Source organism: Pseudodesulfovibrio karagichevae (assembly GCF_041414475.1).
Lineage (GTDB): Bacteria > Desulfobacterota > Desulfovibrionia > Desulfovibrionales > Desulfovibrionaceae > Pseudodesulfovibrio > Pseudodesulfovibrio karagichevae.
The window spans coordinates 1-56,386 of record NZ_JBGLYH010000007.1; the positions used below are offsets into that span (position 1 = coordinate 1).

55 protein-coding genes are annotated in these 56,386 nt (G+C 62.7%); 21 read left to right on the plus strand and 34 right to left on the minus strand.

All coding sequences use genetic code 11. The annotated features are described in order from the left end of the window. Positions 1–459 precede the first annotated feature (459 nt). Together AB6M95_RS04070 and AB6M95_RS04075 are read right to left on the minus strand one after the other, a co-directional pair. A complete protein-coding gene (locus tag AB6M95_RS04070; protein WP_371385457.1) occupies positions 460–2,034 on the minus strand; it encodes a sodium/solute symporter in 1,575 nt (524 codons plus the stop codon). A gap of 2 nt (positions 2,035–2,036) precedes the next feature. Continuing rightward, positions 2,037–2,339 (minus strand): DUF485 domain-containing protein, encoded by a 303-nt coding sequence (locus AB6M95_RS04075; protein ID WP_371385458.1) that lies wholly within the window; start codon positions 2,337–2,339, stop codon positions 2,037–2,039. Between the two features lie 218 nt (positions 2,340–2,557). Here AB6M95_RS04075 and AB6M95_RS04080 point away from each other — a divergent pair, with 218 nt between their 5' ends. The 5 genes from AB6M95_RS04080 to AB6M95_RS04100 all read left to right on the plus strand — a co-directional run bounded on the left by AB6M95_RS04080 (position 2,558) and on the right by AB6M95_RS04100 (position 6,796). Then, entirely contained in the window at positions 2,558–3,592 is a 1,035-nt protein-coding gene (locus AB6M95_RS04080) for a putative nucleotidyltransferase substrate binding domain-containing protein (protein ID WP_371385459.1), read from the plus strand. A 79-nt stretch (positions 3,593–3,671) separates the two neighbouring features. Next, positions 3,672–5,222, plus strand: coding sequence for a glycosyltransferase family 9 protein (locus tag AB6M95_RS04085; protein WP_371385460.1), 1,551 nt, complete (start codon positions 3,672–3,674; stop codon positions 5,220–5,222). A 78-nt stretch (positions 5,223–5,300) separates the two neighbouring features. Then, positions 5,301–5,903 carry a DUF8043 domain-containing protein gene (locus tag AB6M95_RS04090; RefSeq protein WP_371385461.1) on the plus strand — a complete coding sequence of 201 codons (603 nt, stop codon included), beginning with the start codon at positions 5,301–5,303 and terminating at the stop codon, positions 5,901–5,903. 2 nt (positions 5,904–5,905) lie between these two features. Next, entirely contained in the window at positions 5,906–6,262 is a 357-nt protein-coding gene (locus AB6M95_RS04095; protein WP_371385462.1) for a hypothetical protein, read from the plus strand. 408 nt (positions 6,263–6,670) lie between these two features. Continuing rightward, a complete protein-coding gene (locus AB6M95_RS04100; RefSeq protein ID WP_371385463.1) occupies positions 6,671–6,796 on the plus strand; it encodes a hypothetical protein in 126 nt (41 codons plus the stop codon). Positions 6,797–6,810: 14 nt separating this feature from the next. On the opposite strand, the gene AB6M95_RS04105 is transcribed toward AB6M95_RS04100, so the two are convergent. Then, complete coding sequence (locus AB6M95_RS04105; protein ID WP_371385464.1) at positions 6,811–7,740, minus strand: hypothetical protein; 930 nt, start codon at positions 7,738–7,740, stop codon at positions 6,811–6,813. A gap of 12 nt (positions 7,741–7,752) precedes the next feature. Further along, complete coding sequence (mltC, locus tag AB6M95_RS04110) at positions 7,753–8,910, minus strand: membrane-bound lytic murein transglycosylase MltC (RefSeq protein WP_371385465.1); 1,158 nt, start codon at positions 8,908–8,910, stop codon at positions 7,753–7,755. 120 nt (positions 8,911–9,030) lie between these two features. Here mltC and AB6M95_RS04115 point away from each other — a divergent pair, with 120 nt between their 5' ends. Continuing rightward, a complete protein-coding gene (locus AB6M95_RS04115) occupies positions 9,031–9,339 on the plus strand; it encodes an Hpt domain-containing protein (RefSeq protein WP_371385466.1) in 309 nt (102 codons plus the stop codon). A 267-nt stretch (positions 9,340–9,606) separates the two neighbouring features. Here the strand turns inward: AB6M95_RS04115 and AB6M95_RS04120 are convergent, their stop codons facing one another. From AB6M95_RS04120 to AB6M95_RS04150, 7 genes are all read right to left on the minus strand, one after another. Then, positions 9,607–10,398, minus strand: a complete 792-nt coding sequence (locus AB6M95_RS04120) for a 2-amino-3,7-dideoxy-D-threo-hept-6-ulosonate synthase (protein ID WP_371385467.1) — start codon at positions 10,396–10,398, stop codon at positions 9,607–9,609. 239 nt (positions 10,399–10,637) lie between these two features. Then, positions 10,638–11,021 carry a RidA family protein gene (locus AB6M95_RS04125; RefSeq protein ID WP_371385468.1) on the minus strand — a complete coding sequence of 128 codons (384 nt, stop codon included), beginning with the start codon at positions 11,019–11,021 and terminating at the stop codon, positions 10,638–10,640. A 20-nt stretch (positions 11,022–11,041) separates the two neighbouring features. Beyond that, positions 11,042–12,007 (minus strand): nucleoside recognition domain-containing protein, encoded by a 966-nt coding sequence (locus AB6M95_RS04130; RefSeq protein WP_371385469.1) that lies wholly within the window; start codon positions 12,005–12,007, stop codon positions 11,042–11,044. Positions 12,008–12,026: 19 nt separating this feature from the next. Continuing rightward, complete coding sequence (locus AB6M95_RS04135) at positions 12,027–13,085, minus strand: glycosyltransferase (RefSeq protein ID WP_371385470.1); 1,059 nt, start codon at positions 13,083–13,085, stop codon at positions 12,027–12,029. A 141-nt stretch (positions 13,086–13,226) separates the two neighbouring features. Further along, positions 13,227–15,362 carry a ferrous iron transport protein B gene (gene feoB / locus AB6M95_RS04140; RefSeq protein ID WP_371385471.1) on the minus strand — a complete coding sequence of 712 codons (2,136 nt, stop codon included), beginning with the start codon at positions 15,360–15,362 and terminating at the stop codon, positions 13,227–13,229. 4 nt (positions 15,363–15,366) lie between these two features. Continuing rightward, positions 15,367–15,609: a FeoA family protein gene (locus AB6M95_RS04145; RefSeq protein ID WP_371385472.1), complete on the minus strand. Its 243-nt coding sequence runs from the start codon at positions 15,607–15,609 to the stop codon at positions 15,367–15,369. A gap of 59 nt (positions 15,610–15,668) precedes the next feature. Next, complete coding sequence (locus AB6M95_RS04150; RefSeq protein ID WP_371385473.1) at positions 15,669–15,851, minus strand: FeoB-associated Cys-rich membrane protein; 183 nt, start codon at positions 15,849–15,851, stop codon at positions 15,669–15,671. A 264-nt stretch (positions 15,852–16,115) separates the two neighbouring features. Between AB6M95_RS04150 and AB6M95_RS04155 the strand changes: the two genes are divergently transcribed. Then, positions 16,116–16,289 (plus strand): hypothetical protein, encoded by a 174-nt coding sequence (locus AB6M95_RS04155; RefSeq protein WP_371385474.1) that lies wholly within the window; start codon positions 16,116–16,118, stop codon positions 16,287–16,289. A 10-nt stretch (positions 16,290–16,299) separates the two neighbouring features. Here the strand turns inward: AB6M95_RS04155 and AB6M95_RS04160 are convergent, their stop codons facing one another. The 20 genes from AB6M95_RS04160 to AB6M95_RS04255 all read right to left on the minus strand — a co-directional run bounded on the left by AB6M95_RS04160 (position 16,300) and on the right by AB6M95_RS04255 (position 37,720). Then, entirely contained in the window at positions 16,300–17,643 is a 1,344-nt protein-coding gene (locus AB6M95_RS04160; RefSeq protein ID WP_371385475.1) for a surface carbohydrate biosynthesis protein, read from the minus strand. A gap of 18 nt (positions 17,644–17,661) precedes the next feature. Further along, positions 17,662–18,876 (minus strand): N-acetyl sugar amidotransferase, encoded by a 1,215-nt coding sequence (locus AB6M95_RS04165; RefSeq protein WP_371385476.1) that lies wholly within the window; start codon positions 18,874–18,876, stop codon positions 17,662–17,664. Positions 18,877–18,880: 4 nt separating this feature from the next. Continuing rightward, complete coding sequence (gene hisH, locus AB6M95_RS04170; protein ID WP_371385477.1) at positions 18,881–20,422, minus strand: imidazole glycerol phosphate synthase subunit HisH; 1,542 nt, start codon at positions 20,420–20,422, stop codon at positions 18,881–18,883. A gap of 70 nt (positions 20,423–20,492) precedes the next feature. Beyond that, complete coding sequence (locus tag AB6M95_RS04175) at positions 20,493–21,296, minus strand: SDR family oxidoreductase (RefSeq protein ID WP_371385478.1); 804 nt, start codon at positions 21,294–21,296, stop codon at positions 20,493–20,495. Then, positions 21,293–21,982, minus strand: coding sequence for an acylneuraminate cytidylyltransferase family protein (locus AB6M95_RS04180; RefSeq protein ID WP_371385479.1), 690 nt, complete (start codon positions 21,980–21,982; stop codon positions 21,293–21,295). The genes AB6M95_RS04175 and AB6M95_RS04180 overlap by 4 nt, the downstream gene beginning before the upstream one ends. Then, a complete protein-coding gene (locus tag AB6M95_RS04185; protein WP_371385480.1) occupies positions 21,979–22,890 on the minus strand; it encodes a Gfo/Idh/MocA family protein in 912 nt (303 codons plus the stop codon). The genes AB6M95_RS04180 and AB6M95_RS04185 overlap by 4 nt, the downstream gene beginning before the upstream one ends. A gap of 4 nt (positions 22,891–22,894) precedes the next feature. Beyond that, positions 22,895–23,962, minus strand: a complete 1,068-nt coding sequence (locus AB6M95_RS04190; RefSeq protein WP_371385481.1) for a nucleotidyltransferase family protein — start codon at positions 23,960–23,962, stop codon at positions 22,895–22,897. An 8-nt stretch (positions 23,963–23,970) separates the two neighbouring features. Beyond that, positions 23,971–25,146: a UDP-N-acetylglucosamine 2-epimerase gene (neuC, locus tag AB6M95_RS04195; RefSeq protein WP_371385482.1), complete on the minus strand. Its 1,176-nt coding sequence runs from the start codon at positions 25,144–25,146 to the stop codon at positions 23,971–23,973. Next, entirely contained in the window at positions 25,143–26,159 is a 1,017-nt protein-coding gene (neuB, locus tag AB6M95_RS04200; RefSeq protein ID WP_371385483.1) for an N-acetylneuraminate synthase, read from the minus strand. The genes neuC and neuB overlap by 4 nt, the downstream gene beginning before the upstream one ends. Before the next feature lie 2 nt (positions 26,160–26,161). Next, the gene (locus AB6M95_RS04205; RefSeq protein WP_371385484.1) at positions 26,162–27,280 is read right to left on the minus strand and encodes a LegC family aminotransferase; all 1,119 of its coding nucleotides are present in this window, start codon (positions 27,278–27,280) and stop codon (positions 26,162–26,164) included. An 8-nt stretch (positions 27,281–27,288) separates the two neighbouring features. Then, positions 27,289–28,299: an NAD-dependent 4,6-dehydratase LegB gene (locus AB6M95_RS04210; RefSeq protein ID WP_371385485.1), complete on the minus strand. Its 1,011-nt coding sequence runs from the start codon at positions 28,297–28,299 to the stop codon at positions 27,289–27,291. A gap of 115 nt (positions 28,300–28,414) precedes the next feature. Continuing rightward, on the minus strand, positions 28,415–29,446 hold the full coding sequence (locus tag AB6M95_RS04215) for a glycosyltransferase family 9 protein (RefSeq protein ID WP_371385486.1): 1,032 nt from the start codon (positions 29,444–29,446) through the stop codon (positions 28,415–28,417). A 141-nt stretch (positions 29,447–29,587) separates the two neighbouring features. Beyond that, entirely contained in the window at positions 29,588–30,814 is a 1,227-nt protein-coding gene (locus tag AB6M95_RS04220) for a methyltransferase domain-containing protein (protein WP_371385487.1), read from the minus strand. 18 nt (positions 30,815–30,832) lie between these two features. Further along, the gene (rfbC, locus tag AB6M95_RS04225) at positions 30,833–31,357 is read right to left on the minus strand and encodes a dTDP-4-dehydrorhamnose 3,5-epimerase (protein ID WP_371385488.1); all 525 of its coding nucleotides are present in this window, start codon (positions 31,355–31,357) and stop codon (positions 30,833–30,835) included. After that, positions 31,354–32,409: a CDP-glucose 4,6-dehydratase gene (rfbG, locus tag AB6M95_RS04230; RefSeq protein ID WP_371385489.1), complete on the minus strand. Its 1,056-nt coding sequence runs from the start codon at positions 32,407–32,409 to the stop codon at positions 31,354–31,356. Before rfbG ends, rfbC begins: the two co-directional genes overlap by 4 nt. Before the next feature lie 4 nt (positions 32,410–32,413). Further along, positions 32,414–33,193, minus strand: coding sequence for a glucose-1-phosphate cytidylyltransferase (gene rfbF, locus AB6M95_RS04235; protein WP_371385490.1), 780 nt, complete (start codon positions 33,191–33,193; stop codon positions 32,414–32,416). Positions 33,194–33,207: 14 nt separating this feature from the next. After that, positions 33,208–33,945 (minus strand): cephalosporin hydroxylase family protein, encoded by a 738-nt coding sequence (locus tag AB6M95_RS04240; protein WP_371385491.1) that lies wholly within the window; start codon positions 33,943–33,945, stop codon positions 33,208–33,210. Between the two features lie 51 nt (positions 33,946–33,996). Next, positions 33,997–34,842: an NAD-dependent epimerase/dehydratase family protein gene (locus AB6M95_RS04245; protein WP_371385492.1), complete on the minus strand. Its 846-nt coding sequence runs from the start codon at positions 34,840–34,842 to the stop codon at positions 33,997–33,999. A gap of 11 nt (positions 34,843–34,853) precedes the next feature. Beyond that, positions 34,854–35,888, minus strand: coding sequence for a TIGR00180 family glycosyltransferase (locus AB6M95_RS04250; protein WP_371385493.1), 1,035 nt, complete (start codon positions 35,886–35,888; stop codon positions 34,854–34,856). Between the two features lie 137 nt (positions 35,889–36,025). Further along, positions 36,026–37,720, minus strand: coding sequence for an ABC transporter ATP-binding protein (locus tag AB6M95_RS04255; RefSeq protein ID WP_442604680.1), 1,695 nt, complete (start codon positions 37,718–37,720; stop codon positions 36,026–36,028). Between the two features lie 461 nt (positions 37,721–38,181). Here AB6M95_RS04255 and AB6M95_RS04260 point away from each other — a divergent pair, with 461 nt between their 5' ends. The 14 genes from AB6M95_RS04260 to AB6M95_RS04325 all read left to right on the plus strand — a co-directional run bounded on the left by AB6M95_RS04260 (position 38,182) and on the right by AB6M95_RS04325 (position 53,469). Next, a complete protein-coding gene (locus AB6M95_RS04260; RefSeq protein WP_371385495.1) occupies positions 38,182–39,279 on the plus strand; it encodes a TIGR04372 family glycosyltransferase in 1,098 nt (365 codons plus the stop codon). A 149-nt stretch (positions 39,280–39,428) separates the two neighbouring features. Beyond that, positions 39,429–40,955: a PfkB family carbohydrate kinase gene (locus AB6M95_RS04265; RefSeq protein ID WP_371385496.1), complete on the plus strand. Its 1,527-nt coding sequence runs from the start codon at positions 39,429–39,431 to the stop codon at positions 40,953–40,955. A 4-nt stretch (positions 40,956–40,959) separates the two neighbouring features. After that, entirely contained in the window at positions 40,960–42,027 is a 1,068-nt protein-coding gene (locus AB6M95_RS04270) for a nucleotidyltransferase family protein (protein WP_371385497.1), read from the plus strand. A 20-nt stretch (positions 42,028–42,047) separates the two neighbouring features. After that, positions 42,048–42,635: an SIS domain-containing protein gene (locus AB6M95_RS04275; RefSeq protein WP_371385498.1), complete on the plus strand. Its 588-nt coding sequence runs from the start codon at positions 42,048–42,050 to the stop codon at positions 42,633–42,635. A gap of 15 nt (positions 42,636–42,650) precedes the next feature. Then, positions 42,651–43,640, plus strand: a complete 990-nt coding sequence (locus AB6M95_RS04280) for an NAD-dependent epimerase/dehydratase family protein (protein WP_371385499.1) — start codon at positions 42,651–42,653, stop codon at positions 43,638–43,640. Between the two features lie 23 nt (positions 43,641–43,663). Continuing rightward, entirely contained in the window at positions 43,664–44,611 is a 948-nt protein-coding gene (locus AB6M95_RS04285; RefSeq protein WP_371385500.1) for an NAD-dependent epimerase/dehydratase family protein, read from the plus strand. A 78-nt stretch (positions 44,612–44,689) separates the two neighbouring features. Beyond that, the gene (locus AB6M95_RS04290) at positions 44,690–45,619 is read left to right on the plus strand and encodes a thiamine pyrophosphate-dependent dehydrogenase E1 component subunit alpha (RefSeq protein ID WP_371385501.1); all 930 of its coding nucleotides are present in this window, start codon (positions 44,690–44,692) and stop codon (positions 45,617–45,619) included. A 12-nt stretch (positions 45,620–45,631) separates the two neighbouring features. Next, positions 45,632–46,696 carry an alpha-ketoacid dehydrogenase subunit beta gene (locus AB6M95_RS04295; protein WP_371385502.1) on the plus strand — a complete coding sequence of 355 codons (1,065 nt, stop codon included), beginning with the start codon at positions 45,632–45,634 and terminating at the stop codon, positions 46,694–46,696. A 9-nt stretch (positions 46,697–46,705) separates the two neighbouring features. After that, entirely contained in the window at positions 46,706–47,530 is an 825-nt protein-coding gene (locus AB6M95_RS04300; protein WP_371385503.1) for an SDR family NAD(P)-dependent oxidoreductase, read from the plus strand. An 86-nt stretch (positions 47,531–47,616) separates the two neighbouring features. Continuing rightward, positions 47,617–48,396: an FkbM family methyltransferase gene (locus AB6M95_RS04305; RefSeq protein WP_371385504.1), complete on the plus strand. Its 780-nt coding sequence runs from the start codon at positions 47,617–47,619 to the stop codon at positions 48,394–48,396. Between the two features lie 26 nt (positions 48,397–48,422). Further along, the gene (locus AB6M95_RS04310) at positions 48,423–50,237 is read left to right on the plus strand and encodes a thiamine pyrophosphate-binding protein (RefSeq protein ID WP_371385505.1); all 1,815 of its coding nucleotides are present in this window, start codon (positions 48,423–48,425) and stop codon (positions 50,235–50,237) included. A 16-nt stretch (positions 50,238–50,253) separates the two neighbouring features. After that, complete coding sequence (locus AB6M95_RS04315; RefSeq protein WP_371385506.1) at positions 50,254–50,919, plus strand: class I SAM-dependent methyltransferase; 666 nt, start codon at positions 50,254–50,256, stop codon at positions 50,917–50,919. Between the two features lie 33 nt (positions 50,920–50,952). Then, positions 50,953–52,395, plus strand: a complete 1,443-nt coding sequence (locus AB6M95_RS04320; RefSeq protein WP_371385552.1) for a B12-binding domain-containing radical SAM protein — start codon at positions 50,953–50,955, stop codon at positions 52,393–52,395. An 18-nt stretch (positions 52,396–52,413) separates the two neighbouring features. Then, on the plus strand, positions 52,414–53,469 hold the full coding sequence (locus tag AB6M95_RS04325) for a zinc-binding dehydrogenase (protein WP_371385507.1): 1,056 nt from the start codon (positions 52,414–52,416) through the stop codon (positions 53,467–53,469). A gap of 84 nt (positions 53,470–53,553) precedes the next feature. Here AB6M95_RS04325 and AB6M95_RS04330 read toward each other — a convergent pair whose 3' ends face one another. From AB6M95_RS04330 to AB6M95_RS04340, 3 genes are all read right to left on the minus strand, one after another. Beyond that, positions 53,554–54,285, minus strand: coding sequence for an amino acid ABC transporter ATP-binding protein (locus AB6M95_RS04330; protein WP_371385508.1), 732 nt, complete (start codon positions 54,283–54,285; stop codon positions 53,554–53,556). Positions 54,286–54,287: 2 nt separating this feature from the next. Further along, positions 54,288–55,298: an amino acid ABC transporter permease gene (locus AB6M95_RS04335; RefSeq protein WP_371385509.1), complete on the minus strand. Its 1,011-nt coding sequence runs from the start codon at positions 55,296–55,298 to the stop codon at positions 54,288–54,290. A gap of 73 nt (positions 55,299–55,371) precedes the next feature. Continuing rightward, complete coding sequence (locus AB6M95_RS04340) at positions 55,372–56,196, minus strand: transporter substrate-binding domain-containing protein (RefSeq protein WP_371385510.1); 825 nt, start codon at positions 56,194–56,196, stop codon at positions 55,372–55,374. Positions 56,197–56,386: the final 190 nt, after the last annotated feature.

A 56,386-nucleotide genomic window follows, 5' to 3' on the forward strand; every position in this document is an offset into this window, starting at 1 on the left:
CGAACAACCATCGCTGATCCATAGGTTTGACCTCATTCCAGGGCATGGGCACCTCCAGGCTCTCATGCCCAAAGTGTTACCCATGTTCCCGGGCTAATGTGTTACCTATGTACCCGGGCTGTACCCCCTTCTCCCCTTCCCCCGGACCCCCATCCCCTTTTCCTTCCTAAACTTTTTGTATGCGCGTTCGCGCGTGCGGCGGGTAGAGAGAAAGAGTGCTCCTTCTTCTCGAAATGAGCGGGGTAGCAAGGCGACGGGAAGAGAGGCAGGGCGGTTGTGTCCGCACGGCCCCCCGCGAAGCGGCGACAAAAAGTTTTGGAGAGTCCAGAGAACCTTTTTCAAAAGGTTCTCTGGCGGGGTCCGGGGCAGCGCCCCGGCCGCCGGAGGCATCCCAAACGACGCAGGGCGGCGCCGAGATGACTCGGCGCCGCCCTTTATGGGGAGAGGGGTGTGTGGGGGTTACGCTTGTTCGGGGCCGTGGAGCAGGGCCATGACCTCCATGGTGTCGGGCGGCAGGGCGTCTTCGCCCTTGGCGGCGTATTCCATCTTGGACACTGTGTAAATAGCGATGAAGGACAGGATCATCACGAACCCGCCGGGGTTGTTGTACTGCAGGAAGTGCGGCAGCATGGATTTGCCGAGGATCATGAAGAACGAGCCAACGATGCCGACGACCAGCCCGGCGCAGGCCCCGCCCTTGGTCATCTTCGGCCACCACACGCCCATGACCAGGACCGGGAAGAAGGTGGACGCGGCGATGGCGAAGGCCAGTCCCACGAGGATGGCGATTTGCATGGATTCGGCCCAGAAGCCCAGGGGGATGCCGAGCAGTCCCACGGCGATGGAGGCCACGCGGGCGACCTTGACGCGGGAGCGTTCGGGCATGTCCGGGTTGAAGACGTTGACCACCAGGTCGTGGCCGATGGCTCCGGCCGAGGCGATGATCAGCCCGGCCACGGTGGACAGGATGGCGGCGAAGGCCCCGGCCACCACGATGCCGAGCAGGACCTGACCGCCGAAGTAGGAGCCCGCCACGGGCACGGCCAGGTTCTTGCCGTTGTCGGCCAGCCACTGCATCAGGTGCGGGGAGACGCCCATGGATTCGCCCTGCAGGAAGACGTAGCGGATGACGTGGCCCACGTAGGGGCTCAGGATGTAGAACATGCCGATGAGGAAGAGCACGTAGATGACGGTCCTGCGCGCGGCCTTGCCGTCCGGGGCGGTGTAGAAGCGCACCAGGATGTGCGGCAGTCCGGCGGTGCCGAACATGAGCGCGAGCAGCAGGGACAGGGTGTCCTTGAGGCTGGTCAGCCAGTAGGCCGGGCTGGTGTAGGCGGCCCCGTCGAACTCCTTGCCGGTGATGGGCGTGCTGCCCTTGAACTCGGACAGGAACTTGACCACGTCGGTGTAGGTCAGACCCTTGATCATGAAGGGAATGAAGGCCAGCAGGAACATGGCCCCGAACAGGATCCAGAACTGGACCAGCTGGTTGACGGTGGTGGCCTTCATGCCGCCCACGGTGACGTAGAAGGTGATGATGCAGGCGATGATGATGATGGACGTGGAGTAGTCCAGGTTGAGCAGCAGGCCCATGACCTTGCCCGCGCCGAGCATCTGCGGGGCCATGTAGAAGAGCGAGATGAAGAGCACGCCGATCACGCCGAGAATGCGCGCCGTCTTGGAGTGGAAGCGTTCCGAGACGAAGTCGGGCACGGTGTAGCGCCCGAACTTGCGCAGGGGGCTGGCCAGGAAAAGCAGCAGGGCGATGTAGCCCACGAAGAAGCCCAGGGCGTAGATGATCCCGTCGAAGCCGAACAGGAAGGCCACGCCGGCCACGCCCAGGAACGAGGCGGCGGACAGGTAGTCCGAGGAAATGGCCGAGGCGTTGATGAAAGAGTTGACCTTGCGTCCCGCCAGGTAATAGTCGGCCGAGGTTTTCTGGCTACGGAACATGAAGGTGGTGACCACGGTGAAGGCCAGCATGGCCCCGATGAGCAGCAGGGCCGTGACCGGTATCTGATATCCGAGTTCCATGACTACGCTCCTTCCCGGGCTTCCATGGCGTCCATGGTTTCCGGAGTTGCGACGGTTTCGGCGATTTCATCCTCTATCTCGTTGGCCTTGCCCACGTACCAGATGAACAGCGCCCAGGTGATCGGGTAGATGGCCACGGCCACCAGCCAGTAGTGCAGGGGGAATCCCAGGATGCTCGTCCCGGTTACCCATGCCCCTCCCAGGTAGACGAGCAGGAAGACGCCGATGACGAAGGCGAAATAGGGAATGCCCACGCCGAGCGCGATGCTGAGCTGCCGTTTGCGAATCCTTTCGATTTGGTCCATTTTTTTACCCCCAATACGGTTGAAAGTTTGCCGTTGAAGCCCTTTTACAGTAGGGAAAACAAAGGGAGCATCCGTTTTCAGGTAAGCGGTAGAAGCCGGGCGGTCGCGGGTTGGGCCCCTGACGCCCCGGCGGCGAACGGGCGGTTTTTCCCGGTCAACGGTTGGACTTTTTGCCATGGAGCGTGGGCTTGGACAGGAATTTGAACGGTGAGCGGCCCGTGAACGGTCTGAGAGACGTCCCGGACGGCCTTTTGGGGGAATTGCGCGTCATGGCCCGCGAGGGCAAGCTGGCGGGTATCCGCCGCATCCGGCTTGATCTGGTCCAGGAGTGGCTGGACCGGGGGGCGACCGCCGAGCGGGCGTGCAAGCGGCTGACCCGGTTCAACCGCGACGTGGTCACCGCCGTGCTCGAGGCCCATGCCGTGGAGTACCTGTGGCTTTCGCGGTGCACCTTCATGGAGTTCGGCTCGGGCGGCCGCGAGGAGATGGTCCCGGGCTCGGACCAGGACAACGGCCTGCTCATCCCGATTGAGGTGGATGAGGCCGAAGTGGATGACTGCACCCAGTCCATCGTCGTCGCCCTGGACGGCGCGGGGCTCTCCCTGTGCGACGGCGGGGTCATGGTCAGCAATGCCGAATGGCGGGGGGATTTCGACACCTGGCTGGACCGGTTGACCGGCTGGCTGTCCAACCCGGCGGAAAAGGGGCCGTGGCAGTCCGGGCTGATCCTCGACTTCCAGGCCGTGTTCGGGGCCGAGGAGGAGGTCCGGCGCATGCGCGAACGGTTGTGGGACTACGTGCGCACCAAGCCCATCGCCCTGTCCCTGCTGGTCCGCGAGCTGACCGACTACCGGCTGCCCCTGACCTTGTTCGGGGCGTTCATCACCGAGCGCGAAGGCCCATGGCACGGGTTCCTGAATATCAAGTCGTCGGTCCTGGCCCACCTGACCAACAGCGCGCGCATCCTGGCGCTCAAGCACGGCGTGCACCCGCACAACACCTGCGACCGCATCCGCGCCCTGGGCGGGGCCGGACACATCTCCGAGCACCACTCCCGGTCCCTGCTCGACGCCTGGGAATACCTGCAGCGCAAGCGGCTCGAGATCGGCCTGGAGTGCGACCGCACCGGACTGCCGCCGCACAACTACATCAACCCGGCGGCCCTGGACCGGGGAGAGCGGATTCGCCTCAAGGCAGCCATCCACGCGGTGGAAAAGCTCGTCCGGCTGGTCCAGGCCGGTTCCGGCCTCTGATTCGGCTCCTTTTTTGCAATGATCCCGCGTGCTGGCGGTTTTCCGACGGCGCGTTCGTCTATATATAAGGATTTGGCTCGTGAACGTCCTAATCATCAACCTGACCCGTTTTGGGGACCTCATCCAGACCCAGCCCGTGATCGCCGGTTTCAAGAGCCGGGGGCACCGGGTGGGGCTGGTCTGCCTGTCCAACTTCGCTTCGGCGGCCAGCCTGCTCGACGGCGTGGATCGGGTCTTCGCCTTTCCCGGCGCGGGGTTGCTCTCCGGCCTGGACAGGGACTGGCGGCTGGCCGTGCGCGACCTGAGCGGTTTCCGGCAGTCCGTGTTCGACAACTTTCCGCCCGACGAGACCGTGAACCTGACGCCGTCGATCTCCTCCCGGCTTCTGGCCTACGGGCTGACCCCGGCGTCCGGCAAGGCCACGGGCTTCACCGTGGACGAACTCGGCTTCAACGCGGACACCTCCACCTGGGCCGCGTTCCTGCAATTGGCCGGGGCCAACCGGGGGGCCAGCCCGTTCAACATCTGCGATCTTTTCCGCCGGGCCGCCGGGCTGGACCGCGAGGGCAATGCCCTGGTCCTGGCCGCTCCCGGCGAGGCGGCTCTGGCCCGAGCGGACGAACTGCTGTCCGTGCCGGGCGTGACGGGTGCGGGATTTGCCGCCCTGCAACCGGGAGCCAGCGAGGAGCGCCGCCGCTGGCCCGTGGACTATTTTCTCCGGACCGCCCGCATGCTCCACGAGCGGGACGGCCTGGTGCCGGTCCTGCTCGGGACCGGGGGCGAAGCCGGGCTGGGCGCGCGTTTTGCCGAGGGCGCGGATTTTCCGTTCATCGACTGCATGGGCAAGACCTCCCTGACCGAACTGGCCGCCGTCTTGAGCCGCTGCCGGGTCCTGCTGACCAACGACACCGGGACCATGCACCTGGCCGCGGGCCTGAACGTGCCGCTGTGCGCGGTCTTCCTGGCCACGGCCCAGCCCTGGGACACGGGGCCGTACCGGGCGGGCGACATCTGCCTGGAGCCGGACATGGACTGTCACCCGTGCTCCTTCGGCAAAACCTGCCCCCACGACGAGGCCTGCCGCCGGGCCGTGACCCCGGAGGCCATGTACGCCTGCGCCCGCGCCCTGGTGAGGGGGGGCGATCCCGAGCCCGTGCCCGGCGCGCGCATCTGGCGGACGAGGACCGGTGCGGACGGGTTCATGGAGCTTCAATCCCTGTCCGGGCACGACGGGGCGGACCGGACCCTGTGGATCGGCCTGCAGCGGGCGCACTTCCGCGCCTTCCTGGACGGCGAGGCGGCCCCGGTGCGTGCCGGCCTGGGTGCGCGGCTCGGCCCGGCCATGCGGCGGGAGCTGTCCAAAACTTTGACGAGTGCGCGGGACATGCTCTTCCTGCTCTCGCAGCAGGGCGTGCTCCTGCGCGTGAACCCCAGGCCCCAGGCCAAGACCAAGTTTCTGGCTTCCTGGCAGCGCGTGCAGAATATCTTGTCATCCAACAATTACTTGAATATATTGGCCTTGTTGTGGATGTTCGAAAGCCAGCGCCAGGGAGACGACCTCGCCTCCCTTCTGTCTGTGGCCGAGCGCCATCTGGGGCTCCTGACCGCGCTGCTCGACGACTTGGCCTGATCGGCATGAATCTTGAATTGTACGGATTGCACCGGAACAATCGGCAAATTTTATCTACTCACGGAGGAGAAGGTCAGCATGATCATCATCGATGGAAAGCAATATGATATTGGCGCACAGAATTTCGAGAACCTCGAACAGGTCTTCACCAAAGTGGTCGAGGACGGCCATCTGGAGGACCGCATCGTGACGGACGTCATGGTCAACCAGGAGCCGTTCACCGAGATTTACCCCCACCAGGCCGAGGACATCGACATGTCCGAGGTCGAGTCCGTGGAGATCGTGACCATGGCCACCGAGGACATGGCCGTGGAGATCACCCTGGAGCTCTACAAGGTCGTCAACCTCATGAGCGAGGGCGGCAAGCGCGTGGCGGCCCTGTTCCGCCAGGCCGACGACGCCGAGGCCCTGGAGACCTACCAGGATCTCATCGACGTCATCCGCAACTTCCTGAACATGATCGGCATCCTGCGCGACGAATATTCCCTCAAGGATCATCCGACTTATCTGGAGAGCGCCGAGGAGCTCAACGCCATGTTCACCGAGATGAGCGCCGTGCTCGAGAACGAGGACTGGATTCTTTTGGCCGATCTGCTTGAATATGAATTCCTGCCGGCGGTGGAGAAATGGAAAAAGGTCATCAAATCCCTGCGGGACGACATCCGCAAGGTGAAGAAATAGACATGGCCCGGCGTATCCGCATGCTCGACGAGGCCATCTCCATCGGTCTCCGGGAGCTCGAATTCCTGGTGGCGGGGGACGTGTACGCGGCCGAACGGTTGGCTCATTCCCGCGAACAGCTCCTCGACGAGGCCATGCTCGGCCTGTCCGGGGACAATCTCAAGCTGCTGGCCGACAAGCTCGTCGAAATGAAGTCTCTGCACGACGAGATCACCGGCGAGGCCCGAAAACTCAGGCAGTCGCTGAAGCAGGACCTGACCAGCATGAAGCGCCAGAACAAGCGCATCGCCGGCTACAGCTACGGGGCGGGAAACTTGCCCCGGCTGGCCAAGGAACGGTTCATCAACAAGAAGGGCTGATCTTCTCCGAAAAGACTACGGGAAAGCCCCGGCCGTCGGCCGGGGCTTTTTTGCGCCGCCGGGCCGCTTTCGGACGAACCATTTGACTCCGCAGTGGATTTGGGCGATGGCACTGTTGGTCTTTTCAAGGGCCGCCGGGGTTTTTCGGCCCCGTGAAACCGAATGGACAACGGACAACCGCATGCACATCGCCTTCGTCAATTCCACCCGCAAATGGGGCGGGGTCAAGACCTGGACCCTGGGTTACGCCGTGGAACTCATGGCTCAAGGTTTTGGGGTAGCGCCCATGGCCGATAGGTTCATCCCGGTGGCCCGCGATATCGGCGGCGTGCACAAGTATGGCCTGACCTCCTGCCCACCCAGAGTGCCGCCGAGGCCATCCGGGACATCCTGGGCTAGCTGCTGGGCATGAACCGGGCGCGGCTGGACGAGGTCAAGGAGGCGAGCCTGGCGGCCTGCCGGGCCACCTTCAACCTGCCGAAAAAAGTCGATGAATTCGAGCGCTGGGTGCGCGACGAGGTCGTCGGCGGCTGATCCGCCTTTCCCTTTTACAGATTGATCCAGTGAAGACGGCCGGAATTCCGGTCCGCCCTGGCCGTTGCCGTGAACTCGATGCCCATGCGGGTGAAGCCGGGGCGGCCCTCTTCAAGCGTGCGCACTTCGCCCGCGTACCAGTATGGCTTGAAGGTCTTTTCCCGGAAATTGAACATGAACAGGTTGATGACCACCGGCGTGGACACGGTGCAGGTCTCGGGCACGAGCCGGTTGAGCACGGACAGGCCGAGTCCGCCGCCGGAGATGTTGATGACCGCGTTGGCGCTCTGGTCCGGCCCGTCCGAGGCGAACGAATTGACCCCGATCTGCGGGGCCGCGTCCTCGAAGGCCAGCTCCGACGTTCCGGGCGAGGCGGTCCACAGCTTGACCCGGATGAACTGCTGGTCGGCCACGCGCTTGCGCTGGTGCTTGCGGCGGGGGATGAGCGCGTAGTCGTTGGGCCCGGCCAGGACCAGCCGGTCGGCCCTGCGCCCGTCGCGGTCCGACTCCACCAGGGTGGCGGTGAAGGAGTTGATCCGGCCGTCTCGCGTCTTCATGGGCGCGAACACGCAGACCAGTTCGTTGCCGGGCCTGGTCCGGATGACATCCAGCCGTTCGATGATCTCGCACTGTATCTTGTTGGATTTCGCGGCGGTGATCACGCAGCGCACGGCCACGGACTCGTCGTCCGGCCCGGCCAGCACGTCCACCACCACGCCCTTCTGCTGCAGGGTGCGCGGAATGCCCGTGCGCGTGGAATGGGAATTGTGATGTCCGGGGCGTCTCAGCAGCCTGAGCCCGATGAGGAGCAGGACCAGGGCCGCCAGCCCGAGCAATACGGCCCCGGCCAGGCGGAGGTACTCCGGCGATACGCCGGGGAAGAGTAGGGCAATGAGCCGGTCGAATTGGGCTTCGGCGGAAGAGATCAGTTCCTGCAGGTTCATGGCTCGCGGTGACTAGAAGTTGACGAACTGCTTCTTGGCTTCAAGAACCTTGCCAAGATAGCGCCGGGTCTCGTCGAAGGGAAGCTCCTTGCGCAGCGTTTCATACACCCCGGCCGGCTGCATGGCGTTGATCTTTTCGGCCGCGCGGTCCCTGTCCTTGTCAAAGGTCTTGAGCACGCCGCCCGCGCCCCCGTTGTAGCCGGCGATGACGCAGTACTCCCTGGACACCGGGTTCCTGATCGCGCCCAGGAATTTCGAGTCGAGCAGGTGCAGGTAGGCCGTGCCGTAGGCGATGTTGGTCGGCGGCTCGAACAGGTCCTTGCGCGAGGGCTGCCCGGACTTGCCGTGCAGTAAGCGGTACACGTCGCTGCCCGCCGTGGACGGGACCACCTGCATCAGCCCCACGGCCGAGGCGGCGCTGACCGCGAACGGGTTGAAGTCGGACTCCACCCTCATGATGGCGTAGACCAGGTTCCGGCTGATCTCGAACCGCTTGGCGGTCGTTCGCACCAGTTCGCGGTATTTGGCCGCGCGCACGTTGAGGTGGTCCTTGACCATGTCGAAGGTCACGTACCGGGCGGTCTTGCCCCGGACCGGGCGGGTCTTGAGATCGTTGGCGATGAGATGGTCGGCGAATTGCCCGGCACGCCATTCCCAGCGGATGTCCCGGCCGTCCGCGTCCTTGACCTCGCCCAGCAGGAACGGGGTGTCCCCGAGCTTGACGGTCTTGGCCGAATAGAGGTCCACGGCGCGCGGGTCGCCGGGGGTGAGCAGGGTGGTCACGATGGCGTTGCGCAGGCTCTTGAGGGGCTCTTTCTCGGCCACGGTCTCGACCGTGATCACTCCGGTGTCGAAGTCCACGCTGGCCCGCGAGAGGTAGTTGTCCGTGTATTTGACGTACTGCTTGGGCGCGGGCATGCGCGCGTCGTCCTTGCCCCACACCCCGGTCACTGCCTTGGTAAAGGCCTCCAGGAGTTTCTGGAAATTTTTCAGGTCGTTGCCGATGGCCGCCGGATTGGTGGCGTAGCCGATGGCCTTGTCCCGGGCCAGGGCCTCGGCCGCTGCCGCCGGGTTGCCCGTGGCTGCGGCTCGGGCGATGCGCACGGCGTCGTACCGGGAGCAGGAGGCCATCAGGCAGGTCAGCATCAGCAAAAGGATTGTTCGTGTCATATCGTGGTAATGAGATTTTTGTTTGACAGCAGATTGTCTATCCTTAATGTCCGCCTGAATCATACGTTCGAATTTTCACATATTCAACCAAGTGCACTGGCCTGCACCAAGGATATACCCATGTGCGAGTACCCGGAGGTCGAGCGGATCCCGTCCGATCTGGAAAAATTGCTGGATCGGTTTTTCGACGTCTCCCGCCAGGACCTCGAACAGATGCGCAACGCCCTGCACGTTCGGGATTTCGAAACCCTGGTCCGCCTGGGACACACGGCTCGCGGCACCGGCAGCGGCTACGGGTTCAAGGGCATGGGCATGATCGGCCACGAGATCGAACAGGCCGCCCTGAAACGCGATCCCGACGCCCTGGAACAGCACGTGGACACCCTGGCCCGCTACCTCGACACCGTCCGGGTCGAATTCGACGGCTAGAGGAATACAAGCCTCCTCGCCGGAGCAACTCCCGATGACAAATACCCGCCGCAGGGCCGTGCGTTCGCGCCCGGCCCTGTTTCTTTCAGGTCATCATTCCACTTGGGCACCGCAAGGTAAAGGGGCAAGACTCTTTTGTACGCCCACACTCGCGAAGCGCAAAAAAAGGTTAGGAAAGGGCTGGGGATGGGGGCCGGGGAAAGAGGAGAGTTCCAACCCTTTCCAAAGGGCTTCCCTCTTCTCTTCCCCCGGCCGCCGGAGGCCTTCTTAAAGCAGCTCCATGGCGGCGTCGACGGTCCAGTCTTCGTGGACGACCTTGTTCAGGGCGGCCACGATCTTGGCCGGGTTGGCGTGCTGGAAGATGTTCCGGCCCACGGACAGGCCGCTGCCGCCCGCCTGGATGGAGTCGTGGACCATCTGGACGAGGTCGCGGTCGGAGTCGAGCTTGGGTCCGCCCGCGATGACCACGGGCACGCAGCAGCCGTCGACTACGCGCGCGAAGGTTTCGGGGTCGCCGGTGTAGTTGACCTTGACGATGTCCGCGCCGAGCTCCACGCCCACCCGGGCGCAGTGGGCCACGATCTGCGGGTCGTATTCGTTTTTGATCTTGGGGCCGCGCGCGTACATCATGGCCAGCACGGGCATGCCCCATTCGCCTGCTTCGAAGCAGAGCCTGCCGAGGTCGGCGAGCATCTGCGGCTCGGTCTCGTCGCCGAGGTTGACGTGGATGGACACGGCGTCCGCGCCGAGCTTGAGGGCGTCGGTCACGGTGCCGACCATGGCCTTGGCGTTGGGGAAGGGGGACAGGGAGGTGGAGGCGGACAGGTGGATGATCAGGCCGATGTCCTTGCCGCCCGCGCGGTGGGAGCAGCGGGGGATGCCCTTGTGCATGAGCACGGCGTTGGCCCCGCCCTCGGCCACCTGGTTGACGGTCTCGCGCAGGTCCACGATGCCGTAGATGGGGCCCACGGTCACGCCGTGGTCCAGGGGGACCACGATGGTCCGGCCGTTGTTGCGGTTCATGATGCGTTCCATCCGAATGGCTTTTCCGAGATGCATGACGGTGCTCCTTGTGTCTGGCGGCTGCGGCGCGGCCCAAAAAGAAAGAGGCCGCGGACTATGCCCGCGGCCTCTTGGTTGGTTCTTCTTTGTTTAAAGACTAGCGCACACCAAGACCGCAGGCGTTCCTGATAAAGCTAAAAAAGAAAAAGAAACGGGCGGTGTTGCTATGCATGAAATGGAAGTACTTGTTTTGCGTTGAAACTGTCAAGTAGAGTTTTGTTACGCGTTTTCGACGATTAATCGATGACGGCCACGCACTTGAACTCGACCAGTCCGCCGAGCGGCAGGCCGGCCACCTGTACTGCGGCCCGCGCGGGTTTGTGGCTGGAGAAGTATTCGGCGTAGATGCCGTTCAGGTCGGCGAACCGGCCCATGTCCATGATGAACACATCCACGGCCATGACCTTGTCCAGGGAGGACCCGGCCTCTTCGAGGATGGCCTTGAGGTTTTTCAGGGCCTGGCGGGTCTGGGCCTTGAAGCCTTCGGCCAGCTTGCCTTCGGACGGGATGATGCCGAGCTGTCCGGAGACGTACAGGGTGCCGTTCACGGCGGTTGCCTGGGAGTAGGGGCCCACGGCGGCCGGGGCTTTATCGGTATGGATGAGCTGGATATCGGACATGGTGTTCTCCTTGTCAGAGGTTATTTGTCGGCCCAGAGATAGGCAGCGCGGGCCCGTTCGGGCACGCGTCGGACGATCTGGACGATGGCGGCCATGGCCAGCACGGCGAAGATGAGGCGTCCCCAGAGCACGCCGCTCAGGTGCCCGCCGATGAGTATGATCAGCAACGTATCCTCGATGAGCGAGTGGCACAAGCCCATGAAGGTCAGGGAGTAGAAGACGTCTTCCTTGCTCAGGCTTCCGTTGCGGGCCTCGCTGATGATCAGCCCGCCGCCGTAGGACAGCCCCATGGTCAGGCCGATGACGGTGATGGCCGAGGCCTTGGGCCCGATGCCGATGAGGTCGAGCACGGGCCGCAGGATGCGGTTCATGAGGTCAATGACGCCGATGGCCTGGAGCACGCGCATGACGGTGATCAGGGAGAAGATGATGCAGAAGATGGACGCCAGGTTTCGGACCTGGCCCAGCGCCCAGGCAGCGATGGAGCCGGTCCCGGCGGATGGGTCGGTCTGGAAGAGCATGGGCGCGGGGCCGCTCAGGGTGCCGGTGGCCGAGTAGACCATGTGGAGCAGCCAGGCCAGGACAAAGGCCCCGAGCATGCGCACGCAGCACTGGAAGAGGAACCGGGCTCCGGAGCGGTCGGCGATGGCGGTCTCGATGGGCAGGCCGTGGGCCACGAGCATGAGCACGCCGAGCACCGTGGCCTGGGCCGCGGTCAGGGGCGCGTCCCCGGCAAAGGAGGCCAGGACGATCATGCCGGTGTAGATGTTGTTGATCAGGGTGGTGGCCCAGACGAGCCCCATCTCGGCGGGCAGGCCGAGCACGTTCATGATCGGCTCCAGCGGCCAGGCCAGGTACTTGATCAGGTCGAGCTCCTGGAGGATTTTGACCAGGATGAGCACCGGAATCATGATCTTGAACAACTCGTAGGAAGACGAAAAGGCATTTTGCAGGATTTCCCGCAGAATTCTCAAAACGGTTTTCATGAAGTGGGATCGTGGCTGATCAGGCGATTGTGTGTAACCAGGCGAGCAATTCCCTGGCCTGTTTGTCGATGGAAAACGTTTTTTCGGCGTGTTCCCTGAAGGCCCGTTTCAAGGAGAGCAATTGCTCTTCCGGCATGTCCAGCAGCTTGGCCAGGGTCGCGCGAAATTCCTTGCCTTCACCGGCCGGCTCGACCAGAAGGTTGGTCCATTCGGGAGGCCAGATTTCCGGAGGGCCGCCGATGTTCCGGGCCACTGAAACCAGACCATTGGCCATGGCCTCCTCAAGGGCGATGCCAAGGGGTTCGCATCCTGTGGGTAGAACGAATATGTCGGCTCTTCGGAGCTCTTCCTGCACGTTCTTGACGAACCCGGTCCATTCGACCTGCTTGTCCAGTCCGAGCATACGGCATTGTTGCTTGAGTCGCTCTTCATCCTTGCCCGTACCCACGATAATGCAACGGAAATCATATCCGTCTTTTTTCAGCAGCGAGAGCCCCTCGATCAGGTGGCCGTGCTGTTTGTCCGGATTGAGTTGGCTGGTGGCGATGATCACCCGTGGGGCGTTGACGGATGCGGGCGGCGCGGGGCTTATCTCCGTGCCCGGATAAATGAATCCAAAAGGGTAGTCCCGATAGATGGGTACGGAGCGAAGCAGCGCCTGTCTGACGAAATCGCTGCAGGTGACCAGGGCCGGCTTGAGCAGCCGTTGGGTCAATCTCGTTTTGAAGCGATTTTGCACGTCGCCGGGCGCCCCAAGATGCTGGACCATGGGGATGCCCGCCAGCCGGGCGGCCACGCCTGCCGTGCGTAGATCCTTGGAGATGTTCAGAATCAACATCTCGGTTCTGTGGATTCTGAATAATCGCAGGAAAAAAAGAATTGAAGAAGGATTGAAATCAAAGCCGAATGCATGCTCCGTGGCCGGGATGCCGAGAGCTCGGGCCTTGTCTATGAATGGGCCTGGCCTGCCCACGATGGCTGCGTCATGCCCCAGTTTGCGCATGGCAAGGGCATTGTCCAGGGACCATGTCTTGACCCCGCCCCATTTGCGTGTGGAGTTGACGAAAAGGATATTCATGCTTTCTAGCCGAGTAGTCCTCATGTGCGACCCAAGAACGAACCGCGTGAGTGTGTTTCTGGGGCGCACCATAGGGGATATCAGATCAAAAGAAAAGGGAGTCCCGAAGGACTCCCCTTTCCTGATTTGGAGGTGGTAACGTTAGAGGAATGCTTTCGATATGTTGAATGCCAGCACTGCCATGACGAAGGCCAGGCCGGTGGACCCGACCACGCTGAAGGCGGCCCAGCGCCAGCTCGATTCCCGGGCCATGGTCACCACGGTGACGAAGCAGGGGGCGTAGAGCATGGTGAAGATGATCAGGGCGATGGCCGTGGCTGCGGAGAAGTCCGGGTCGGCCACCAGGCGGTCGGACAGGGGCTGCGCCTCTTCGGTGTCCACTTCACCAAGGGAGTAGGCCGTGCCCAGGGTGGAGACGATGACCTCCTTGGCCGCGAAGCCGCCGGTCAGGGCGATATTCACCCGCCAGTTGAAGCCGGCCAGTTTGGTCACGGGTTCCAGCGCGGTGCCGATGCGGCCCGCGTAGGTGTGGCGGACGGCCTCTTCGGCCTCGGCGTTGTCGATGGTCGTGACCTGCTCCTCGCTTTGGGCCGCCGCGCGCTGCGCCTCGTAGTGGGCCACGCGGTCGGCGGGCAGTTCGGGGAAGGTCATCATGGCCCAGAGAAGGATGGAGATACCCAGGATGACGGTTCCGGCCTTCTTGGCGTATTCCCAGGTGCGCTCCCAGGTGTGGATGAGCACGCCCTGGAGGGTGGGCATGCGGTAGGGAGGCAGCTCCATGACGAATGGGGTGGACGCGCCCTTGATGACCGTGGAGCGGAGCACCCGCGCCACGAGCAGGGCCATGGCCCAGGCGGACAGGGTGATGACCAGCATGACCGTGGCCGAGTCCTCGGGGAAGAAGGCGGCGGCGAGCATGAGGAAGACGGGCACCTTGGCGCCGCAGGTCATGTACGGGGCCACGAACAGGGTGGCCAGCTTCTCCTTGGGCGAGCGCAGGGTGCGGGTGGCCATGACGCCGGGCACGGCGCAGCCGCCCGCGATGCCGCCGGACACGATGAACGGCAGCACCGAGGTGCCGTGCAGGCCGAATATCTTGAAGATGCGGTCGAGCATGTAGGCCATGCGGGCGATGTAGCCGGAGTCCTCCAGGGCCGAGATCATCAGGAACATGAACATGATCAGCGGCACGAAGCCGAGCACGCCGCCCACGCCGTCGATGATGCCGGAGACGATCAGCGACTGCAGGTGTCCGGGAGGCAGGAGGTTGGTGGCCGTGTCGCCGAGCAGTCCGAAGAGCGACTCCAGCCAGCCCATGGGGATCTCGCCTACGGCGAAGGTGATTTCATAGATGAGATAGACGATGCCGAGCATGATCAGCGGGCCGAGGACCTTGTGGGTCAGAACCTTGTCCATCTTGTCGGAGCGGCTGATGCGGTCTTCGCTGGAGGCGGGGTAGGTGACCACGTCCTTGATCATGGAGGCGATGAACCCGTAGCGGTAGTCGGCGATGAGCGCGTCGGGCCGCATGTTCAGGGTCTTCTGGGTGTGCTCGGCCACCTCGCGGGCCATGGCTTCGAGCTTATCCGAGAGCATGGTGTTGGCCATACGCCCCTTGACGATGACGTCCTCGTCCCGTTCCAGGTATTTGATGCCGGTCCAGCGGGCGGGCACCCTGTCGGTCAGGAACTCGGCCTCGGCAATCAGCTTCTCCATCTCGCACAGGACCGGGTCCAGGTCCGGGCCGTAGGAGATGTTCAGGGCCTTCCATTCACCGGTCTGGCTCTTGGCCACATCCAGGGTGGAGCGCAGCAGTTCCTGAGCCCCCTGGCCGGAGCGGGCCACGGTCTCGATCACGGCGCAGCCGGACAGCTCCTCCAGCCGCGCGCTGTCGATCCGTTTGCCGGACTTGCGCACCTCGTCCATCATGTTCAGGCCGAGGATGAGCGGTACGCCCAGTTCCATGATCTGCACGGCCAGGTAGAGGTTTCGTTCCAGGGCATCGGCGTTCATGATGTCGATGACCGCCTGGGGCCGGTCGTCCACCAGGAAGTTCCGGGCGACCAGTTCCTCCTGGGTGTAGGCGGTCAGGGAATAGGTTCCGGGCAGGTCTACAAGCTCCACGGAATCGGAACCGGCGTGGATGTGGCCGATTTTTTTCTCGACGGTCACGCCGGGCCAGTTGGCCACATGCTGACGAGCCCCGGTCAGGGCGTTGAACATGGTGGTCTTGCCGCAGTTCGGGTTGCCTGCGATGCCGATGGTGTATGTACCCATGCGTCTAGTCCTCCAGGGGGGTGACGGTGATGTGGTCGGCCTCGCTGTTGCGCAAGGTCAGCGTGAAGTCGCGGAGCCGGAGGGCCACGGGATCGCGCAGGGGCGCCTTGCCGATGACCGTGACCTCGGTGCCGGGGATGAGTCCCATGTCGCGGATGCGGCGGCCGAGCTCGCCGTCCGCGCTGACCGTCCTGATTTTGAGTTTCTGGTTGACCCTGGCTTTGCGTAAACACATGTCTTGTGCCATTGCGATGATCCTCGAAGAGCGTTTGTTGAGAATTGTTCTCAACGTTTGTTCAAAAAAAATTACCTTGAGCCGCAGCAGTCGTGCTTGCCGGGGCTGTCCTTGATGCCGGAGCATGAACCGGACTGCCCACAGCCGCCACATCCGCAGCCGGGCTGCTTGGCGGTGAAGGAGCGCAGGATCCTGCGGCCCACGAAAAAGGCCGCTATGGCGACGATGGCCACGACAATGATCGTATCGAGCATATGATTTCCCCCAAAGTTTCTTCCGGCAGCGTTGCCGGACATTCACTTGATAGTGATGTTGAGAATCAGTGTCAAGTGAAAAACCATAAAAAAACGCGGGGCGGGACGAGTGGGTGATGGCCCCCGTATTCCTTGTCCTTCGCCGTGTTTTGTGGTCATATGCCAGCGTTTGCGCGCGGATGATAATGGTATTGGCCGCGCACGGCAACCGCTAACAACAGACCTGTCACGGAGAGCCTTATGGATGATGACGGAAGGGATTTCATGCAATGGATCGATGTCCTGGCCAAGGGCATTATCGCAGGCTGCGCCATCGGCTATCTCTTCAGCTTCACGGGCATGATGTCCCCGGGCAAGGCCGTGGCCCTGGGCGGCCTGGCCGGCTGCCTCGCGTCCATCACCTTCAAGAACCGGCAGGACGACAAGAAAGACAAGTAGCGGTCGGCCGTCAGTCGCGCGGCGTGATCAGGAAGGTGTTCAGGCACAGCTGCTTCACCGCCACCTCCGGCAGGCCTGGCTCGCAGCGGCGGAGCCTTTCTAGTAGTCGGCTGATCTCTTCCAAGGAAATTCTCGGAAATTTGTTCAGGGCGTAGCGAACCTTACGCCCGTTCTTGCCGGGTTGGCGCGCGCGGAGGAGCTTGCTCACGTACTTGCGCCAGCATTTGGCGCTTTCCCATGCCCCCAGGGGGGCGGGAAGCCATGTCTCGCGGTCCTTGCCGTATTCGGCGGCCAGTCCGGCAATGGTTTGGGCCGCGCTGTCGACGCTGTTGGCGAGGTACGGGGCGAGGATCTCCAGCTGGGCTTGGCGCGTCTCTTCAGGCATGGAGCCCGAACGGATGACGTCGGCCACTTCATCCGGATTCGTGGTCTTCACTCCCAGCGAGGGCATGATCGGGGCCATGGCTCGCTTGTTGTAGTGGGGCCGGTACTGGATGACCGGACAGCCCATGAGCAGGGCCTCCATGCCTGTCGTGCAGTCATGGTGGATGACGAACCCGGCCGAGGCGATCCATTCCCGGGCCGTTCCTTTCTTTTCCACGAAAACATTTTTCAGCCCGGCGAGCCTGTCGGAGTAGAAGGAAGCGTCTTCGCCGGGGTGCGGGCGGATGATGACGTGCCGTTCCGGGAAGAAGCCCGAGAGCTTGGCGGCCAGATCGACCACGGCGTCCAGCATCAGCTTCTGGTGGTCGTGGATGCCCTGCTGGATGGCCAGGTACTCGGGGTCGGCGTAGATCTTCCACTCATCCATCCTGGACAGCATCTTCATGTACCGCTCGAAGCCCATGATGTTGTTGGCATAGGCGAAGCTGGTATTGATGAGCACGTAGTCTCGGCCATGTTCTTCAATGATGGCTGGGTTTTCATGCAGGGGCTTGAACCTCGGCTGGATGAGGTCGAAGGGCGGGTAGCCCGTGGCCCGGATGCGGTCATGGACCTCTTCCGGGAATACGGACCTGAGGTCCCGGACCTGGCGTTCCCCCCAGGTGCAGATGAGGGAGACGCAGTGGGCGATGCGCGTGAAGTTGTCCAGGGTCTGCTGCTCCTGGGCGACGTGCATGCCCTCGGGATTGACGTTGAAGACGACGCCGCCGTCCCGGAGAATGGTTTCGTTGATCCCGACGGACTGGTCGCTGTCGAAGTAGAGCACCGGCTTGCCGCAGCCCACCACGTACTCGTTGACCATGCGTTCGCCGATGAGCGTGGGCATGCCCTTGGCCGCCAGATGCAGGGACTGGTAGAGCATGCCGTTCAGTTCCCTGACGGCTATTTCAAGCGGAATGGCGCAGAGCATGGTTCAGGCGTTCCCGGGCTAGAGATCCTCGACCAGGTATTTCAGCTTCCAGTCGGTGCCGGTCTTCTCCCACAGGTGGGGCGTGCGGAAATGGTCCGCAATCTGCCAGAAGTGGGCCACATCCATGTCGAGGTAGTCCATGAATTCCGTGAAGTACTTCTGCGGGAACTCCCCGTCGTAGCGGTGCACCAGGGCGACGGCTTCCTCGCGGGTGATGTGCTTGCTGCGCACCTCCATGGATGCGTCGCGGGTCGTGCGGCCCATGCCGAACTTGAGGTAGCCGAACCAGAAATGGAACCCGTCGGTCTTGTCGTCGAGGCTGGCGTACTTGGTGTACGTTCCCTCGCTGCGTTCCGGGTTGGTTTCGAAACCGGAATGCTCCACCGCGCAGTAGTAGTTCTCCTGGGGAATCCACTTCTTGTAGTAGGAGAACCAGTGCATTTCCAGGCCGAGCTTCTCGACGGTTTCGGGCGGCGGGGCCTTGTAGATGTCGAGCGAGCGGGGGAGCAGTTCGCCCTGCTCGAACACGCCGCATTCCTTGCCGATCTGGGCAAGCTCGTCCACGCCGTTGCCGCGGAAGTAGAGGTCTTTCCAGTCGCGGATGTCCTCGCAGGCCTTGTCCAGGGCGTGGAGGCTGCCGCCGTACTCCAGCTCGCCGTTCTCCCCGTAGAAGACCAGCGGGATGTTGAAGCGGTGGGCGATCTGCATGGCGAAGGCCTTCTGTCCCCAGGCAAAGGGGTCCCAGGCGTCGCCGTTGCATTCCAGGGCGGTGCGCGACAGCTTCCGGTGGATGATGCCGTCGGGCATGCAGAAGATGTTGTCGTAGCCGGAGTGCACGAACTGTTCGTAATTCCGGCGGCCGATGTCCGTGTACATGAACGGCGTCCAGGTGACGGTCAACGGGTGCATGTCATACTGGTGCTTGAGCATGTAGGCCACGTAGGCCGAATCCTTGCCGCCGCTGGAGGGGACGATGCAGTCGTAGCTGCCGTCCTTGGAGCGGTGCCTGTTCAGCAGTTCGACCAGTTCCTTTTCGCGTTCGTCCCAGTTGAGCGTCTCCTTGATCTCCGCATAGCGGCAGGCGGAACAGATGCCTTCCTCGTCGAAGGTGATGCGGGGGCGCTGGTTGGACGTCACGCAGCGTTTGCAGAATTTGACCTCACGCGGGAGGTTGGGGAGCTGATTGTCCGCAATGGGAAACCCGGACGGCTGTTTCTTGAAAAGTGGTTTCATCTTCTTACTTCTCTTTTTCTATGAATGCCTTGAGGATGGACAGTCCATCCGGGCCGCTGAGTTCGGGATGGAACTGGCAACCGCAGATGTTGCCCCTTCTTACGGCCGACACGAAGCGCGCGGGGCCGTAGTTCGTGACGCTCAGCACGTGGGCTTCGTCATCGGGCCTGGCTACGTACGTATGGACGAAATAGGCCGAGGCTCCCTCGGAAATATCCTTGAATTCGGTCCCGGTCCAATCCCGGCCGTCGGATTCGAGGCCGGCCCATCCGATATGGGGGACAGGGACTTCCCCGTTCGGTTCGCCGTCGAACATGTGCTCCACGGAACCGGGAATCAGGCCCAGGCCTTCATGTTCGCCGAATTCACGGCTTTTGGAAAGCAGAAGTTGCATGCCCAGACAGATGCCCAGGGTGGGACGGTTCTCCCTGCCCCGTCGCTGCAGCACCTCCACCAGTCCCCGCTCGCGCAGGTTGCGCATGCCGTCGCCGAAGGCGCCCACGCCGGGCAGGATGACCTTGTCCGCCTTGTCGATGGCGTCCCTGTCGTCGGTGACCAGCGGCTCCACGCCGGTCAGGCAGCGGATGGCGCGGCTGAGGTTGAACAGGTTGCCGATGCCGTAGTCCACCACCACGACCTTCTGCGGGGCCGTCGTGTTGCAGCGCAGGGCTTCCGTGGGCCGGTCCATCCGGCAGCGGCAGCCCGAAGCGACCAGGGCGTCCTTGGCGTCTGAGACCGAATGGCAGGTGATCTTGCCTTCCAGGTAGGCGATGGTCCTGGTCCGGGACTGTTCGATGAAGGAGGTGTTGCCCTCGCTGGCGAACCGGCCCGTGTCCTTGAGCTCTTCCAGGCGGTTGTAGTGGAACATGGAGGCCGCGCTGATCGCGCCGGTGCCGATGGCCTTGGCCCCGGCGACAAGGTGGTCCAGGTTCCCGGCCCCGCCCGAGGCGATGACCGGGATGTTGACCGCCGCGCTGACCATCTCAAGCAGTTCGAGATCGTAGCCCTGTCCGGTCCCTTCGTTGTCCTCGCTGGTCAGCAGGATTTCTCCGGCCCCACGGTCCACGGCTTCCCTGACCCATTCCACGACCTCGCGGCCGGAGTTCTCCCGTGCGTTGGTATGGAGGCATGTGTAGGTTCCGTCCGGCAGCCTCTTGGCTTCGATGGAGAGCACGATGCACTGGGAACCGAAGGTTTTGGCCCCCTCGGTGATCAGTTCGGGCTTTTCGAAGAGGGCGGTGTTGATGGCCACCTTGTCCGCTCCAGCCCGCAGCAGTTCGCGGATGTCGTCCACACTGCGGATGCCGCCCCCCACCGTCAGGGGGATGAAGATGTTGCTGGCCGTTCTGCTGACGATCTCCCGGAGGTTGCTCCGGCCGTAAAGCGAAGCGACCAGGTCCATGTAGATGAGCTCGTCGGCCCCGTTCATGTAATATTTGTGCGCGAAGTCCTCGGGTTTGCCGAGGACGCGCAGCCCTTCCAGGTGGACGCCTTTGACCAGGTTCGGGCCTTTGATGTCCAGCCTCGGGATAACGCGTATGTTCATGGGAGTAGGTAACTACCAAGCCGCTTTACGCCCGTCAACTGAAGGGCATTTCGGCTTTTAGTTTAAAAGGTTACCAGGCGGTCCAGCCGCCGTCGACCATCAGGTTCTGGCCGGTGACGTAGGCGGACAGGTCGCTGGCGAGGAAGAGCAGGGCGCCCTTCATGTCCTCTTCGGTGGCCATGCGTCCCATGGGGGTCCTGGCCTCGTAGCGTTCGACGAACTTCGGGTCCTGGCCGCGCGCCACGCCGCCGGGGCAGATGGAGTTGACCCGCACCTCCGGGGCCAGCACCGTGGACAGCCAGCGGGTCAGCTGGATCAGGCCGCCCTTGGAGGCCCCGTAGGCCGCCGGGTTGCCCATCTTGGTGTCGTCGTACAGGGACATGTCCGGGCCGACCACGCCGTAGGTGGAGCCGATATTGACGATGCTCCCGCGTCCGGACCGACGAAGCAGCGGGGTGGCCGCCTTAATCAGGGCGAACGGCGCGGTCAGGTTGGTCTCAAGCGCCGCGCGCCAGGTCTCCACCGACTGCTCCTCGAAGGGAACCACCCAGCCGGTCAGCTTGGAGGTGCCCACAAAGGCGGCGCAGTTGACCAGGATGTCCAGGGAGCCGAGCGCTTCGGCCACCTTGCCGGGGGCCGCGACCACGGCCTTCTCGTCGGCCAGGTCCAGGGGCAGCCCCATGGTCTTGACCGACCATTGCCCGGCCAGCCTGGCGGAGGTCTCCGCCACGCGGCCCGCGTCCATGTCCAGGACGGCGACGTTCGCCCCGGCCTCGGCCAGGGCGTCGCAAAAGGCCTGCCCGATGTGCCCGGCCCCGCCCGTGACCAGGGCGGTCCGGCCGGTCAGGTCCATCAGTTCCTTAATGCTCTTCATTGGTTCCGCTCCATCAGGAATTGCGCAAAGGCGAAATCCTGTTCGGTGTCGATGTCCAGGGCGCGTTCGGGCGGGATGACGACCGCCTTGACCCTTCCCTGGAACACCCCTTCGTGTCGTTTGATGAAATTCGGCGTGGTCACGTAGCAGACCGTGGTCAGGTCGAAGATAGGCGGGGCGTCCTGGCGGCGGGTGATGCGCTCGCCGGGCGGCATGGCGATGGCCGCGTACCCGTCGTCGCCCATGGTGACCATGTTGAAGGAGGGATGGCGCTCGGCGGGCCGGGCCGTGACCACCATGTCGCAGCCGCCTTTCTCGAACAGCTCGATGCAGTCGCGTACGTCCCGGGCGCTGCGCAGGGGCGCGGTGCACGGCAGGGAGACGAACAGGTCGAAGCCGCCTTCCGCCTCCATCATATCCACCGCGTGCCGCCAGGCCAGCCATTCGGGCGAGTCGTCGCGGGCCAGTTCGGCCGGGCGCAGGAACGGGACCTCGGCCCCGTACTCCTCGGCCACGGCCGCGATCTTGGGATCGTCCGTGGACACGATGATCCGGTCGAGCAGGCCGCAGTCCCGGCCCGCGCGGATGGCGTGGGCAATGAGCGGCACCCCGTTCAGGGGGCGGATGTTCTTGCCGGGCACGCCCTTGGAGCCGCCCCGGGCGAAAATGAATCCGTAACGCTTCATGACGCGGATACCCATACCTGTTGTTCGGCGCACTGTTCCAGGGTCTCGATCAGCTCGACCAGGGCCAGCCCCTGCGCGTAGGAGCACGGCGTGGGGTCGCCCACGGCCATGGCCTCCAACTCGCGGCGGTAGGTGACGTCCCGGTCCAAGGGAAATTCCTCCATTGTGCCGTTCACGGTCAGCATGCCCGCCATGAAGTCGGCCCGCAGGGTCATGTCCGCGCAGGTGATGTCGAAGCCGCGATGGGTGGACCGGCTGAGATAGTCCATGTGCACGCCGACCATGGGGCAATGCGCCGTCTCCATGAGCACGGCGAACTGGTCGTCGGAGTCGATTTTGAGGTCGCTGTAGCGGCCGCCCATGGCCGTGGCCCGCTTCCAGCCGCCCAGAAGGAACAGGGCCAGGTCCAGCTCGTGGGACAGGTCGCGCAGCACGCCCCCGCCACGTGCCCGGCTGGCCGAGTAGCTCTTGGTGTAGTCCTGGCCGGGCCGCCAGTCGGGCAGGTACTGGCCCACGGCGAACCGGGCGTTCAGGACCTTGCGCCCGGCGAGCAGCTCGCGGGTGCGGGTGACCATGGGGTGGAAACGCAGGTTGTAGGCCACGAACACGTTGTCGCCGGGGGCGGGGTCGATCTCGCGGACCCGCTCGAAGAGCGGTTTCTCCACCAGGATGCGGCCCGTGAACCCGGCCTTGAGCAGCGCCTTGAGCCCCGCCGCGTGCTCCACCGTGGCCGTGCAGACCACGGCCAGCCAGGGGGCCGTTTCCTCAAGTGCCGCTTGAATGTTCGGGTAGGCCGGGAACGGGCATTCCCGGTTGCGGGTGACGCAGGCGACCTCGTGGCCCATGGACTTGAGCAGGCGCGCGTGGCGCGCACCGATGGAGCCGTAGCCGATGATCAGGGCGTGCATGGTCTTAACAGCCCTCTTCGCGCATACGGAAATGCATGTCGTAGTCGCAGTTGGCCTGGTCGAAGTCCTGTTTGCGGCCGATGTCCATCCAGTACTCGTGGATGGGGAAGGCCGCCGTGGTCTCGCCCCGGTCCATGAGCTTGCCGAACAGAGTGGGCATGTCCAGGTACTCGTTCTGCGGGATGGCCGCGGCCACGTCCGGTTCGAGCACGTAGATGCCCGCGTTGACGAAGAATTTGTGGGTCGGCTTTTCTTCCAGCTTGGTGATGCGGTGGTCCTTCACCTTGACCACGCCGTAGGGCACTTGGATGTCGAAGCGGCGTACGGCCATGGTCGCCTTGGCCCCCTGCTCGCGGTGGAAGGCGAGCATGCCGGGGAAGTCCACCTTGGTCAGCAGGTCGCCGTTCATGACGAAGACGGGCGCGTCCGGCTTCTCGGGGATGAGGCCCACGGCCCCTGCCGTTCCGAGCTGTTTGTCCTCGCGCAGGTAGCGGATCTGCACCCCGTGCTTCGAACCGTCGCCGAAGTATTCCTCGACCATGTCCGCGCGGTAATTGACCGAGATGTAGAACTTGTTGAAGCCGTACTCCGCGAACTGGTCCAGGATGGTCTTGAGCAGGGGTTTGTTGCCCACGTTCAACAGCGGCTTGGGGCAGTCCTCGGTCAGGGGCCGCAGCCGCTGGCCCAGGCCGCCCGCCATGAGCACCACCCAGTTGTCGCGCCGCGCCGGGGTGATGACGTCGAGCAGGGTGCGCAGCCCGGCCACCCGGCCGTCCTCGTCCAGGAGCGGCACCTGGCGGATCTCCCGTTCGCGCATGGTCGCCAGCAGAGAGGTCTGGTCCTCGTCCGGCCGCGCCGAGAAGAAGCCGGTCTCCATGATCTCGGCGGCGGGGGACTCCAGCGTCTTGCCGGCCAGCAGGCCGCGCCGGATGTCGCCGTCGGTGATGACCCCCTTGAGCCTGCCGTCCGCCTCGGTCAGCAGGACGATCTGCAGGTTGATGCGGTTCAGGGTCTCTGCCGCGTCCCGGATGGTGGCCGTGAGCGGGATGACGGCGTCTTTCCATGTATTCATAGGTACCTCTAGTCCTTGGACAGGCGGTAGTCGATGTCGAAGAAGGGCTTGGCCCCGTGGGGCGCGCCCTGTTTCAGGATGTCCAGCATGCGCTGGCTGGTGCCGTATTTTTCATACGGGTTCCGGGCCTGCTTGGCAATGTTCGCCCCCTCGGGCGACAGGGCGCGGCGCAGTGCATGAGCCACGGCGTCGGCGTCGGGCGCGCAGTCGAAAACCGATGCCGCGCGCTCGCGTCCCTTTTGCCGGTCGCCGACGTTGACCGTGGGCACCTTGAAGCTTGGGGCCTCCAGGATGCCCGACGAGGAGTTGCCGACAACGGCTGCGCACAGGCTCATGGCCGAAAGATAGCGGACCAGCCCCAGGGACGGGCTGACCAGGGTGCGCCCTGGAAATTTGTTGTGCAGCCGGGCGGCGCGGGCGTCCACCTGGGAGCCGCCGGGGTCGGCGTTGGCCCCGGTGACGATCGCCTTCAGGGATTCGTCTTCGGTCAGCACGGTTTCGAGCCCGGCGAAGAATCCCTCGGTCTCGGCGGCGCCGTCCTCGGCCAGGGTGACCGGGTGATAGGTCACCAGTAGAAATTTGTCGCCCAGGGAAAAGCCGAGGTCCGCCTCCAGCGCCTTCCGGTCCATGAGGGGGACGGTCGTGACGTTCTCCACGCCGAGCGCGCCCACGTTGAAGACCGTGTCCGGCGACTCGCCCAGCTGGATGACCCGCCTGCGGTAGGGCTCGCAGGAGGTGAAGTGGAGCCGGGAGAGCTTGGTGATGGCGTGGCGGAACTGTTCGTCCACGGCCCCCTCGGTGGTCTCGCCGCCGTGGATGTGGGCCACGGGCACGCCGATGAGGTTCGCGGCCGTGGCGCAGGCCAGGCACTCCCAGCGGTCGCCCAGGAGCACCAGCATGTCCGGCGCGAGCACGTCCAGGGCGCGGGCGCAGCCGGACACCGCCTCGCCCATGGCCAGGGCCACGCCCAGGCGGGAGTCGTCGTCGAGCGGCAGCGGGACCTCGGCCCCGATGGCGAAGCCGTCGGCCCGGATGGCGTCCACGGTGTGGCCGTGGCGCTCGGACAGATGGGTGCCTGAAACGAGCAGGGTCAGTTCCACGTCCGGGTCCGCCTCGAGCCGCTTCAGGAGCGGGGTAAGCAGGCCGTATTCGGCGCGGGTGCCGGTGAAGACGCAGATTCTCACAGCTCGATGCCCTCGCCGGGTTGGAAATCTCGTTTCGCGGGCAGCCCCATGACCTCGTCCCAGCGCATGGGCGAGACGCCGCCGCAGCCGGTTCTACGGGCGGCCACGTTGGCCTCGGAAAACGTCTCGCCCGCCTTGATGGGCGCGGCCGCCACCAGGAACCGCCGGGCGATGTCGATGTTGGCGCGCTCGGAGGGGCTGGGCTGCTTCACGCCGTCGCCCAGGGCCAGCTCCACCTCGCGCACGGAACGGACCATGTCGGTCAGCTCGCTCGGGTCCATGGAGGCCGCGTGGTCCGGGCCGGGCAGGGTCTTGTCCAGGGTGAAATGTTTTTCGATGACCGTCGCGCCCATGGCCGCCGCGGCCACGGCGCAAGTGATGCCCGGCGTGTGGTCCGAGTAGCCCACGCGGCACTCGGGGAAGGTCTCGGCCAGGGTGGCCATGGCCCGCAGGTTGGCGTCGGCCATGGGGGTCGGGTACTGCGTGTTGCAGTGGAGCACGGTGATCCGCGCCGTCGGGGTGCCCGCCCGGGTCAGGACGGTTACGGCGTCGCGCACCTCGTCCAGGGTGGCCATGCCCGTGGACAGGATGACCGGCAGCCCCTTGGCCCCCACCCTGCGCAGGTACGGCAGGTTGGTGATCTCGCCGGACGGGACCTTGATCACCGGCACGCCCATGTCGATGAGCATGTCCAGGCTTTGCGCGTCGAAGGGGGTGGACAGGAAGGCGATGCAGCGCGCCCGGCAGTGGTCCATGAGCAGGGTGTGGGCGTTCACGTCCAGTTCGAGCTTCTTGAGCATCTCGAACTGGGATTCTCCGGCCCCGGACACGGCCTTCTGGTAGTCTGCCTTTTGCGCGGAGCCGGTGACGATCTCCTCGGCCCGGAAGGTCTGGAACTTGACGGCGTCGGCCCCGGCCTCGGCGGCCCGGTCGATGAGCTGCCTCGCCAGCGCCATGTCGCCGTTGTGGTTCACGCCCGCCTCGGCGATGATGAAGATCGGTTCACGCTGCATGGTTACGCCTTGAGCCTCGGCCCGCTGGGCAGGTTCACGGCCCGCTCGGCCAGATCGCGGGCGTTTTTCAGGCCGTCGTTCTCGTGGTCCCTGTACATGGGCAGGTCGGCCATGAGCGCCCACAGGGGCCGGGTCATGACGCCCGCGTCGTTGGACCGGGCCAGGAATTCGTCGCGCCGCTCGCGGTCCTTGAAGAGCACGGTGTTCAGCCAGTAGTTGGACAGGCAGCCTTTCGGGGCGTCCACATAGTCGACGCCGTCCACGCCCGCGAAAAAGTCGCGATAGGCGGCGGCCACGGCCCGCTTGTCGGCCAGGATCTCGTCGAGCTTCTCCATCTGCGCGCAGCCCAGCGCCGCGTTGATGTTGGGCATGCGGTAGTTCCAGGCCACGGCGTCGTGGCGGAACTCCCAGCGGTGCGGGATCTTGGCCGTGGCGGTCATGTGCTTGACGTGCCCGCCCAGCTCCTCGTCGCCCGCCAGGATCACGCCCCCGCCGCCGGTGGTGATGGTCTTGTTGCCGTTGTAGCTGAGCACGCCGAACTTGCCGAAGGTGCCCAGGTGTTGCCCGTCCAGGAAGGAACCCAGCCCCTCGGCCGCGTCCTCCACCACGGGGATACCGCGCTCCGCGCAGATGGCGCAGATTTCGCGGATGCGGCAGGCGTGGCCCAGGATGTGGACCGGTACGCACGCCTTGATCTGCGGAATATCTCCGGGATGGGCGTCCAGCCAGGTCGCAAGTGCCGTGGGGCTCATGCCCAGAGTGTCGGGGTCGGAGTCGATGAAAACGGGGATCGCGCCGGTGTTCGAGATGGCGTTGGCCGTGGCCACGAAGGTCAGCCCCTGGGTCAGAACCAGGTCGCCGTGGCCCACGCCGGCCAGTTCGAGCGCTGCGGTCAGGCCGCAGGTGCCGTTGACCACGGCCACGGCCCGTTTCGCGCCGGTGAAGTCGCGGGTCATCTCCTCGAACCGGGTCACGTATTCGCCCACGCTGGACACGAAGGTGGTGTCGATGCAGTGGGCCAGGTATTCCTTTTCCCGCCCGGTGAAGACCGGGGCGTGCAGGGGAATGAAGGCTTCCGGCTCGCCGTAGAGCTGCCGTATGAATTGGATGATGGCGTCCACGATAGGTCCTAGATGTTGTAGATGTCGGATTTGTAGCGCCGCAGGTTGTCCGGGGCCGCGAACCACTCGGCGGTCAGCTTGAGGCCCCGCTTGAAGCCGTCGAGCCCGCCGAATTCCGGTTCCCAGCCGCACAGCCGCTTGGCTTTCTCGTTGCCCGCGAACAGCCGCTCCACCTCGCTCTTGGCCGGGCGGATGCGCTCCTGCTCGCAGACGATCTCGATGTCCGCGCCCATGACCTCGGCGATGGCCTTGGCCGTGTCGCCGATGGACACCTCGAACCCGCTGCCCACGTTGACCACCTCGCCCACGCAGGCGTCGGACGCGGCCACGGCCTCGAAACCGCGCACCGTGTCGGACACGAAGTTGAAGTCGCGGGTGGGCGTCAGGGCCCCGAGCTTGATCCGCTCGGCCCCGTTTTCGATCTGGGTGATGACCGTGGGGATGACCGCGCGGGCGGACTGCCGGGGGCCGTAGGTGTTGAACGGCCGGATGATGGACACCGGGGTCTCGAAGGCGTTGTAGAAGCTCATGGCGATTTGGTCCGCCCCGATCTTGGTCGCCGAGTAGGGCGACTGGCCCTGGAGCGGGTGGTCCTCGGTGATGGGCACGAACCGCGCCGTGCCGTAGACCTCGCTGGTGGAGGTGACCACGCACCGCTCCACGCCGAGGTCGCGGGCCGCCTGGACGACGTTCAGGGTGCCCTTGACGTTGGTGTCCACGTAGGTGTCCGGGGAGTGGTAGGAGTAGGGGATGGCGATGAGCGCGGCCAGGTGCAGGACCACGTCGCACCCCTTCATGGCCTCGCGCACCCCGTTGGGGTCGCGGATGTCGCCCGCGAAGATCTCCAGGGAGTCCCGGATCTCCTTGGGCGACTCGTCGAGCCAGCCCCAGGAGTTGAAGGAGTTGTACAGGACAAAGGCGCGGACCGAATACCCCTGCCGGACCAGGTGTTCCACCAGGTGGGAGCCGATGAATCCGTCCGACCCGGTGACCAGTATTTTCTTGTTATCGAGATGCATGGTGCTCCAACGGCGTTGGCCGTGAAAATGGCGAATGATGATGCTCCACTGTATATATCCTGTCCCTGCCTATGGCAAGGCGGGGCGGGGCGGGAGGGGCCCGGACGGCGCGGCCCTACTTCAGCTTGAAGGCGAGCAGGCGCAGGGCCTCGTCCAGGCACTCCTCGGGGTGGAAGGTCTCCAGGCATTCCAGGGTCTCGCAGGAGTTCCTGTTGCAGGAGCGGCAGGGCAGCCCCTTGTCCACGCTGGAATGGCGTTCGGACACGGGGCACCAACCGAATCCTGTGGCCCCGTGAATGGCCAGGGACGGGGTGTCCACGGCCACGGCGAAGTGCCGGGGGGCCGAGCAGTTGCCCACGTGCAGGGCGGCCTTTTCCTGGATCGCGGCCATCTCGCGCAGGGTCAGCATGTGCTCGGAGATGACCACGCCCTCGCCCGCCAGTTCGGCCACCTTGCGGGCCACCTCGATCTCGCCGGGGCCGTAGAGAAGGAAGAACTTGAGCTCGGGATGCCGCTCGCGCAGGAGCCTGATCAGTCCGGCGAAGTGGCGCTCGGGCCATTTGCGGGTGATCCGCCGGTGGGACGGGTCGATGGTCACGAAGCGGTTTTCCTCCATGCCCTCGGCCCGGATGAATTCGTCGGCCCAGGCCCGTTCCTCGTCGGTCAGGTAGATCTTGGGCAGCTGGCCGTCCCAGTCGATGCCCAGCGGGCGCAGTATGGACGCCTTGAGCATGGCTGCGTAGCCGTAGATCACGTCGCTGAAATGGGTGTAGAAGAACCGGTTGTACCAGGCCGTGTGCTGGGTCAGCTTGACCGGTGCGTCCGAGAACATGATCACGTACCGGCAGCGGGGCAGCCGCTGGAAGTCCACGATCAGGTCATAGCCGCTGCGCCCCACCTTGCGGTACCAGAGCAGGGCCAGGAAGGGGTTCTTGAGCGCCTTCTTGTCGATGGCCCAGACGTGGGACAGGTGGGGATTGTTCTCCACCACGGGAAGGCACTTCCTTTCGGTCAGCAGATCTATCTCCGCGTCCGGAAAGCGTTCCTTCAGCAGTTGTATGGACGGCGTGGCCAGGAGCACGTCGCCGATCTGCCGGAGTTGGCAGACCAGTATTTTCTTTGGATGCAGATTGGAAATATCGTTCATTGCGGTCAAATCGGTTCTGGAAAGGCGGTAAACCTTCCGTGATCGGTTCGCTGGAGGTATGCACCCATTTTTCGCGGGGCACAAGCCCGCAGTCCGGGTGGCGGTGTGCCCAGGGGCGGTCGGGCAGGGGCGGTTCCGGGGCTAAAGGACCGTCAGCCGGGGGATGGCCGTGACGAAACGGCCGTTCCAGTCCGAGACGTAGGCGTGCTCCTGCATGATTTCCGTCCGGATGTTCCACGGGAGGATGAGGATGTAGTCGGGTCGCCTTTCCCGCAGGGCCTTGGGGTGCAGCACGGGGATGTGGCTTCCGGGCAGGAACAGGCCCTGCTTGTGCGGGGAGGCGTCGACGCAGAAGGATATCAGGTCGTTCTTGATGCCGCAGTAATTGAGCATGGTGTTGCCCTTGGCCGCGGCTCCGTAGGCGGCCACCTGTTTTCCGTCCCGCTTCTGCCGGATGAGGAATTCGAGCAAGTCGGCCTTGACGGCGTCGGCCTTGGCCTGGAACCCGGCGTAGTGGGCGATCGTCTTCATGCCCTTTTCCTCTTCCGTCCGCAGCAGGGCGGGGACGGAGGGCAGGACGGGACGGCCGGTCTCGTCGGCGTGGCGGGCGAATATCCTCAGCGAGCCGCCGTGCGTGGGCAGTTCTTCGACGTCGAAGATGGTCAGCCCGTTCTCCCGGAAGATCCTGTCCACCGAGGTCAGGGAGAGGTAGGAAAAGTGTTCGTGGTAGATGGTGTCGAACTGGTTCTGGTCCATCAGCCGCATGAGGTGGGGGAACTCCATGGTCACGGTCCCGCCTTTTTTCAGCGCGATCCCCAGTCCCTGGACGAAGTCGTTGATGTCCGGGACGTGGGCGAGCACGTTGTTGCCCAGCAGGAGGTCGGGCTGGTTCCCCTCGGCCACAATCCTGCGGGCCAGATCGGTCCCGAAGAACTCGCGCCGGGTGGGGACGCCGATCTTTTCGGCGGCGTCGGCCGTCCCGCCGGTGGGCTCGATGCCCAGGCAGGGGATGCCCTTCTTCACGAACCACTGGAGAAGGTAGCCGTCGTTGGAGGCGATCTCCATGACCATGGAGTCGCCGTCCAGGTTGAAGCGCGCCTCGGCCATGTCCACGTAGCGCCTGGCGTGCTCGACCCAGGAACTGGAAAAGGAGGAGAAGTAGACGTAGTCGTCCGAGAAGATCTCTTGGGAATTCTTGTATTCGTCCACCTGCACGAGGAAGCACTCGGGGCAGACGTAGAGCTTGAGCGGGAAATAGGTCTCCGGATCGTCCAGTTGCGATTGCTTCAGGAAGGAGTTGGACGGCGGCTGGTTCACCAGGTCGATGAACACGTCCTTGAGCGGTGTCTTGCAGTGGCGGCAGTGCATGGCTGATATCTTGTCCGGTTAGAGCAATGGATGGTTTTTGTCTCGTGCCGAGAGGTCGCATACGGGCAGCGGCCACTTGATGCCGAGGGCCGGGTCATCGTGGCGGACCCCGCCTTCACAGTCGGGCGTATAGAAGTCGGTGTGGAAATAGAGCAGCTCGGTGTCGGGCTCCAGGGTTTGGAATCCGTGGGCGAATCCCTCGGGGATCAGCAGGGCGCGGTTGTTCTCGCCCGTTAAAATTTCCCCATGCCAGCGGAGATAGGTCGGCGAGTCCTCGCGCAGGTCCACGGCCACGTCGAAGCACGCGCCTCTGAGGCAGCGGACGATCTTGACCTCGGCGTGCGGCTGGCGCTGGAAGTGCATTCCCCTGACCGCCCCCTTGGCCCTGGTCAGCGAATGGTTGATCTGCGCGATGGGCTTTTCCAGGCCTATTTCGGCGAGCTCGCGGGCGCAGAACAGCCTGGCGAACTGTCCGCGATGGTCCTTGAAGGGCTCCGTCTCGAGAAGGTACAGCCCGTTGAGTTCCAGCGGCGTCGTTTTCAAATCATTTCCTCGAAGGCGTCGATCTGGGCGAGGGTCAGCTCGGCGCAGTCCCGCCCCTGAGCCCAACCCTTGTACCAGGAGCAGGTCCAGTCCAGGGCCTGCTCGAAACCGGTCCTGGGACGCCAGCCGAGGCGCAGGGAGGCCTTGGAGCAGTCCAGCTTGAGGAGGGTCGCCTCGTGCGGATGGTTCCCTTCGTCCAGCTCGTAGCGGGCTCCGTCGCCCCATTTCTCGCTGAATTTCGTGACCACTTCGCCCACGGTGCGGGTGGATTCGTCGGCCGGGCCGAAGTTCCAGCCGCCCTCGAAGGCGTGGCCGTTCTCCACCAGCTCCCTGGCGAGCATGAGGTAGCCGTGCAGCGGCTCCAGCACGTGCTGCCAGGGCCGGGTGGCGCGGAGGGAGCGGATCTTGACCACGTCGTTGCTCGAAAAGGCGCGGACCATGTCCGGGATGAGCCGGTCCCTGGCGAAGTCCCCTCCGCCGATGACGTTGCCGGCCCGGACCGAGGCGACGGCTGTCCGGCCGCTGCCGAAAAAGCTCTTGATGTAGGAGGCGGCTACCAGCTCCGCGCATCCCTTGCTGGCGGAATAGGGGTCGTGCCCGCCCATGGGGTCGTTCTCGCGGTAGCCCCAGATCCATTCCCGGTTGTCGTAGCACTTGTCGCTGGTCACGTTGATCACGGCCCGGACGCACCCGGCGTTGCGCACGGCGTCCAGCACGTTGGCAGTGCCCATGATGTTGGTCTCGAAGGTCGTGAGCGGGTCTTCGTACGAAGGCCGGACCAGGGACTGCGCGGCCATGTGGACGACGATGTCCGGCCGGAAGTCGCGCATGGCTTCCGCCAGGGGGGCGGGCTGGCGGATGTCGCCGCCCAGGCGTCGGACCCTGGACGCCACGTCGGCCAATTCGTGCAGGGACGGCGTCGTGTGCGGCGCCAGCGAGTAGGTGCCCACCTCGGCGCCCATGCGCGTCAGCCACAGGGAGAGCCAGGCCCCCTTGAAGCCGGTGTCGCCCGTCAGGAAGACGCGTTTGCCCTGGTAGAATTCACGCAGCATGGCTTTACCAGACCTTCCACTCGGCCTTGTCCTGATCCCAGAGCTTGTTCAGGTGCTCCGTGTCACGGAGGGTGTCCATGCAGGCCCAGAAGCCTTCGTGGCGGTAGACCATCAACTCCCCTTTGGCGGCCAGATCCTCCAGCGGCCCGTATTCAAGGTCGCAGTCCTCGTCCGGGGTCAGGTAGTCGAAGATCTTCCGGTCGAACACGAAGTAGCCGCCGTTGATCAGCTCGCAGGTGGTGTGCACGGGCTTTTCCTGGAAGGCCAGGACACGGTCCCCGTCGGTCTTGAGCTCGCCGAAGCGCTGGGCCGGGTTGACGCCGGACACGGTGACGATCTTGCCGTGGGAATGGTGGAAGTCGAGAAGGGCGGGGATGTCGATGTTGGCCACGCCGTCGCCGTAGGTCAGCATGAAGGTGTCGCCCTTGACGTACTTTTCCATCTTCTTGATGCGACCGCCCTTGAGGGTGTGCTGGCCGGTGTTCGACATGGTGATGCGCCAGTCGGTCTCCTCATGGCAGCCGTGCATGCAGACGTTGGACCGGTTGCCCAGTTCGAGGGTGATGTCGTTGTTCATCCACTCGTAGTTGACAAAGTAGTCCCGGATCATTTCGCCCTTGTAGCCGAGGGGGAGCAGGAAGTCCGTATGGCCGTAGTGGGCGTAGGTCTTCATGATGTGCCACAGGATCGGCCTGGTGCCGATGTTCACCATCGGCTTGGGACGGAATTCGGTTTCTTCCCTCAGCCTGGTCCCGAGCCCTCCGCAAAGTATGATGACTTCCATGGAATATCCTTTGGTTAATCCCTGACGCACCTGAGGTAGCCGCCGGGCGCCATGCTGATCAGCAGTTTTTCGTCGATGGACTTGACGATTTCGAACCGGCCGTTTTCGGCCAGGAAGGCGTCGACCGCGGTCTTGGGATTGTTGCCCACGGACCAGGGGCGGTTTTCATTGAGGTCGTCGGGGGCGAACTCGACGCTGGTGTCGAAGACCACGAGATAGCTGTCCTTGGTCACGAAGGGGGCGTACAGGCGCAGCTCTTCGAGCACATGGTCGTGCGTGTGGTTCGAGTCGAGGGTGACCAGTATCCGCTTCTTGCCCTTGGCGTGTTTGACGACCTCGGCCACGATGCCCTGGTCGATGGACGAGCCCTGGATCATCTCGATGCGCTTGAACATCTTGTGGGCCTCGATCTCGGCGCGGTTGTGGGCCCGGATGTCGATGTCCACGCCGAGCACGTACGCGTCGCCGCCGATCAGCTCCAGCAGGGAGGCGTAGTATATAAGGGAGCCGCCGTGGGCGATGCCGGTTTCGATGATCAGGTCCGGCTGCACTTCCCAGATCAGCTCCTGCATGGCCACCATGTCCTGCGGGTACTGAATGATGGGCCTGCCCATCCAGGAGAAATTGTAGGAGTACTGGCTGCGCATGGACTGCGCGGTGAAGTCCAGGGCGGTTTCCCTGATGCGGACGTTCTCGCCCTGGGTTCTGATCCTGTCTTCCCGTTCCTTTATGAAAGCCTTGATGGGGTCCATGTCTTGTTCCTGATGAGTTTGCGCGAACTGGCCGTGAAAACCATATGCTGTTTAATTGCCGTATACCCGCTCAAGTTTACTGGTGCTTCCCCAAAACTTGAACGGTTCGTAATCCGGATAGGGATAGTAGCCGAGATTGAGGTCTATGGTTGCGTTTTGTTTACGTATATATTCTTCGACAAGTTCCTGCACCGTCAGGCTCCTGCCGCTGCAGACATTGATTATGCCGGTCACTTCGGTCTGCAACGCGATGGAGGCCAGGGCGTCGGCCAGCTTTTCGACGGGCAGATAGTCCCGGACCTGGTGGCCGCCTGACATGTTGAATGTTTTTTCCCCGTTGTCAATCGCCGTCTGGAGTTGGGCGAACAGCGAGTTCGGATTTTGCCCCTTGCCGTAGGTGTAAAAAAGCCTGGCCCATTGGAACACGGTCCCGTGTCCGGCCGCCGCGTCCCGCAACCGTTGCTGGAGCCGCAGCTTGGCCTGGCCGTAGACCGTATTCGGGTCGGCCTGCATGGTTTCCGACAACTCGCCTTCCTGCAAACCGTATTCGAAGCAGGTGCCGGTCGCCAGCAGGTGCTTCAGCCCGCCTTCCATCAGCCGGGTCAGAAAAAAGGTGTCGGCGGGCAGGTTTTTGTCAAGATGGAAGGAGTCCTTGTAGTTGGGCAGGCCGTGCCAGGCAAGGTGGATCATGCGGTCGGGCGCCCCCAGGGCCTCGAAGGGCGAGTCCGGCGGGGAGAAGATGTCGAGCTCCCGCCAGGTGACGGCGGACGCCCAGGGCCGGTCCAGGGCGGCGTCCCTGTTCCTGTAGGTCGCGATCACCTCCGCGCCTCTTGCCAGGAGAATGGGGATGAGGTGATTGCCGATGAATCCGGTGGCGCCCGTCACGAGTATGCGCACGAGTCCGTCCCCTAGGAGTCCTGTACCCGTTTCATGAGCTGTTCGTATTCCCGGCGGCCTTCCTCGCCGATGATCTCGAAACTCTCTTTCGTGTCTTTCGCCTGCTGTTCGAGGGCGGCGGCACGTTTTTCAGCCTTCAGCCGTTTGTACTTCTTCTTGAAGAACGTCTTGCTGAGAAAGGTCTTCCACTCGTTTTTGATGCGGTCCCCGGGGCTCTTGACGGGCTTGTCCTGCAGCCAATAGAGGGCCAGGGCCCCGTCCACGTAGAGGCGCGCGCGGGCCTCGGAAATGCCGGATTTTTCCTGCAGGTACGCGAGGGCCGCCCGTTTGACCGCGGTCACCTCGCCGGCGTAGCGGGCTTCGGTGGCCAGCTTGAAGGGGCTGCAATGGTACCGCGGGTCCGTGTCGTTGATGGACGGCCCGGCCTCGGTGGCGGAGTACATGATCGGCAGCTTGGCCCGCTTGCCGTGGATCAGGGCCATCATGACGATGTACGTTTCCATCAGGTAGTAGTTGACGATTTCCCGGGGCATCCTGCGCAGGGTGTTCTGCCAGCAATCGGTCCGGGAGACCGCGTAGAAGATCGTGTCGAATTTGGCGAAGTCCTGCAGGAGGCGTTCCTCGGCCCGGTCGGAATCCACGGGCAGGGAGTAGAGGTCGAAGTTGTTGGCGTCCACCCGGGACCGGTCGTCGTGGTGGCACTGGAAGAGCAGGCCGAGCGCAGTGGAATAGTCCGGATTCGCCTCCAGGTAGTTGATGCAGGTCTGCACACCCTTCATGGAGTGGAGCGTGTCGTCCGCGTTCATGAACATGTACGGTGTCTCGACCCGGTCCAGGATCGGTTGCTTCAGCTTGTGCGGGATCGGCTCGCCCGGGCAATGGACGTAGTCGATGGCCGGGTTGTCCATGGAGGGCTGGTGCGGTTGTTGGCTGGAGTCGACGATGAGGATTGGTACGTCGAACTGCAGATAGTACGGGAGGACCCGTCTCTCCAGAAGCTGGTGGCGCTCATGCGTGGGGATGACGACGGTTACCTTGTTTTTCATGTACGCGTTCCTTCGTGTGGATGCCTTTTTGAAAAAACATCTTCAATTTTTCATGAGTTGTCGAGTCCCGTCAAGAATCTCGCAACCGACGCAGGGTTCAGGAAACAACCAGTCTCGATTGATTCGGCGTCCCCTTTTCAGGAGAGCACCGGGTCCATGGTCGAGTCTTCGAACTGGGTCCTGTAGAGACGCTCGTAAATCGGGCTGACCTGCAGCAGTTCCTTGTGCGTGCCCTTGGCGACGATCTTGCCGTCGTGCATGACCACGATGACGTCCGCGTTCAGGATGGTGGACAGCCGGTGGGCGATGACGATGGACGTCCTGCCGACCATGAGGTTCTCCAGCGCCTGTTGCACGATGCGTTCGGACTCGGTGTCCAGGGCGCTGGTGGCCTCGTCCAGGATGAGCAGGCTCGGGTCCTTCATGATGGCGCGGGCGATGGTCAGACGCTGCTTCTGACCGCCGGAAATCTTGACCCCGCCTTCTCCCACCACGGTTTCGTACCCGTTTGGCATCTCCATGATGAAATCATGGGCGAACGCCGCGCGGGCCGCCGCCTCGACATCCTCGAGGCGGAATTCCTTGTGCGAATAGGCGATGTTTTCGGCCACTGAGACGTTGAACAGGAAGGTGTCCTGGGAGACCAGGCCGAGATTGATGCGCAACGAATCGAGCGTGTACTCGTCCAGGGGAGTGCCGTTGATGGTGATGCTTCCTTTCTGGGGCGAGTAGAAACGCGGCAGGAGATTGACCAGGGTGGTCTTGCCCGAGCCACTGCGGCCCACGATGGCCACGCGCTGCCCGGCCTTGATGTCCAGGGAGAAGTCGTCCACGGCCGGGACATCCGAGTTGGGATAAGTGAAGGAGACGTTCTTGAAGGAGAGCTCCTTGAGATCGCCGTCGAATACGGTCTTGCCGTCATCCTCGACGTTGATGTCGGGCGAGTCGAGGATGTCGAACACGCGCTCGGCACCGGCCAGACCGCCCTGGATGTCGTGGTTGGAGGCGTTGAGCTTCTTGATCGGGTCGTACAACTGCACGAGGCAGAGCAGGAATGCGGTCAGGTCGCCGGGGGTCATGGTTCCCTTGAGGACCTGGTTGCCGCCCACCCACATGACGGTGGCGCCGGCCACCGCGGCGATGATGTCCATGATCCTGGAAGAGCCTTCGGAATACAGCGTGCGGCGGACGAGCAGCTTGGTGAAGCTGTCGTTCTCCTTCTTGAAGCGGAGTTCCTCCCGGACTTCGTTGGCAAAGGCCTTGATGACCTTGATGCCGGAGAAGTTCTCTTCGAGGACGACGTTGATGTCGGAAAACTCGTGCTGCATCCTGCGGCCGTATTTACGGATTTTCTGCCCGAAGTAGACGAACGGGTAGATGGCGATCGGCATGATCAGCAGGCTCCAGAAAGCCAGGTAGGGATCAAGATAGATGGCCGTGCCGATGAGCGCGAACAGGGTGAATACCTGCCGGATGAACATGATGCCGCTGGGCAGACAAACTCGGACCGCCATGACGTCGGCTGTGATGCGGCTCATGAGCATGCCGATCTCGGCTTCGGCGAAATACGGCATGGGGAGCCTGATGATCTTTTTGAACAGATCCAGGCGGAGGTCTCTGAGGACCAGGAAGCCGGTGATGTTCATGACGTAAACCTGGCTCAACTGCAGGAGGCATTTGAGCAGGATGAGGGCTACGAACCCCGCGATGCACAACTTGAGCATCTCGAAATTCTTGGCGACCAAAACATCGTCGGTGAGGTATTTGCTGAGCCACGCCAGTGCGGGCGGAACCGGCGCATAGAGGAGCATGGCGATGACGGAAAGCGTCACCCGGCCTTTGTATGCCCCGAAATATCCAACGCTTCGTTTGAAAAGATATCGATTGCTGAAACTATAGAGTTTGACTTCGCGAGCCACAATTTCTCCTTGATACCTGGATTGGACGCATGAAAGTTGTCCGCTTCATACGAGTTTGCAATCAGGGAGTAAAGGTCAAAGTCTCCTGCGGGAAGGGCTTCCAGAAATCTGTTGCGCTAAGCCCACTGTTTAAGTTAATTTAAACAATTCGATACATGTTAGAAAGTGTCCTTTGTGCGCCGTTTTTTCATACTGAAATAATAAAGTTAATTCGCAGAACGCCGGAGCCGTCGGAGTTGGTGGAAACCGCCGGGAAACAAGTCTGCGAGTTGAATTCGAGTTATATGTCCAGCCGACCGAAATACCGAATAGTCCTGTGGCCCTATAGGATCTTGTTTTTTCCCGTTCTGCTCCCGGTGGCCCTCCTGCTGGGGTTGTTCAACAAGCTGTCTCCCGTCCCGGTCAAGATTCATCTGATCCGTGTCGAGCGCATCGGGCATCTGGTGGCGAACCAGCTGGAATACTTCTCCAAGCTGGAAAGAGGGTTGTTGCCCAGAGAATACCGTTTCTTCGTCTACCAGGATCATCCGAGCAACCGGGTCATGCTCAATATCCTCAAGCGTAATATGCGGATCGTGCCCGCGCTTCTCCCTTTGTACGACGTCTGCCGCAAGTGCGGCGGTCTTGGCGTCATTTCTCGGGAGTTCTTTTCCACCATCGGTTTTGATACCGACAAGTACCTTTTCAAGATGGCGCGGCGTTTTGATTTCAGCCCCCGGGAGATGGAGGAGGCGAAAAGCCAGTGCCGCGCTCTCGGTCTGGACCCGGAAAAGCCGATCGTGTCGTTTCTTGGCCGGGACGAAGTCTATACCACCAAGCTCGGAGCCGCTTCCAAGCATTTCTTTCGCAACGCGAACGTCCAGACGCTCGTGCCGGCCATGGAGTACCTGGCGGACCGCTATCAGGTCGTCCGGCTGGGGAGCGCCGCCAAGGAGCCGGTCAAAACTGATCACCCCAATGTTCTGGATTACACCTTTTCCGGCCGCCGGACGGAACTGCTCGATGTCTATCTTTCCGCCAAATGTAGGTTTTTCGTCAGTGTCGGTTCCGGCCTGGACGCGATCACGTCGTACATGTTCCGCCTGCCGGTGCTCTATGTCCATTGCGCCTTTGTCACAGCCGTGGCATCCTATGAGCCAAACGCCTGTGTTATTTTTAAAAAATGTTGGCATAAGGCGGAGGAAAGATATCTGACTATGAGCGAGATATTCGAGGCGGGTGCCGGGAGCAGCACCTCGCCCGAGATTTTCGATCCCCTCGGGATTGAAATCCATGACAACACCGCCGAGGAGATCGTTGCTGCGGCCAGGGAGATGGTCGCCCGGGTCGAAGGGACCTGGGTCGAGACGGAAGAGACGAAGGAGCGGCAGGAGAGGTTCTGGGTGGTATTCAGAAAATATTGGCCGTGCAATGCTCCGGAAGTGAAGATAGCCGATATATTTTTGGTAAATAACCCCAGCTGGATGGAATAGCCGGGGAAGGCCGCAGGGTGTCATCGCGGGGGAAGCCGTTTCCGACGGGATGGCGCCTATTGTTGAGGATAGAGTTTGTTCTTGTTGTTTTCGAGTGGCGCGACAGCGTGTGCGCGTCGTCATCCGGATGGAATGTATAGGTACTCATCATGAATACGGGAAGTAAGATCGCGACACTTGAGGAACTCGCCGATATCGTTTCGCGATGCAGGGCGGAAGGGAAGAAGGTCGTTCATTGCCACGGGGTGTTCGACCTGCTGCACATCGGGCATATCCGCTCTTTCAACCAGGCGGGTGAGATCGGTGACGTGGTCGTCGTGACGGTCGCCTGCGACCAGGCTTTGGGGAACGGGAAAACCTGTCCGAAGTTCGTCGAGGACCTGAGGGCCGAAGCGGTCGCTTCCCTCGGAGGCGTGGACTACGTGGCCATCGCAACTCACGTCGAATTGTCCACCATACTGGATATGCTTTCGCCCGACATCTATTTCAAGGTCATAGACCATTTCAAATCCAAGGCCGAGGAACAGGTCGAGATCGATGCGGAACGCACCCTCTGCCAGGCAAAGGGCATTCGCTTCGAACTGCCCCTTGAGAGCACCTTCAATTCCACGAGCGTGATCAACAAGTTCATCTCGTCGTTCCCGGAACACGTGCAGGAATACCTCCACGTGTTCATGAGCCGGTACTCGCTGGAGGAGGTATTTGCGGTCATCGACAGGATGGCCGATCTGTCCGTGGCCGTGATCGGCGACGCGATCATCGACGACTACCGGTATTGCCGCACGCTGGGCACGTCGTCGAAGGATCCGGTCCTGGCCGTCCAATATAGCCGCCACGACATCTTTGCCGGGGGCATTCTGGCCGTGGCCAACCATGTCTCCAACTTCTGCAGGCAAGTCGACATGTATACCGTCCTGGGGGGCAAGAACGATTATCGCACCTTTATCGAGGACAGCCTGAACGCCAATGTGACCCCGCATTTCATCGTCAAGGAAAACGCCCCGACAATCGTCAAGCGGCGGTTTGTCGAGGGCTACTCGCTCAACAAGATGTTCGAGGTCTACATCATGGACGACTCCGGGCTGAACGTGGAGCAGGACGGGCAGTTCCGCGAGATGCTCCAGCGGGAACTGCCGGGGTACGACCTCGTCATCGTCGCCGACTTCGGGCACGGGACCATCAGCAGGGCGACGCGCCAGACCATTTCTGACCACGCCCCGTTCCTGGCCCTGAACACCCAGGCGAACTCCGGGAACAGGGGCTTCAACACGGTCACGCAATACAAGACGGCCCAGTACGCGAGCATCGCCGAGCACGAGCTGCGCCTCGAGACCCGCGACCTGGACGGCGACGTGAGTGGACTGCTCGACCAGGTCGCCGACAAGATGGGCGTCGACCTCTTCGTGGTGACGAGAGGGATGCGCGGCAGTCTGGTCCGGTCCGCGAACGGCGAGCAGGTTTCGGTGCCCGCTTTCGCCCACAAGGTCGTGGACCGCGTCGGCGCGGGCGACGCCTTCCTCTCGGTGACTTCCATGGCGGCCTATCTCGGCTGCCCGCCCGAACTGCTGGGATTCATCGGCAACGTCGTCGGCGCGCTGGCCTGCGAGATCCTGGGCAACCAGAAGTCGATCGAGCCCCGGAAGCTCAAAGCGTATCTCCATGACATCCTGCAATAAGAGCATGGAATCCGAAAGGCGCGCGATCGTGCTCGCGGCGGGGCTGGGAACCCGCCTGCGGCCGGTGACCGACATATTCCCCAAGTGCATGGTTCCGGTGAGGGGACGGCCGCTGCTGGAATACTGGCTCAGGGCCCTTTCAGGGGCCGGGTTCGGAAAGTGCGTGGTGAACACGCACTACAAGGCCGACCTGTTCCGGGAATACCTGGCCGGATTCCCCGGGGACCTGGACATAACCATTTCGCATGAGGAGCAGCTGCTCGGCACCGGCGGAACGCTGTTGAACAACAGGGAGTTCTGCCAGGGCGGGCCCGTCATGCTCATCCACGCCGACAACCTCTGCCTCACGGACCTCGGCGCCTTCTGGGAGGCCCACGCCCGGAGGCCCCGGAACACCGCCATCACGATGATGACCTTCCAAACGCCGACGCCCAAGACCTGCGGCATCGTCGAATTGGACGAGGACGGCGTGGTGCAGGCATTTCACGAGAAGGTGGAGAACCCTCCCGGCGACCTGGCCAACGGCGCGGTCTACATCGTCGAGCCCGAGGTCGTGGAGTTCATCGCGGGCCTGGGCAAGCCCGAGGTCGACTTCAGCACCGAGGTCCTCCCCCGGTTCGTCGGCAGGATATTCACCCACCACAACGGCGATTACCACCGGGATATCGGCAACCCGGAGAGTCTCCTGGCCGCTCACGAGGACAGCTGGACTTTTTCGCCCGAACAGGTTGACCCGGATAATTGGAGTCGGTTATGCCGTGGGCAACTTGCTTCCGAGTTGCGCGGTTTCCCCGAGGCGCTGGCTCGATCCATAGGGGCGCGGCAGGTTGAATTCGAGCGGATTGCGGCTTCCGCCGGGGACGGAAAGCGGGACCGAGATGCAACGATCCTGACGGTGCTTCCCTCGTCGACGGATAACGTCGATGCGGTTGCCGGAGAGGTTCGAGCCTTGTTCCCGGAAGCGAAGAGAATCGTTCTGGTTTCGAGATTCTCCGCCTCCCGTGACGTTCCACATGCGATATACAACGCCCATCGTGTCACCTGGTATCAAATATGTTCCCAAAACATCTAATGTTTTCTAGGAAATAAGGTATGTACTCGACACTGAAACCGAGTTGCTGGCTGGACGATCTGTCCAAGATCAGGACCACTGCGCAATGCAAGGTCAACGGGACGGCGGCCAGCCTTGACGATGGCTATCTGGCGCTGGGGCAGGTCTTCCGGGACGTCCGGGAGAGCGGCGCGACGCTCTGGTGGGTCGGCAACGGCGGGAGTGCGGCCATCTGTTCCCATCTTTCCCAGGACGCCATGAACAAGCTCTCGGTGCGTTCCTGTCATCTGAACGACCCCTCCCTGATGTCCTGCATGGCCAATGATTACGGCTATGAACAGGTCTACGAGAGGCCGCTCAGGACGTTGGTCCGGCCTGGAGACGTTCTCATCGCGATCTCAAGTTCGGGCAATTCGCAGAACATCGTCTCCTGCGTGGAGCTGGCGAAGCGCAAGGGCATGAAAGTGGTCTCCCTCTCGGGTTTTGCCGAGGACAACAAGCTCTGGCAGGGCGAAAGCGACATAGCGTTCTATCTCCCCGGCACTCTCTACGGACTGGTCGAGGTCGGGCACGAGGCCCTGCTCCACGCCGCCATCGAGTGCCTTTGGCATGCAGAGTCCAACGCATAATAAGGTATTTGAGATATGAGTAAGAAATTTGTAGTCATCGGCAGCAACTCCTTTTCCGGCGCCAGCTTTGTCGACACGCTCCTGGACGCGGGCTATGAGGCCATAGGCGTCAGCCGCTCCCCGGAGCCCAACCCGGTCTTCCTGCCCTACAAGCTGAACGGCCGGACCGGATTCGAGTTCCATCAGCTCGACCTGAACCACGACCTCGACGCCATCATCCGGCTCGTCGCGGATTCCAAGGCGGACTACGTGGTCAACTTCGCCTCGCAGAGCATGGTCGGCGAGAGCTGGCAGCACCCTGAGCATTGGTTCATGACCAACGCCGTTTCCACGGTCAAGCTCCACGAGGGGTTGCGGAAGATCGACTCTCTGGAGAAGTACGTCCATATTTCCACGCCCGAAGTGTACGGCACCTGCGAAGGGCTGGTCCCGGAGAGCACCGACTACCACCCGAGCACGCCGTACGCCGTGTCGCGGGCCGCAGGCGACATGAGCCTGATGAGCTTCTACCAGGCCTATGACTTCCCGGTCGTCTTCACTCGCGCCGCCAACGTCTTCGGCCCCGGTCAGCAGCTCTACCGCATCGTGCCCAGAACCATCCTGTTCTTCCTCATGGGCAGGAAGCTGCAGCTCCACGGCGGGGGCAAGTCGGTCCGCTCCTTCATCCACATCCGCGACGTCTCGGAATGCACCATCGACATCGCCCTGAAGGCCGCGCCGCCGAACATCTATCACGTCTCCACCAAGCGGAACATCTCCATCCACGATCTCGTGGTCATGGTCGCCGAACAGCTCGGCGTGTCCTTCGCCGACCACGTGGAGATCGTCGGGGAGCGGTTGGGCAAGGACGCGGCGTACCTGCTCGACAGCGCCAAGGCCCGGCAGGAGTTCGGCTGGACAGACAAGATCAGTCTTGAACAGGGCATCGAAGAGACCATTTCGTGGGTCAAGGACAACCTTGAAACCCTGCGGTCCCAGCCCTTCGATTACATCCATAAAGCATAAATTCAGCATTACAGGAGCTTAACATGCGTATTCTCGTCACCGGCGGTTGCGGTTATATCGGATCCATCCTCGTCCCCAAACTGCTGGGCCTCGGGCATGAAGTCATCGCCTTCGACATCCAGTGGTTCGGCAACTACCTGGCCGACCAGCCGAACCTGACCGTCGTCCAGGGCGACATCAGGGATATCGATTCCGTCCCCATGGAGGGCGTCAACGCCATCATCCACCTGGCCAACGTGGCCAACGACCCCTGCGGCGACCTGAACTCCAAGCTCGTCTGGGAAGTGAACGCCCTGGGCACCATGCAGCTTCTGGAGAAGGCCATCGAGAACGGCGTGGAGAAGTTCCTGCTCGCCAGCTCCGGCAGCGTCTACGGGATCAAGGACGAGGACCAGGTCACCGAGGAACTGTCGCTGGTCCCCATCTCCGACTACAACAAGACCAAGATGATCAGCGAGCGCGTCCTGCTGAGCTACAAGGACAAGATCGACATCTTCAGCATCCGGCCCGCCACGGTCTGCGGCTACTCCCCGCGCATGCGCCTCGACGTCGCGGTCAACCTGCTGACCATGCAGGCCCTGACCAAGGGTGAGATCACCGTTCTCGGCGGCAACCAGACGCGACCCAACGTCCACATCCAGGACATCACCGACATCTTCATCCATTTCCTCGGCAAGGGCGGCGAGTTCGCCGGCATCTACAACGCCGGGTTCGAGAACATCTCCATCATGGACATCGCCGAGATGGTCAAGGAGCAAATCGGCGCAGAGATCATCGTCAAGCCGTCCAACGACCCGCGCTCCTACAGGCTGAATTCCGACAAGCTGCTTGCTACCGGTTTCTCGCCCAAGCACTCGGTCCTCGACGGCATCAAGGACGTCGTTGCCGCCTACAACGACAAGAAGCTGTTCGACGAAGAGCGGTATTACAACATCAAGACGATGAAAACTCTCGATATCTGCAAGAACTAGTCTGGCGACTGCGATATCGGTCTACATCCGGGAAGGGATATGACACAGGGGCGACTTCACAGGGATCTGCTGCACAGAATGTTGACGGTTCGTTTGGTCGAGGAACGGATCTGTTCCGAATACGCCGAACAAACCATGCGCTGTCCCGTCCACATCTGCATCGGACAGGAAGCGATCGCGGCCGGTGTGTGCGCGGCGTTGCGCGATGAGGACGCCGTCATGAGCACGCATCGCTCCCATGGGCACTACCTGGCCAAGGGCGGGGACCTGCGAGCCATGATGGCCGAGATATACGGCCGCGAGGCAGGCTGTTGCCGCGGAAAGGGCGGCTCCATGCATCTCGTCGACCTCAAGGCGGGATTCATGGGCGCCGTGCCCATCGTCGGGAGCACCATCCCCATCGCCACCGGTATTGGCCTGTCGAGCAAGCTCGCCGGGCGGGACATTGTCTCCGTGGTCTTCTTCGGAGAGGGGGCCAGCGAGGAGGGGGTTTTCCAGGAGAGCATTCAGTATGCGGCCCTGAAGAAACTCCCCGTTATCTATGTCTGTGAGAACAATGGATTCTCTGTGAATACGCCGCTGAAGGACCGTCGGCCCGACGGCTTCTCCGTGACCAGGGTGGCCGAAGCCTACGGGGTCGAGGCCGGCCAGGGGGACGGAAACGACGTCCTCGGGGTCTACGAGATGGCCCGGCGGGCCGTGGACCGGGCCCGCTTAGGTGAAGGCCCGAGCCTTCTCGAGTTCTCGACCTACCGCTGGCGGGAGCACTGCGGCCCCAACGACGACCACCATCTCGTCTGCCGCTCGGTCGAGGACTTCGAGCAGTGGAAGGAGAAATGCCCGATCGCGACGTTCACCGGCTTCCTCACCAGGGAGAACCTGCTGGGGGCCGACGAGATCGCGCAGATGCGGGAGGGCATCCTGTCTCAGGTGGACGAAGCGTTCGCCTTTGCCAAAACGGCCCCGGCTCCCGACGCCGGGCTGGCCGGAAGCGGCGAGTACGCGTAGGGAGATGGAGTTATGACCGAAGAACGCATTATCAGCTACGCGCAGGCTATCCTGGAAGGCACCGACCAGTGCTTGCAGGACGATTCCTCCGTCTTCCTCATGGGACTCGGCGTGCCCGATCCCGGGGGCATTTTCGGCACCACGGTGGGGCTTCAGGAGAAGTACGGCGAAGACCGCGTCATGGACATGCCCATTGCCGAGAACGGCATGACCGGCATCGCCCTGGGCGCGGCCATTTCCGGCATGCGCCCGATCATGACCCACCAGCGGCTGGACTTCATGCTCCTGGCCATGGATCAGATCGTCAACCATGCCGCCAAGTGGCACTACATGTTCGACGAGAAGATAAAGGCCCCGCTGGTCATCCGCATCATCATCGGGCGCGGCTGGGGCCAGGGCCCGCAACACTCGCAGAACTTGGCGTCCTGGTTCGCCCACATCCCCGGGCTCAAGGTGGTCGCCCCGTTTACCCCCTATGACGCCAAGGGCATGCTGATTTCCGCCGTCCGGGACGATAACCCCGTGGTCATCCTTGAGCATAGGTGGAACTACAACATCAAGAGCCACGTCCCCGAGGAGATGTACGCCGTCCCCCTGGACAAGGCCCGCGTGGTCCGTAAGGGCGCGGACGTGACCGTGGTCTCCCTTTCGCACATGACCTACGAGGCGCTGCAGGCGGCGGAGACGCTCCGGGAAATGGGGATCAGCGCGGAGGTCGTCGATGTCCGCTCCCTGCGTCCCTTGGACACGGACACGATCCTCGAATCCGTCCGCAAGACCGGCCGCCTGATCGTGGCCGACCCGGCGTGGAAGCGCTGCGGCATGGCCGGTGAGATCATCGCCGTGGTCGCGGAGCAGCGGCTTTCGTCCCTCAAGGACGCGCCCGTCCGGCTGACCTACGCGGACCATCCGCTGCCCACGGCCCCGTCGCTGGCGGAAGACTATTTCCCGGGCGCGCGCCATATCGTCTACGAAGCGTGCAAGATGCTGGGCATGGAGGTGGACGCCTCGATGCTCAAGTACTCGGGCAAGGTGCCGCACGACGTGCCCGACATGAGCTTTTCCGGTCCCTTCTAGGTGCATGGCATGCGAATAGTCGTCATCTCGGCCTCCAGCGGCATCGGCTCCGCCCTCTGCCGCCACTGGCGCGGCCAGGGGCACGAGGTCTTCGGGACCTACCGGACCGCTTCGGACACCGTCTCCGAACTGGAGGCGGCTGGAGCGGCCTTTTTCCCCTTGGACATAGCCGACGCGGGGTCCGTGGACGAAGCGGCAGGGCAAATCGGCAAAGCGGCCGCCAGCTGGGACGTGCTCGTTCTCGCGCCCGGCACCACCGAACCCGTGGGGCCTTTCCTGGACACGGACCCGGACGAGTGGGCCCGTTCCCTCGACGTCAATTTCGTGAACCAATGGCGCCTGGTGCACCGCCTGCTCCCCACGCGGAGCGGGGACGCGGAGCTTGGGCCGTGCGTACTCTTTTTCGCGGGCGGCGGGACGAACAACGCCGTGGTCAACTACAGCGCCTACACCATTTCCAAGGTCGCCTGCATCAAGATGTGCGAGCTGCTCGACGCCGAGGTTTCGGACACGCGGTTCTCCATCGTGGGCCCCGGCTGGGTCAAGACCAGAATTCACGAGGAGACCCTTCAGGCCGGAGCACAGGCCGCGGGGCACAATTACGAGATGGTCAAGTCCAAGCTGAAGAGCGGCGACTTCGTTCCCATGGAAAAGGTGATCGACTCCTGCGACTGGGTGATTTCGCAACCGCGGGAGGTTGTCGGAGGACGGAATTTCAGCACCGCGCACGATGCCTTCGGCTCCGCCGAACTGGCCGAAGCGCTGCGCAACGAATCGAACATGTATAAACTTCGTCGTCACGGGAATGCCTGGCGACCGCTAAAAAATGATTGAGGTTTCTTATGGAGTCGTCTCTTTTCTTGAATGAGTTGTTTGATGTATTGCCGCTCATTTCGTCGCATCATTCCCCCATGGGGGCCGTGCATCAGGAACTCAAGCGGGCTGCCAGGGCCGAAGTGGAACGGCTGTTCGGCGAAGATGCCCCGCGCCCGGTCCAGTTCGGTGATATCGGCGAGCTGGATTTCCCCTTTTTCAGCATGGGCAGCATCGATTCCCGCAACCTCTTCGACCTGGATGAGCTGATCATCTTCAGCTTCTACCGGAAGAACCGGGGCCGGTACAAGAACGTCCTGGACGTGGGGGCGAACATCGGCCTGCATTCGACCCTGCTGTCCCTCATGGGCTACACCGTGCGGTGCTTCGAGCCCGATCCCGTCCACTTCGAGCTGTTGCAGCGCAACCTCAAGGCCAACGGCTGCTCGAACGTCGAGCCCCACGCCGCGGCCATGTCCGACAGCGACGGCGAGACCGAGTTCTGCCGGGTCAAGGGGAACACCACCGGCAGCCACATCAAGGGCGCCAAGGCGAATCCCTATGGCGAACTGGACTATTTCCCGGTCAAGATCGAAGCGGCCAACCCGCACCTGAAATGGGCGGACCTGGTGAAGATGGACGTCGAAGGGCACGAGCCCACCATCCTGACCGCCACGGACCGGGACATCTGGGAGGGGACCGACGCCTTTGTCGAGATCGAAAACGCGGAAAACGGGGCCATCGTCTTCGAGCACATGTCCAAGCTCGGCGTGAACCTCTTCGCCGAGAAGCTGAACTGGCAGCGGGTCAGGAGCGCCGAGGACATGCCCGCAGGGTACAAGGAAGGATCCCTGTTCGTTTCCGTGAAAGACGCCATGCCCTGGTAGGGTGTGAACCGACCGGGGAGCACGCCATGAAGCTTTCGGACTACATAGCCGCGTTCATTCAGAAGTTGGATGTCCGGCACGCCTTCGTCGTCACGGGCGGGGCCGCGATCCATCTGATCGACTCCATCGCCCATCAGGACGGCGTGGACTACGTCTGCGCCCAGCATGAGCAGGGCGCGGCCATGATGGCCGACGGCTATGCCCGCGCCTCCGGCATGGGGGTGGCCATCGGGACCAGCGGTCCGGGGGCGACCAACATGCTCACCGGCACGGCCTGCGCCTTCTACGACTCCGTCCCGGTCCTGTACATCACCGGCCAGGTCTCGACCTTCCGCCTGCGGCGGGACACCGGGGTGCGGCAGCTGGGTTTCCAGGAAGCCGACACGGTGGACATGTTCACTCCGGTGACCAAGTATTCCGTCCTGATTGAAGACAAGATGGACATCCGTTACGAGCTGGAAAAGGCGGTCTACATCGCTCTTTCCGGCCGTCCCGGCCCTGTCCTGGTGGATGTGCCGGACAACCTGCAGCGCGAGGATATCGGGGACCCGGAAGCCCTGCGCAGTTTCGACCCCGCCGAGCTCTCGGCGGATGCGGGAGGAGAGGCCGGAGGGGCCGCCGCAGCTTCGACCGACGCCCTGGTCGACCAGGTCGCGGTCCGGCTGCGGGAAGCCAAGCGCCCGGTCCTGATCCTGGGGTGGGGCGTTCGTTGCGCCCGGGCCGAGGAGAGCGTCAGGAGGCTGGTCGAGCGCCTCGGTATCCCGTACGTGCTTTCCTGGGCGGTCATCGACCTGCTCCCGCATGACATGCCGTCCTATGCCGGGACCTTCGGCACCCATGGCTGCCGAGCCGGCAACCTGGCGGTCCAGAATGCGGATTTCGTGTTATCTATCGGCAGCCGCCTGGACACGCACCATACGGGCACGCCCAAGGACTTTGCCCGCGGGGCCCATCTGGTCATGGTCGACGTGGACGCCACCGAACTGGACAAGTTCAAGGTCAACGGGCGCAGCCTGGATATCGGCATCGCCATGGATGCCAAGGCCTTTATCAAAGGGCTGCTGAACCGTCTCGAAGGCGAACCTGGGCCCGGCACGGCCGCGATTGCGCCCTGGCTCGGGTACGTGGAAGGGTGGAAAAGGAAATACCCCATCTGCCCGGATTCTGAAAAGGAGCGCGCCTACCCCTCGCCGTACTGCGTGTTCGACATCCTGTCGGACCTGACCGACGGCTCCGAACTGCTCTTCGCCGACACCGGGTGCAGCTTGGCCTGGATGATGTCCACGTTCCGCCCCCATGGGTCGCAACGGGTCTTCAGCGCGTTCAACTTCACGCCCATGGGCTATGCCCTGCCCGCCGCCATAGGCGGCGCGTTCGCCTCCGGAAAGACCAGCATCTGCGTCTCCGGCGACGGGGGGCTCCAGATGAACATTCAGGAGCTGGCCACCTGCGCCCGCCACAAGCTGCCGGTCAAGGTCCTGCTGTTCGACAACCAGGGATACGGCATGATCCAGCAGACCCAGGAGCAGTGGATGGATGCCCGCTATTACGCGGCCAACGTCGATCAGGGGCTGGCGTTCCCGGATTTCTGCAAGCTGGCGGACGTCTACGGTTTTACCGTGTTCGACCTGGACAGCAACGCCCGGGTGACCGAAATTCTGACCGATTTTCTCAAGGCGTCCGGGCCCTGTTTCTGCCGCGTGAAGGTCCCCTCGGCGTGCCGGGTCGTCCCGCAGCTCAAGTTCGGCCGCGCCCTGGAAGACCAGGAGCCGCTGCTCGATCGAGAAGAATTTTTGGAAAATCTTATCATTGAACCTTTGGACTCGAGCCGCGAGTCATAGACCACTGGAGGCTGACGTGGCTGAAATAAATTTGCTGGACAAGTACCCCAAGTCGAAGCGTCCCATCGAGGAACGCGGGCAGTTGATCACCGAAGAGCATCGGGCCACCGCCCGCAAGTTCGGTTTCGAATACTACGACGGCGAGCGCCTGACCGGTTACGGCGGGTACAACTACCATCCCCGGTTCTGGCAGGACACCGTTAAGCGCTTCCGGGATCACTACAATCTGAAGCCGGACGCCAAGGTGCTCGACGTGGGCTGCGCCAAGGGTTTCATGATGCACGACTTCAAGGAACTCATGCCCGAAATAACCATCCAGGGGTTGGACATCTCCGAGTACGGCAAGGAGCACGCCCTGGATGACATGCGGGAGTTCATCGACATCGGGAACGCCAAGGAACTGCCGTACGAAGACAATTCCTTTGACCTCGTCATCTGCATCAACACCGTCCACAACCTGCCCCTCGAAGAGTGCAAGCAGGCCCTGCAGGAGATCCAGCGAGTGACCCGGAAGGACGCCTTCGTGACCATGGACGCGTGGCGCAACGACAGGGAACATGAGCAGCTCCTGAAGTGGAACCTCACGGCGTTGACGTACATGCATGTCAACGACTGGATCGCCCTGTTCGACGAGGTCGGCTACAAGGGCGACTACTGGTGGTTCATCGCTGAAACTGCATAGCTCTCGGGGATAAATATGGAATCTTTACTGCTCATGCAGCCCAATTACGCTATCTTGGGCAAGCGATCATGGCCTTTGCCTCCCTACAATCTCGCCTTGCTGAAGGCGATCCTGGGGGAAATGCTCGATGTAACCATCATTGATTTCAATGATTCTGCCGACAACGAGCAGGTCATGACGGCCAAACTGCGTGAGTTGAATCCGACTTACGTGGGCATTACGTCCTTTTCCACGGAGTATAACAAGGAAATTCACCATCATGTGAAGATCGTCAGGCAGGCGCTTCCCGAAGCCCGGATCATTCTGGGCGGCGTATACCCGACCATTCAGCCGCATCTGGCCATGGAAGACCCCGATGTCGACTATTGCCTCCTCGGCGAAGGCGAGGAGCGGATGGCCACCCTGATCGACCACCTCAAGACCGGGGAACCGTTGCCCCATGACGGCTTCGCCTTCCGCAAGGACGGCAGGGTAGAGATTCATGAGCCCCTCAGGTTTATCCAGGACCTCGACCGCTTCCCGCTCCCGGACTACGGCGATCTCGATGTCGCGGCGTACGGCGCCAAGCCGATCAAGTTCGCCCAGGGCCTGATCGCCCGGCAGTATCCCTACGGCGTGACGATCACCTCCCGCGGTTGTCCCTTCAAGTGCATTTTTTGCGCGGGCCGGACTATCAGCGGCAGCAAGGTGCGCCTGCGTTCCGCCGAGAATGTCATGGAGGAAGTGAAGTGGATGAACGAAAAATACGGCATCAAGGAAGTCATCTTCCTTGACGACCATTTCTTGCACAGGCGCGATCGCGCCGAGCAGATCATGCGGGGCATCAGGGACCTGGGCCTCGGCATGACCTGGAAATGCGTCAATGTCGCGGTGTTCGCCCTGGATGAGGCCCTCCTGGACCTGATGAAGGAGACCGGTTGCTATCAGATTACGCTGAGCATCGAGAGCGGCGTAGAGTCCACCCTGCGGGACATCATTCTCAAGCCTGTGGACCTGGAGCAGGCGCGGCGCATGGTCGCCTATGCCCAGTCCATCGGGATAGAGGTTATTTCGAACTTCGTCATCGGGTTCCCCGGCGAGACCTGGGATAACATCCGCAAGACCATCGCCTACGCGGACAGCCTGAATCTCGACCTAGTTAACTTCCATATAGCCACGCCGCTTCCGAAAACGAGGCTTATGGAGATCTGCCTGGAGCACGGCTTCGTCAGTTCCATGGACGACCAGACCGGGTACACCGAAGGCGTTGTCGAGACCGACGAGTGGTCCAGCCGCGATCTGCAGATCCTGCGCGCCTACGAATGGGACCGGATCAATTTCTCCTCGCCGGAGAAGATCGCGACCATCGCCCGGATGCAGGCCCTGACCGTCGAGGAAGTCGACGTGTGGCGCAGGAACACGAGAAGAAGGCTCGGTTCCACCAAGGAATTCAAGACGATGCTCCAGCAGTCGGCGCGTGAAGAACGATACCCGTAGAAAGGATTTTGACGAATCATGTATGAAATAGAACAGCGCACCATGAAGGCTGCCATTCTGGAGCAGTCGAACGCGCCGCTTATCATCGACGAGGTCGAGCTCCCGGAGACCCTGCGGCACGGCCAGGTCCTGGTCGAGGTCAGGTACACCGGCATTTGCGGCTCGCAGCTCGGCGAGATCCGGGCCGTGAAGGGGCCGGATAAGTTCCTGCCCCACCTGCTGGGCCACGAAGCCTCGGGCAAGGTGCTCCAGTGCGGCCCCGGCGTGAAGCACGTCAAGGCGGACGACCACGTGGTCCTGCACTGGCGGCCGGGGGCGGGGGAGACCGGAGAGCCGCCCAAATACACATGGCGCGGCAAGCCGCTCAACGCGGGCTGGGTGACGACGTTCAACCAATACGCCATCGTCTCGGAGAACCGGGTCACCGCCATCCCCAAGACCTTCGATCTCAAGCTCGCGCCCCTGTTCGGGTGCGCCCTGACGACCGGCATGGGCGTGGTCGTCAACAACGCCCGGATCGCTCCGGGCGAGGCGGTCGTCGTCTTCGGAGCCGGCGGCATCGGCCTGAACGTGATCCAGGGTGCCAAGCTGTGCTCCGCGTGGCCGATCATCGCCGTGGACCTGTTCGACAACCGGCTCGAACTCGCTAGGGAACTCGGCGCCACCCATTGCCTGAACGCCACGCGCGACGACGTCGCCCAAGCTGTGGCCGACATCTGCGGCGCGGCCGACGTCTGCATCGACAACACCGGCAACACCAAGGTCATGGCGCAGGCGTATTCGCTGCTCTCCAGGGACGGGCGGCTTGTGCTGGTCGGCGTCCCCAAGGCGGGCGACGAGCTTTCGATCCCCACGCTTCCGCTCCATTTTGGGAAGAGCATCATCGGGTCCCACGGCGGCGAATGCGAGCCGGCCAAGGACATTCCCAGGTACATCAAGCTGTACGAGCAGGGCGTCCTGGATCTGGAAAGCTACTTCACCAAGACCTACGCCCTGGACGATATCAACCAGGCCCTCGACGACCTTCGGGACGGCCGGGTCAGCGGGCGTTGCCTTGTTGACAATTTCGCTTAGACCCGGCTCCGTGCCGTTTGCCATGACAAAGGGGGCTGCGCAGCAATGCGCAGCCCCCTTTTTTGCCCTTTGAGCGGGCTTTGCCTACAGGATCTGGCTGAGGAACAGTTTGGTGCGGTCGTTCTGGGGGTTGGTGAAGAAGTGTTCCGGGGTGCCCACTTCGACGATCTTGCCCTCGTCCATGAAGACGACCTGGTCGGCCACTTCGCGGGCGAAGCCCATCTCGTGGGTGACCACGACCATGGTCATGCCTTCCCGGGCCAGGGTCTTCATGACGTCCAGGACCTCGCCGACCATTTCCGGGTCGAGCGCCGAGGTCGGCTCGTCGAAGAGCATGACCTTGGGGTTCATGGCCAGGGCGCGGGCGATGGCCACGCGCTGCATCTGGCCGCCGGACAGCTGGGCCGGGTAGTTCTCGGCCTTGGCGTGGATGCCAACCTTGTTGAGCAGGGTCATGGCCGTCTCGATGGATTCCTTCTTGCCGCGCTTGCGGACCGAGATCTGGCCCACGGTGACGTTCTCCAGCACGGTCAGGTGCGGGAAGAGGTTGAAGGACTGGAAGACCATGCCCACTTCCATGCGGACCTTGTTGATGTTGGTCTTGGGGTCGAGGACGTCCACGCCGTCGATCATGATGTGCCCGGAGTTGGCATGCTCGAGCCGGTTCAGGCAGCGCAGGAAGGTGGACTTGCCGGACCCGGACGGGCCGATGACGACGACCACCTCGCCGGGGTTGATGTGGTAGGACACATCGTGCAGGGCCTGGACCTCGTGCGGGACGAAGAAGGTCTTGTATACGTTTTTGACGTCTATCATGGTTATGCCTCCGCCGTCCTTCTTTCGAGGTATTGAACGAACATGGACAGAGTGAAGGTGATGACCAGGTACATGATGGCGCAGACGAACCAGAGTTCATACGGCATCAGGCTGGTGGTGACCGCCTCGCGGGTGGCCTTCGTCAATTCGGGGATGGCGATGACGCCGAGCAGCGAGGAGTCCTTGATCAGGCTGATGAACTGGCCCGCCAGGGGCGGCAGGATGCGCTTGAAGGCCTGGGGCAGGATGATCTTGACCATGGCCTTGCTCTTGGTCATGCCCAGGGACCGGGCCGCCTCCATCTGCCCTCTGTGGATGGACTGGATGCCCGCACGGACAATTTCCGCCACATAGGCCCCGGCGAAGATGGCCAGGGACATGACGCCGAACCACAGCGAGGGGACCTGCGGCAGCCCGGCCAGGGCCAACAGATTGTTGATGATGGTTCCGAGCACGAAGTACCACATGATGATCTGGACCAGCAGCGGGGTGCCGCGGATCAGTTCGATGTAGGTTATGGCGGACCATTTGAGAAACGGATTTTGCGAGACGCGGGCCAGGCCGGTGAACAGGCCCAGCAGGATGCCGAGAATGATCGCCACGAAGCTGACTTCTATGGTGATCAGCAGGCCCTTCATGAGCATGCCCATCTTGCCCAGCTGGTATTCCCCGATGGCGTCTCCCATATACAGGGAGTCGCCTTCGCTGACGAGGACGTCCGAGCCGGGAATGGTGTAGAATTCCGAATCGCCGTCACCTTTGACGATGACCACGGTGTCGTCGCCTTTCTTGGTGATGGAGGTGACTTCGCCCTCGATTTCGGCGCTTACCTTGACGGTGTCGACGTAGTAGAAATATTGGGGAATCCGGTTCCATCGCCAGATGTAGTTCGTCTGCGTGGTGGCCCAGTACATGCCGCCGCAGACGATGATCAGCGCGGCGACGTACAGGCCTTTCCAAAGCAAATTCTTGTCGAGCTCCTTGCGGGGCGCGATTTTTTCAGTATCGGTCATTATTCACTCGATGGGATTGGTGCGCAAAAAACCGGGGGCCGCTTGGCGCGACCCCCGGATGATCGTTCAGTGGTTACTGGATGTCGTTGTACCAGTCGTTGGAGCCGAACCACTTGTTGTAGATTCGTTCGTAACGGCCGTCGTTCTTGATCTGGACGATGAAGTTGTTCAGCCAGTTCAGGAAGTCCGGGTCACCCTTGTTGATGGCCCAGCCGAGCGGCTCGTAGGTGAAGGGCTCGTCCAGGAACTTCATACCGGCGGCCTTGCCGCGCTGGGAGAAGAAGATGGAGGTCATGGGCAGGTCATAGACGGTGGCGTCGGCCTTGCCGTTCAGGGTCTCCAGCATGGCCTGGTCTTCCATCTCGAAGGACTTGTAGGTGGCCTTGGGGAAGAGGCGCTTGGCGGCCTGCTCGCCGGTGGTGCCGAGCTTTGAGGTGATGATGATGCCCGGCTGATTCAACTGCTTCCAAGAGGTGATCTTGTCCGCGTCTTTGGCGGCGATCAGAGCGGTCTGGCCGACGATGATGTAGGGATTGGCGAAGTTGACCTTCAGGTTGCGCTCCTGGTTGATGGTCATGCCGGAGGCGATGAGGTCGTACTTGTCGGAGAGCAGGCCGGGGATGATGCCATCCCAGGCGGTGTTGACGAGCTCGAGCTTGACGCCCATGGCCTTGGCCATTTCCTTGACCATGTCGACGTCGAAGCCGACGATGGTGCCTTTTTTGTCGGTCATCTCGAAGGGCATGTAGCCGGCCTCGAGGCCCACGCGCAGGGTGCCCCTCTGGACGATCTTCTCCAGAGTGGAAGATTTGGCGAGTTCGATGTCGGCGGCCTGAGCGGACATGGCGGCGCACAGAAGCAGAGACAGCACGGCCACAAGAGTAATGATGCGTTTCATCCTTTCCTCCAATGAAACATTAGGTTGGTTGGTATCCATCCGTTGCCCTGGTTCCGTCCGGGTACACGGCCTCGGGGCATGGGTTCCTCTCCGTCGTTTCCGTATTGAACGATTTTGTTCACAGAACGACAGTCATGCATAGCCTCAATACCCGGAAATTTCAAGGGAGTTCTCAGATGCCGCCGATTGC

Bases quoted from the DNA above. Each gene is read 5' to 3' on its own strand.
- AB6M95_RS04070 (WP_371385457.1), bottom strand. From the start codon at position 2,034: ATGGAACTCGGATATCAGATACCGGTCACGGCCCTGCTGCTCATCGGG.
- AB6M95_RS04075 (WP_371385458.1), bottom strand. From the start codon at position 2,339: ATGGACCAAATCGAAAGGATTCGCAAACGGCAGCTCAGCATCGCGCTC.
- AB6M95_RS04090 (WP_371385461.1), top strand. From the start codon at position 5,301: ATGATCATCATCGATGGAAAGCAATATGATATTGGCGCACAGAATTTC.
- AB6M95_RS04095 (WP_371385462.1), top strand. From the start codon at position 5,906: ATGGCCCGGCGTATCCGCATGCTCGACGAGGCCATCTCCATCGGTCTC.
- AB6M95_RS04100 (WP_371385463.1), top strand. From the start codon at position 6,671: ATGAACCGGGCGCGGCTGGACGAGGTCAAGGAGGCGAGCCTGGCGGCC.
- AB6M95_RS04105 (WP_371385464.1), bottom strand. From the start codon at position 7,740: ATGAACCTGCAGGAACTGATCTCTTCCGCCGAAGCCCAATTCGACCGG.
- mltC (WP_371385465.1), bottom strand. From the start codon at position 8,910: ATGACACGAACAATCCTTTTGCTGATGCTGACCTGCCTGATGGCCTCC.
- AB6M95_RS04115 (WP_371385466.1), top strand. From the start codon at position 9,031: ATGTGCGAGTACCCGGAGGTCGAGCGGATCCCGTCCGATCTGGAAAAA.
- AB6M95_RS04120 (WP_371385467.1), bottom strand. From the start codon at position 10,398: ATGCATCTCGGAAAAGCCATTCGGATGGAACGCATCATGAACCGCAAC.
- AB6M95_RS04125 (WP_371385468.1), bottom strand. From the start codon at position 11,021: ATGTCCGATATCCAGCTCATCCATACCGATAAAGCCCCGGCCGCCGTG.
- AB6M95_RS04130 (WP_371385469.1), bottom strand. From the start codon at position 12,007: ATGAAAACCGTTTTGAGAATTCTGCGGGAAATCCTGCAAAATGCCTTT.
- AB6M95_RS04135 (WP_371385470.1), bottom strand. From the start codon at position 13,085: ATGAATATCCTTTTCGTCAACTCCACACGCAAATGGGGCGGGGTCAAG.
- feoB (WP_371385471.1), bottom strand. From the start codon at position 15,362: ATGGGTACATACACCATCGGCATCGCAGGCAACCCGAACTGCGGCAAG.
- AB6M95_RS04145 (WP_371385472.1), bottom strand. From the start codon at position 15,609: ATGGCACAAGACATGTGTTTACGCAAAGCCAGGGTCAACCAGAAACTC.
- AB6M95_RS04150 (WP_371385473.1), bottom strand. From the start codon at position 15,851: ATGCTCGATACGATCATTGTCGTGGCCATCGTCGCCATAGCGGCCTTT.
- AB6M95_RS04155 (WP_371385474.1), top strand. From the start codon at position 16,116: ATGCAATGGATCGATGTCCTGGCCAAGGGCATTATCGCAGGCTGCGCC.
- AB6M95_RS04160 (WP_371385475.1), bottom strand. From the start codon at position 17,643: ATGCTCTGCGCCATTCCGCTTGAAATAGCCGTCAGGGAACTGAACGGC.
- AB6M95_RS04165 (WP_371385476.1), bottom strand. From the start codon at position 18,876: ATGAAACCACTTTTCAAGAAACAGCCGTCCGGGTTTCCCATTGCGGAC.
- hisH (WP_371385477.1), bottom strand. From the start codon at position 20,422: ATGAACATACGCGTTATCCCGAGGCTGGACATCAAAGGCCCGAACCTG.
- AB6M95_RS04175 (WP_371385478.1), bottom strand. From the start codon at position 21,296: ATGAAGAGCATTAAGGAACTGATGGACCTGACCGGCCGGACCGCCCTG.
- AB6M95_RS04180 (WP_371385479.1), bottom strand. From the start codon at position 21,982: ATGAAGCGTTACGGATTCATTTTCGCCCGGGGCGGCTCCAAGGGCGTG.
- AB6M95_RS04185 (WP_371385480.1), bottom strand. From the start codon at position 22,890: ATGCACGCCCTGATCATCGGCTACGGCTCCATCGGTGCGCGCCACGCG.
- AB6M95_RS04190 (WP_371385481.1), bottom strand. From the start codon at position 23,962: ATGAATACATGGAAAGACGCCGTCATCCCGCTCACGGCCACCATCCGG.
- neuB (WP_371385483.1), bottom strand. From the start codon at position 26,159: ATGCAGCGTGAACCGATCTTCATCATCGCCGAGGCGGGCGTGAACCAC.
- AB6M95_RS04210 (WP_371385485.1), bottom strand. From the start codon at position 28,299: ATGCATCTCGATAACAAGAAAATACTGGTCACCGGGTCGGACGGATTC.
- AB6M95_RS04215 (WP_371385486.1), bottom strand. From the start codon at position 29,446: ATGAACGATATTTCCAATCTGCATCCAAAGAAAATACTGGTCTGCCAA.
- AB6M95_RS04220 (WP_371385487.1), bottom strand. From the start codon at position 30,814: ATGCACTGCCGCCACTGCAAGACACCGCTCAAGGACGTGTTCATCGAC.
- rfbG (WP_371385489.1), bottom strand. From the start codon at position 32,409: ATGCTGCGTGAATTCTACCAGGGCAAACGCGTCTTCCTGACGGGCGAC.
- rfbF (WP_371385490.1), bottom strand. From the start codon at position 33,193: ATGGAAGTCATCATACTTTGCGGAGGGCTCGGGACCAGGCTGAGGGAA.
- AB6M95_RS04240 (WP_371385491.1), bottom strand. From the start codon at position 33,945: ATGGACCCCATCAAGGCTTTCATAAAGGAACGGGAAGACAGGATCAGA.
- AB6M95_RS04250 (WP_371385493.1), bottom strand. From the start codon at position 35,888: ATGAAAAACAAGGTAACCGTCGTCATCCCCACGCATGAGCGCCACCAG.
- AB6M95_RS04265 (WP_371385496.1), top strand. From the start codon at position 39,429: ATGAATACGGGAAGTAAGATCGCGACACTTGAGGAACTCGCCGATATC.
- AB6M95_RS04270 (WP_371385497.1), top strand. From the start codon at position 40,960: ATGGAATCCGAAAGGCGCGCGATCGTGCTCGCGGCGGGGCTGGGAACC.
- AB6M95_RS04275 (WP_371385498.1), top strand. From the start codon at position 42,048: ATGTACTCGACACTGAAACCGAGTTGCTGGCTGGACGATCTGTCCAAG.
- AB6M95_RS04280 (WP_371385499.1), top strand. From the start codon at position 42,651: ATGAGTAAGAAATTTGTAGTCATCGGCAGCAACTCCTTTTCCGGCGCC.
- AB6M95_RS04285 (WP_371385500.1), top strand. From the start codon at position 43,664: ATGCGTATTCTCGTCACCGGCGGTTGCGGTTATATCGGATCCATCCTC.
- AB6M95_RS04290 (WP_371385501.1), top strand. From the start codon at position 44,690: ATGTTGACGGTTCGTTTGGTCGAGGAACGGATCTGTTCCGAATACGCC.
- AB6M95_RS04295 (WP_371385502.1), top strand. From the start codon at position 45,632: ATGACCGAAGAACGCATTATCAGCTACGCGCAGGCTATCCTGGAAGGC.
- AB6M95_RS04300 (WP_371385503.1), top strand. From the start codon at position 46,706: ATGCGAATAGTCGTCATCTCGGCCTCCAGCGGCATCGGCTCCGCCCTC.
- AB6M95_RS04310 (WP_371385505.1), top strand. From the start codon at position 48,423: ATGAAGCTTTCGGACTACATAGCCGCGTTCATTCAGAAGTTGGATGTC.
- AB6M95_RS04320 (WP_371385552.1), top strand. From the start codon at position 50,953: ATGCAGCCCAATTACGCTATCTTGGGCAAGCGATCATGGCCTTTGCCT.
- AB6M95_RS04325 (WP_371385507.1), top strand. From the start codon at position 52,414: ATGTATGAAATAGAACAGCGCACCATGAAGGCTGCCATTCTGGAGCAG.
- AB6M95_RS04330 (WP_371385508.1), bottom strand. From the start codon at position 54,285: ATGATAGACGTCAAAAACGTATACAAGACCTTCTTCGTCCCGCACGAG.
- AB6M95_RS04335 (WP_371385509.1), bottom strand. From the start codon at position 55,298: ATGACCGATACTGAAAAAATCGCGCCCCGCAAGGAGCTCGACAAGAAT.
- AB6M95_RS04340 (WP_371385510.1), bottom strand. From the start codon at position 56,196: ATGAAACGCATCATTACTCTTGTGGCCGTGCTGTCTCTGCTTCTGTGC.